The organism is Streptomyces sp. NPDC046931, from assembly GCF_040644655.1.
Taxonomy (GTDB): Bacteria; Actinomycetota; Actinomycetes; order Streptomycetales; family Streptomycetaceae; genus Streptomyces.
This window is the reverse complement of record NZ_JBEYWX010000018.1, coordinates 112,898-165,407: the sequence shown is the minus strand read 5'-3', so window position 1 is coordinate 165,407 and position 52,510 is coordinate 112,898. Positions and strand designations below refer to the sequence as shown.

The following is a 52,510-nucleotide window of genomic DNA, read 5'->3' as shown; positions in this document are numbered from 1 at the left end:
CGGTGATCGCGGGGCATCCGTTGGTGTCGCAGGTGGCGGTCGTCGCGCGGGAGGACCGGCCCGGCGACAAACGCCTCGTCGCCTACGTCGTACCGCGTGAGACCGAGGCCTTCGACGCCGGTGAGCTGCGCCGGTACGCGCGCGGCCGCCTACCCGGCTTCATGGTCCCGGCCGCCATCGTGACGCTGACCGAGCTGCCCCTGACCGCCAACCGCAAACTGGACCGACGCGCCCTGCCCGCACCGGAGTACACCGCCTCCCGGCGCGGCCCGAGCAACGGGCGGGAAGAAGTCCTGTGCGCGGTCTTCACCGAGGTCCTGGGCCTGGAACGGGTCGGCATCGACGACAGCTTCTTCGACCTCGGCGGCCACTCCCTGCTCGCCACCCGGGTGATCAGCCGGGTGCGCGCACTGCTCGGCGTGGAGCTGCCCCTGCGCGTCCTGTTCGAAGGCCCCACCGTGGCACAGCTCGCCGAGCGGGTCGCGGACGCCGGAGCCGCGAGGACGGCACTGGCCCCGATGGACCGCCCCGCTGAGGTGCCGCTGTCCTTCGCCCAGCGTCGCCTGTGGTTCCTCAACCGCTTCGAAGGCGCCACGGTCTCGGCGTACAACCTGCCCATCGCCCTGCGGGTCACCGGAGCCGTGGACCAGGCGGCGCTGCGCGCGGCGATCCGCGACGTCGTCGCCCGGCACGAGTCGCTGCGCACCGTGTTCCCCGAGGGTGCCGACGGCACGCCCTTCCAGCACGTCCTCGACGTGGACGACGCCTGCCCGACCCTTCTCGCCGTGCCGCTGACCGAGGCGGAGCTGCCCCAGGCCCTGGCCGACGAGACACAGCGCGGCTTCGACCTGGCCTCCGAACCACCGCTGCGTGCCTGCCTGTTCGCGGTGGACGGCACCGCTCACGTGCTGGTCGTGGTGCTGCACCACATCGCGGGTGACGGCTGGTCGATGGCACCCCTGGCGCGCGATGTGGCGCGGGCTTACGAGGCTCGGATCGACGGGAAGGCTCCCGCGTGGGAGCCGCTGCCGGTGCAGTACGCGGACTACGCGCTGTGGCAGCGCGAACTGCTCGGCGACGAGACCGACCCGGACAGCCTGCTCGGCCGCCAGGTCGCGTACTGGCAGAACCACCTCGCCGAGCTGCCCGAACAGCTTCAGCTGCCCGTCGACCGGCCCCGCTCCGCGACGGCGTCGTACCGGGGCGGCCATGTGGCCTTCACCCTGGACGCGGACACCCACGCGGGCCTGACCGAGCTGGCCCGGGAGTCCGGCGCGAGCATGTTCATGGTGGTGCAAGCGGCGTTCGCCGCGCTGCTGTCCCGGCTGGGTGCGGGGACGGACATCCCGATCGGTTCGCCGGTGGCGGGCCGTACGGACGAGGCGCTGGACGACCTGGTCGGGTTCTTCGTGAACACGCTGGTGCTGCGCACCGACCTGTCCGGCGACCCGACCTTCCGCGAACTCGTGGACCGGGTGAGGGAAGTGGATCTCGCCGCGTACGCGCACCAGGACGTGCCGTTCGAGCACCTGGTGGAGGTCCTCAACCCGACCCGCTCCACCTCCCGGCACCCGCTGTTCCAGGTCATGCTGACCTTCCAGAACACGGAAGAGGCCGAGGTACGGCTCGAAGGCCTGGCGGTCGCGGCGGAGGCGACACCCGCCACCACGGCCAAGTTCGACCTGTCGCTGAGCGTCCGCGAGACGTCCGACCCGGACGGCACCCCCGCGGGGCTCGCCGGCACCTTCGAGTTCGCGGCCGATCTCTTCGACCGGGTGACGGTCGAACAGATGTCGGCGCGCTTCGGGCGACTGCTCGCCGCCGCCGTGGCCGACGCCGACCGCCCCGTCAGCGGCCTGGAGATCCTGTCCGCACCGGAGCGCGCGGAACTGGTCGGCGGAGTGCGGAGCCCGGACGCCGCCGACCCGCGCACACTGCCGGACCTCTTCGAGGAACAGGCGGCGCGTCACCCGGAGGCGACGGCAGTCGTCTTCGACGGAACGGAACTCACCTACGCCGAGCTGAACAAGAGAGCCAACCGCCTCGCCCGGTATCTGATCGGACACGGCGCGGGCCCCGAGACCACGGTGGCCCTGGTGCTGCCGCGCTCCGCGGACGCGGTGGTCGCGATGCTCGCGGTCCTGAAGACCGGCGCCGCCTACCTGCCGGTGGACCCGCGCTACCCGGCCGAGCGGATCACCCACATGCTGGAGGACGCTCGGCCCACCGTGGCGCTCACGAGCGAGGCACAGCGGGGGTTCTTCCCGCAGAGCACGGTCGTCGTGCTGAGGGACGTGGCGGAGGCCGTCGCCCGGGAGGCCGACGCGGACGTGCCGGACACGGCGCGACACCGCCCGCTGCTGCCCGGCCACCCCGCGTACCTGATCTACACCTCGGGCTCCACGGGCCGGCCTAAGGGCGTCGTCGTCACCCACGAGGCGGTCACCGCCCACCTGCGGTGGATGGCCCGGACCTACCCCCTCGGCGCCACGGACAAGGTGCTCGCCCGTACCTCGTTCAGCTTCGACGCCGCCGTCTGGGAGGTCTGGCTGCCGCTGCTGACCGGTGCCGCCATGCACCTGGTGAGCGCCGAGGTGGCCGCCGACCCGCACCGGCTGGCCGACCAGATCGCCGCGCACGGCGTCACGGTCGCCCAGGTCGTCCCGTCACTGCTGTCCGAGCTGTGCGCGGCCGCGGTGGCGGCGGGCACCAAGCAGGCGTCCTTGCGGCGGCTGTTCGTCGGTGGCGAACCCCTGCCCGCCGCCCTGGCCGAACTCGCCCAGGACACCTGGGGCGTGCCCTGCGTCAACCTGTATGGGCCCACCGAGTCCACCGTCCAGGTCACCCACCACGCGGCCCGGCAGGACCGCACCGGAACCGACGCCTGTCTGCCGGTCGGCCGTCCCGTGCCCGGGGTGCGTGCGTACGTCCTCGACGACGGTCTGCGGCCCGTGCCCGCGGGCGTTCCCGGCGAGCTGTACCTGGCCGGCGGCCAGCTGGCCCGCGGCTACGCGGGGCGCCCGGACCTGACCGCCGACCGCTTCGTCGCCGACCCCTACGGACCGCCCGGCGCGCGCATGTACCGCACCGGTGACCTCATGCGGCGGCGCCGCGGCGGCGAGCTGGAGTTCCTGGGCCGGGTCGACGAGCAGGTGAAACTGCGCGGCTTCCGCGTCGAGCTGGGCGAGATCGAAGCGGCGTTGACGGCGCAGTGGCAGATCTTCCAGGCCGCCGTCGTCCTCCGCGAGGACCGGCCAGGCGACCAGCGGCTCGTCGCCTATGTGCTGCCCGCCGACGGCGCCCCGCTCGACCTCGACGAACTGCGGGGCCGCCTCGCCGAGCTGCTGCCCGACTTCATGGTGCCCACGGTCTTCGTGGCCTTGGAGGCCTTCCCTCTGACGCCGAACGGCAAGCTCGACCGCCGGGCCCTGCCACGGCCCGACATGACTGCCCGCAGCGCCGGGCGAGCGCCGCGCAACCCGCAAGAGGAGGCCCTGTGCGGCCTGTTCGCGGAAGTGCTCGGCGTCACTGGGGTCGGCATCGACGACAACTTCTTCGCTCTCGGCGGCCACTCGCTGCTCGCGACGGCCCTGATCAGCAGGATCAAGACGGTCTTCGGTGTGCGGGTCTCCCTGCGGTCGCTGTTCGAGGCCCCCACCGTGGCCCGTCTGCTCCAGCGGTTCGACGGCGAGGACCCGGGCGACGGCCTGGCCCAGCTCATGCCGCTCCGCCCGGACGGCGACCGGCCCCCGCTCTTCTGCGTCCACCCCGGCAGCGGCCTGAGCTGGGCCTACGTCGGCATGCTGCAGTACCTCCACCTCGATCAGCCGGTGTACGGGCTGCAGGCGCGCGGTATCGCCGAGGAACGGGCACTGCCCGGCTCCCTGGAGGAGCTGGCCGCCGACTATGCGGCACAGATCCGCGCGGTCCAGCCGACCGGCCCGTACCACCTGCTCGGCTGGTCGTTCGGAGCCCTCGCCGCGCACGCCGTCGCGACCACGCTCCAGGAGCAGGGGGAGAGCGTCGCGTTCCTGGCGCTCCTCGACGGCTACCCGCCCAGCGGCACCGACACGGCCGACACGGTCGAAGCGGATGTTCCGGACGAGATCGACATCCTGCACGGGCTGCTGCACGACATGGGCATCCACGACGACCTGCGCGACGCGGCCGTCCCTCCGCTCCTCAAGGCGGCGGAACTGCTGCGGCACCAGGGCGGAGCCCTGACGGGACTCGACGAGAAGACGCTCGCCCGGGTCGTGGCCGTCTGTGCCAACGGCATGCGGATCTCGGCCGGCCACCGGCCCGGGGTGTTCCGCGGAGACGTGGAGTTCTTCACCGCCACCAGGGGCCGGTCGGACCGGCAGGGCGCCCACTCCCTGTGGGGCCCTTACGTGGAGGGACGCATCACCGACCACCCGGTCGACTGCGCCCACGCCGACATGACCACCGGGGCTCCCCTCAGGGAGATCTCCGCGGTGGTCGACGCGAAGCTCGCCGAGAACGAAGGCGCTCGGTGACGCCGTCCTTCGAGCCGCGCGGACCGCGCCGTACCGCCCGGCCCGGCCCGTCCGGCTCACCGATGCGGCGCCTCCTGCACTGCTGCCGTCGCTACCCCCGCACCATCGCGCTCACCGTGGCGGCAGCCGTGGCGGCCATCGCGGCCGCTGCCGCGATGCCGCTGATCAGCCGCGCCATCGTGGACCGGGTCATCGTCGCGGGCGAACTGCCGCTGCTGCCCTGCCTGCTGGCGCTCGCCGGCGCCGGACTCGTCCGCTTCGGCGCCGGCGCCGCGCAACGCTGTCTCGCGGCGCGCCTGTCCTGCGACGTCCAGCACGATCTGCGGATCCGCACGTTCGGCGCGCTGTCCCGGCTCGACGGGGCGGCCCAGGACACGCTGCCGACCGGGCAGGTGGTCAGCCGGTCGATCTACGACCTGTCCATGGCACAGGGGCTGCTCGCGCTGCTGCCCAACGTCCTCGCCAGCGTCCTGCTGCTGGTGCTGTCCCTCGCGGTCATGGTGGCCCTCTCGCCACTGCTCACCCTGGTGATGCTGCTCGTGCTGCCCCCGCTGCTGCTGACCGCCTGGCACAGCAGCAGGCGCCTGTACCCCGCCACCTTGGAGGCGCGGGAGCGCGAGGCCGCCGTCGCCTCCGTCGTCGACGGCGCGGTCACAGGGGTCCGCGTGGTGAAGGGCTTCGCCCAGGAGGAACGGGAGCTGCGGGGGCTGGGCGCCGCCGCGCACGCCCTGTTCACCGCGCGGCGGCGTGTCGTCCGCCTCAACTCCCTGTACAGCTCGACCCTGCAGGCACTGCCGCTCCTCGGCCAGGTGGGCATTCTCGCCACCGGCGGCTGGCTGGCCTCGCGGGGCTCCATCACCCTCGGCACGTTCGTGGCGTTCTCCACGTATGTCGCGCAGATCGTGTCCCCGCTGCGGGGCCTCGCCACGGTTGTCACCGGTGTCCACCAGGCGCGTGCCAGCGTCGCACGGGTCTTCGAGATGATCGACACCGGCCCGCTGGTGACGGACCGGCCCGGCGCGGCGCACCTGCCGTCCGGACCGGCCGGTGTCGAACTGGACGCCGTGATGTTCGGCTACGGCACGGAGGGCGAGGTGCCCGCGGTCCTCAACGGGGTCTCGCTGACCGTGCGGCCCGGCGAGACACTCGCCCTCGTAGGTGCGCCCGGATCCGGCAAGTCGACCCTGGCGCAGCTGCTCCCGCGGTTCTACGACGTGTGGGGCGGCGCAGTGCGCGTGGGCGGCCACGACGTCCGGGACCTGACCGCCGACTCGCTGCGCTCCGCGATCGGCGTGGTGCCGGAACACAGCATCCTCTTCACCGGCACCGTACGCGACAACATCGCCTACGGCCGTCCGGACGCCACCGAGGCAGAGGTGACCGCGGCAGCCACGGCGGCCGGAGCCGATGCGTTCGTCCGCGAGCTGCCCGACGGCTACGGCACGCGGGTCGGCGAGCGGGGCTTCACCCTCTCCGGCGGTCAGCGCCAGCGCATCGCACTGGCCCGCGCGCTGCTCACCGACCCCCGTGTCCTGCTGCTCGACGACGCCACCTCGGCCGTCGACCCCCGCACCGAGCAGGAGATCCACGCCACGCTCCGGCAGGTCATGAGGGGCCGGGCCACCCTGCTCATCGCCCGCCGCCGGGCCACCCTCCGACTCGCCGACCGGGTCGCTTTACTGGACGGCGGCCGGGTCGTCGACAGCGGTACCCACGACGAACTCCTCGCCCGCTGCCCGGCCTACCAGGCCCTACTGGCCGGCCCGGAAACGGAACCGGGCGGCGAGGCCGGGGAAAGGGTGGCCGGAAGGCCCGGGCACCGGGAGGTGGCCCTGCCGGCGGCGGCCGTGGTCGCTCCCGCGGAACCCACCGCCCCGGCCGCCCCCGAGGAGCTCGCCGACCTGACCCCGGCCGCCACTTCGCCGGCTCCCGCCGCAGAGCCCGGCTTCGGCCTGCGCAGCCTGCTGCGTCCCTTCCGCGGTGCCCTCACCCTGGGCGCCGTACTGGTTCTCCTCGACGCGCTGGGCAGCGTGTTCGTACCGCTGCTCATCCGCACCGCCATAGACGACGGCATCCGGCGGTCCGCGTCCTCCGTGCTGCTCGGAACGTCGGTCGCATCCGTCGCTGTCGTACTGGTGGGCTGGGCGGTCAGCCTGGCCCAGATCCGGACGAACGGCGTGCTCGGCGAGCGGATCCGCTATCTGCTGCGACTGCGGGGCTTCGCCCACCTCCAGCGGCTCGACCTGTCCTACTACGAGGGGGAGCTGTCCGGGCGCATCATGACCAGACTGACCGCCGACGTCGACGCGGTCGCCGCGTTCAGCCAGACCGGTTTCGCCACGGCGCTCGTCAGCCTCGTCTCCACCGTCACGGTCCTCACCGTGCTGCTCGTCCTGGACTGGCGGATGGGCCTGGTGGTGTGCGCGGCACTGCCCGTCCTGGCGGTGGCCACCGTCGTGTTCCGGCTGACGTCCGCCAAGGCGTACGACGCCGCCCGCGACAGCTCGGGCGCCATCAACGCCGAACTGCAGGAACACGTCGCGGGCCTGCGCATCGCCCAGGCGTTCCGGCAGACGGAGCGTGCCGCCGACCGGTTCGCCGGCAAGAGCGCCGCCTACCGCACCGCCCGACTGCGCGCCCAGCGTTACGCCGCTGGCTACTTCGGGCTCGTGGAGCTGCTGCCGGCGGCGAGCGGCGGATGCGTGCTGGCCCTCGGGGCGGGACGGGTCCGCTCCGGCGCCCTGACCCTCGGACTGCTCGTGGTGTTCCTGCTCTACGTCGATGTCCTCTTCGCCTCGGTGCTCCAGCTCTCGCAGGTCTTCGACGGCTACCAGCAGGCGTCCGTGGGGCTGCGCCGAATCCAGGACCTCTTCCGCACCCCGAGCGGCACACCCGGAGCGGAACACCCCGTGCCGGTGCGGCAGGTGGCCGGCGCCATCGAACTGGCGGACGTCCGCTACCGCTACCCGGGCGCCGCGCGGGACGCGGTCCACGACGTACGGCTGAGCATCCCGGCCGGGCAGACGGTCGCGCTGGTCGGCAAGACCGGAGCGGGCAAGTCCACGCTCGTGAAACTGGTCGGGCGGTTCTACGACGTGACCTCCGGTGCCGTCCGGGTCGACGGGCACGACCTGCGCACCCTGGAACTCGGGGACTACCGGCGCCGACTCGGCATCGTCCCCCAGGAGACACACCTCTCGGGCGGCACGGTGCACGACGCCATCGCCTACGGCCGCCCCGCCGCGACGGAGACCGAGGTGATCGCCGCGGCCCGCGCCGTCGGCGCCCACGACCTGCTGTCCCGGCTCCCCGGCGGCTACCGGCACCCGGTCGGGGAGGGCGGCCGGAACCTCTCCGCAGGCCAGCGACAGCTCATCGCTCTCGCCCGCGCCCGACTCGTCGACCCGGACGTCCTCCTGCTCGACGAGGCCACCTCCGCGCTCGACCCGGCGACCGAGGCGGCCGTGTCCGGTGCCGTGGCCCGGCTGACCGCCAGCCGCACCTCACTGCTGGTGGCACACCGACTGACCACCGCGGCCCGCGCGGACCGCATCCTCGTGATGGACGGCGGCACCGTCGTGGAGGACGGAAGCCACGATCAGCTCATCGCCCGCGACGGGTATTACGCGGGCCTGTGGAACGCCGCCCTATCAGGGCGCGATCGGGAGGGATCCCCGGTCACCCGGTGACGCGGCCGGTGAGGGACGATGCGAAGAACGCGGTCAGTGCGTCGTTCACCGACCGCGGGTCCTCCAGATATCCGAAGTGCCCGCAATGCGGAATCTCGACGTAGTGGCAGTCTTCGACCGCCTGGGCCACCTCCCGGCCCAGGTGAGGCGGTGTGACGATGTCGTCGCCGAACGAGATCACCGCGCAGGGCACTCGAATGCCTCCGTAGTCCCTCAGGCGGTTCGGGATGAGCGTGCTCTCCAGCTGGTACCGGTAGCCGTCGCTCGTGTCGAGCGGTCCTTCCATGAGGGCCATCCAGTTCTCGGCCCTGGAGTCGTCCCGCAGGGTGGACTGGGACAGGTTCTGCATCGCCCGCAGCACCCCGCGGTGGGCGGCCGAGACGGTGGGCCCGCCGCGGCTCTGCTCGATCTCGGCCGTCACCATGGCATGGCGCATGGCATCGGTGCGGCCACGGGTGGCCATGAAGACGGCCTGGCACAGCAGACCGGGACGGCGTAGGGCGAGTTCCTGCGCGACGATGGCGCCCAACGACACCCCCACCACCCGGCAGGGGGCCAGACCGAGGCCCTCGATGAGGCGGGCGGCGTCCTCGACCATGTCCTTCAGGCCGAAGGGCTTGCTGGGCCCAGGTCCGCCGCCCCGGTGGTCGAAGGTCACCGTCTGGTAGCCGGCCCGCAGCAGAGTCGGCACCTGGTGGGCGTCCCAGGCCCTGGCCCGTCCACCGCTCCCCGTGATCAGCAGGACGGGTTCGCCCGCACCCTTGCGGGTATAGACGAGGTCGACGTCTCCACTGCGCAGCTCAGGCATGATCGCTCCCGTTGTCCCGGCCGGTGAGTTGGGTCGGCACGGCCGACGCGATGCCTTCGAAGATCTCCTCGTCGGCGTCGAACATGGAGTCCGGGACGGGCCAGTGGACGACGATCTCGGTGAAGCCCAGCTCGGCGTGGCGTCCGGCGAAGTCGACGAAGGCATCGACGGACCGGAGCGGACTGCCGCCGCTGAAGCCTGTCAGCAGGATCCGCTCGATGTCCTGCGCCGCTCGTCCTTGCTCGGCAAGCGCCTTGTCCAGGTTCTCGACCTGCTCGGTGATCGTGGCGCGGAACTGCTGCTCGTCGCCGTCGGGCAGCCGCGGGTCGCCCAGGGTCACCCATGCCTGCCCGTAGCGGGCTGTCAGCTCCATGCCCCGCGGCCCCGTGGCGGCCACCGCGAACGGCAGCCGTGGGCTCTGGACACACCCGGGCAGGTTGTACGCCTCGTGGGCGCGGTAGAACCGGCCGTCGTGCGAGACGGGGGAGTCCCTCAGGAGCCGGTCGAGAAGTCCGACGAACTCCTCGAACCGGGCCGCCCGTTCACGCAGCGACCACGTCGGACGCCCCAGGGCTGTGGTGTCGAAGCCGTTCGCCCCGGCGCCGACTCCCAACGTGACGCGCCCTCCCGAGAGGTCGTCGAGGGACATGAGTTCCTTGGCGAACGGCACCGGGTGACGGAAGTTGGGGGAGGCGACGAGCGTGCCCAGCCGCATGGACCGGGTGACCGCCGCGGCCGCGGCCAGCGTGGGCACGGCACCGAACCAGGTGCCGTCGCGCAGACTGCGCCACGACAGGTGGTCGTAGGTGTAGGCGGCGTGGAACCTGAGTTCCTCGGCATGCCGCCATCTGCGGCCGCCGCCCTCGCTCCAGCGCCGGGTGGGCAAGATGACGGTACTCAGCCGCACAGGGGTCCCCCTCGGACGCGGTTCTCGGCTACGGACGCAGCACGGCCTTGAGCACGGAGCCCTCGCCTACGTGCCGCAGGGCCCCTTCGCACTCCGTCATCGGGTACTCGGTAACCAGGTTCTCGAGGTCGAACCGTGCGCTGAGAGCCGGCAGCAGATTCACGTAGGCGACCAGATGGGCACCGGTGAAGCCCCAGGAGCCGAAGAGGGAGAGCTGGCGGTGGACGAGCTGGTGCGGGTTGATGTCGATCTCGCCACGGTCGGTGTACTGTCCCACGACGAGGTAGGAGCCGCCACGCCGTGCCATGGCGATGCCCTGGGGGATGGCGTTCGGAGCCCCCGCGCACTCGATGACGAGGTCGGCGCCGTAGCCTCCGGTCACTGCGCGGACCTCGTCGAGTACGGCCGTGGCGTCCGGGGCGTCGACGATGTCGAGGTGGAGGTCACCGATGCCGAGTCCCTCGGCGACCGCGAGGCGGGCCTCGGGGCCGCCCACCACGATCACCCGGGCTGCCCCGGCCAGCTGGGCCATGGCGGCGGCGGCGAGCCCCACCGGTCCGCTGCCCTGGACCACGACCGTCTCGCCGAGCCTGACGGGACGCCGGCCGTACAGGGCGTGCACCATGGTGGGCCCGGCACAGGCCAGTGACATCGCCGCCGACGGGCTCACGCCCGCCGGGATCCTGACCAGGCTCGTGCCGGCGCGCAGGACCATGCGTTGCGACCACGACCCGGACGGGCCGGGGGCGTCCGACACCGGGATGTTGACGCCGTAGGTGGTACGCCGTTCGCACAGGGTCGGTTCCTCGTGCATACGGCAGGGGACACAGGCACCGCAGGAGATCGAGGACGCCCACATCACGGTGTCGCCGACGCCCAGGGCGTCGCCGTTGGCGTCCCGCAGGCCACCGGAGCCGATCCGCTCCACCGTTCCGAGTCCCTCGTGTCCGAGGACCACGGGCGTGGGGATGTCCAGCCGTCCGTTCCACAGGTGCGCGTCGGTGCCGCAGATTCCGCCGTACTCCACCTTGACCTGGACTTCCCCGGGGCCGACCTCGGTGACGTCCAGCTCTTCCAGGCAGAGGGGCTCGCCGAAGGCACGCAGGACTACGGACCGGGAGGTCTTGGGAAGAACGTCAGTCATTTCCATCCACTACTCGGGACCGGATCGGGGAAGGGCCGCGGTAGGAACCCTAGGGGCGCGCTTTATCGACGCTGTATCAGTCGCCGGACCGGGCCCTCGTCCTCGGGCACCGGGATGCCGGAGTGCGAAGCGTGCGCGATAACGAGACGAAAGCTGTGCGACCTACCTTCTGAGCTGGCGTGATGACGGTCGGACTGCACTAGGAGTCAGCGGCATGGTGGGAACGGCGAGGCACGGTTCGTCCGGGACGACCGGCAGGTGAGGAACGAGACGAAGGCGTCCGGACCGGCAGGCCTCACGGACCGGGGCGGCACCCTGTGCGAGTCCTTCGCCGTGTTGGCACGGGAACAGGGAGACCGCACCGCGCTGATCGACGGGGCGAGGCGCTACTCCTACCGCACCCTGGACGAGGTCTCGAACGCCTGGGCCCGGGAGCTGACGCGACGCGGAGTCGCGGCAGCGGGTGACACGGTTCCCGTCGTGATGCCGCGTTCGGCGGAGCTGGTCGCGGCGATACTCGCCATCCTCAAGACAGGCGCCGCGTACTCGCTGATCGCCCCGGAGTGGCCTCGCGCCCGGCAGGAGGATCTGGTGCAGCTGCTGGCCGCCCCTGTCGTCGTGACGACCGGGGCGACCCGGTGGGACCTCCCCACCTTCGTCCCCCCGCCCGTCGAGCGGGCGGAGCGGCTGCCCACGTCCCCTGCCGTACCCGCCGTCCTCCCCGACGCCCCAGCCACCGTCTTCTTCACCTCCGGCAGCACGGGCGTGCCGAAGGCGGTGGTGTCACCGCACCGGGCCACCGTCAGCCTCTTCGCCGATCCGGTGTTCCGCGGTTTCGCGCCGGGAGCCGTCATGCCGCTGGCCGCGGCCCTTCCCTGGGACGCCTTCAGTCTCGAACTGTGGGGCATGCTGCTGTCCGGCGGAACGTCGGTTCTGGTCGACGGCCCCTACCTGCTTCCCCCCTCGCTCCGGACGCTGATCGCCGATCACCGGGTGAACATCCTGTGGCTCACCGCCTCGCTGTTCAACATGTTCGTCGAGGAGGACCTGGACTGCTTCACCGGTCTCGAACGCCTCTTCATCGGCGGCGAACGTCTCTCACCGGGGCATGTGCGCAGGTTCCTGGCGGCCCACCCCGCCATCACGCTGGTCAACGGGTACGGGCCCGTGGAGAGCACGGTCTTCGCGACGGTGCACGAGATCACGCCCGAGGACTGCTCACGCGAGAACGGAATCCCCATCGGCAGGGCCGTGGCCGGCCGGCGCCTCCAGGTGCTCCGGGACGGCAAGCCCTGCGCAACAGGCCAGCCCGGCGAGCTGTTCATCGCCGGCGACGGCCTGGCGCTCTCCTATCACGGGCAACCCGGGCTCACCGAGGAACGCTTCGTCCCAGCCGGCGGTCCCGGGCCTGCGGAACGCATGTACAGAACGGGCGACCTGGTCTCCGCCGACGCGGCCGGAGTGCTCCATTTCCACGGGCGCATCGGCCGGCAGGTGAAGCTCCGCGGACACCGCGTTGAACTGGCGGAGATCGAGACGCTGGTCCGGAAGTCGCCGGGCGTGACTGACTGTGCCGCCGTCCCCCGCACGGACGCCGATGGCACCTGCGTCGGCATCGCTGTCTTCTACACCACGGACCACCCGGCCGGCCCGCGGCCCGACGAACTCCGGCGCGCCATGACCGCTCGCGTGCCGGGACATCTCGTCCCGGACCACCTCGCACACGTCGACACCTTCCCGCTCTCCGCGAACGGCAAGGCCGACCACCGGCAACTGGCCGCGCAACTGGGCGCCTCGTCGCCACCCTTGCCCCAGGCCGCCGCGGCGCACGACGCGACAGCCGACGATCAGCTGGAAGCCGTCGTCCGTTCCGCGTTCGCGGAGGTGCTGCATCGCGAGAGCGTGGAATCCGATGCGTCGTTCTTCGCGCTCGGAGGCACCTCCCTGGACGCCGGCCGACTGTGCACCAAACTGGGGGCGCGGCTGGGGGAGCCGGTCCCGATCTCGCTGATCATGGCCCACCCGACGCTCGGCGGCCTCCTGGACGAACTGCGCCGCTCGCGACCGGACGCGCCCCGGCCCGCGACGGCCGGTCCAGGGACCACCTCGCCGCACCGGGCGGTGGAACTCGTGGGCATGCAGGCGGGTTTCGCGATGGGGCACGAATTCCACCCCGAGGACCCGGCACCGCTCTGCCCCTCCTTCTGGAGGATCGACGGCCCCCTGGACCTCGATGCCCTGGCCGCGGCCGTGCACGACGTGGGACAGCGCCATGAGGCCTTGGGAGCCGCCTACCAGGCCGTGCCCAGACCTCGTGCGGTCGTGGGCGCGGCGGAGGCACGCGTCTCCCTGCACGTCCTGCCCGCGGCGGCCGGTGAGGCCGAAGCCGTCCGCCGACTGAGGGAGTGCGTGCTCGCACCGCTGAGCATCGAGAGCGGAGAGGTGTGGAGGTGCGCGTCCATCGCCTGCGCCGCCACGCACTTCTTCGCGCTCTGTGTCCATCACGTCGCCTTCGACGCCTGGTCGCAGCGGATCCTCCGCGAGGAGCTGGCCCTTGCCTATACGGCTCGTCGCGCGGGCCAGGAGCCGAACTTCGGCCGCGCCCCGGCCCGACTTGCGGACGTCGCCCGGGAACGCGCGCTGCAACTCCCCCCGGACCGGCTGACCAGGCAGCTCGCGTTCTGGTCGCAGGCGCTCACCGGGCTGCCGCCGCTCGACTTCGGCCGGCCACCGCGATCACTGGGCCTCGCCCTCGAACGCGCCGAAGCATCCTTCTCGCTGGCGGCGGCGGACGCCGCCGCGCTCGAAAAAGCAGCGGCCGAATCCGGCACGACGTTGTTCACCCTGCTCCTGGCCGCCTACGCCGCGGCACTCCACCGCACCCTGGGACAGGACACGTTCGGCATCGGCGTACCGGTCGCCAAGCGCGACATCCCCTCGGCCGACAGCTTCGTGGGCTGCCTGATCAACACGCTGTGCATCCCGTTCCGTCGCCTGGACCAAGACTTCCCGTCGGTGCTGCTAGGCACCCGCGACACCGTGATGAAGGCGTTCGCCGCCCAGGACGTGCCCTTCACCAACGTGGTCGGAGCCGTCCGGCCTGCACGCTCGGACCGCAACCCGCTGTTCCAGACCATGTTCGCCCTTCAGGACGTCGACCAGGAGCAGCTGGACTTTCCGGACTGCCGGGTCACCGGCATCGACGCCGGACACCCACGCTCCATGCACGAACTCGTCGTGGAAGCCTGGCCGCGGCCCGACGGCACTTTGCGGGTCACGTTCGGCCATCAGCCGGAACGCGTTTCCGCGCAGACCGCCCGCGCCGTGCGGAAGACCTACCACAAGCTCCTTGCAGAGCTGGTCACGGACTACGAGACCACCGCACGACGTCACACAGCTTATTAGGGAGCAGCGGCCGTGGGGCTTTCGTTCTGGGAAGATCCTTACCCCGTCTACAAGAATTTCCAGAAGCGTTCCAGTGTGTACTGGGACGACATGCTGGAAGTCTGGGTGGTCACCGGACGGAACGCGGTGAACTCCGTGCTGCGTTCACCGGAAGTGTCCTCGGACTGGCTTCGGCTGAACGCCGGGCAGTCGGCCGCCCGCGACTTCCCCGAACTGGAACGGATGCTGCTCGGCTGGTTCATGCTCATGGATCCACCGGGTCACACCCGGCTCCGCCGGACCATGCAGTCCTTCTTCGCCCGCACGCGTGTGGAGAGCCTCGCCGACGCATTCCGGGACGTCGTCGCCGCGCAGCTGGAACTGCTCCGCCCGCTCGACAGCGTGGACGTCGCGAACGACTTCGCCACCCCGGTCGCCAGCGGCGTTCTCGCCCGCGTTCTCGATGTGCCGGTCGACGTCATATCCACGGCGGCCGTACACATGGGAGCGATCGCGAGCTTCTTGGCCTTTCCGCACAAAAGAGATTTCGCGGCACAGGCGGCTGACGCCGTCGGCCGGCTCGACGACCTCTACCGTGTGCTCGCCCCGGATCTCTCGCCGGACAGCGCCCTGTTCCCCCTGGCCGGCGACGACCCGACGGCGGCCGAGGACACCTACCTGCACACCGCCCACCTCCTCTCCTTCGCCGGTCAGGAGACCACGGCCGGGCTCATCGCGACCGGGCTGCTGCACCTGCTGAGCGCACCCGATCTCTACAAGGAAGTGGCCGCGGGACAGGCCGAACCCGAGGCGGTCGTCGAGGAACTGCTGCGCTTCGACACGCCCGTTCCTCAGGTCCCCCGGGTCGCGGTGTCCGACCTGACCGTAGACGGGCACACCATCCGGGCGGGTGACCGCATGCTGGTGCTGCTGGCCGCGGCCAACCGGGACTGGCAGAACTCCGCAGACGCCGACGGCCTCGACTTCACGGGGAACCGGAGGCACATGGCCTTCGGAGTCGGAGTCCACTACTGTCTCGGCGCTCCGATCGCCCGCAGAGCCGCGCAGACGGCGATCTCCCAGTGGACGGCTGCCTTCCCCGCGGCCCGGCTCTCGCCGGAGACAGTTCGGTGGGCGGTCGGCACCGGCTACCGGAGACTCGAATCCGCCCTCGTCCGGCCTTCCTGAACCCTCGTGCCCGACAGCGCGCCTCCCACAGACGCACTCGCTTCGCTCCCCGAGAGACACGTAAGGAAAGAGAGAACGACATGGACAACTCGCTCGATGCGGTGATCGAGATCTACGCGAAGGTCGTCGGAACGTCCGAGGTCGGTGCGGAATCCGACTTCTTCGAGATCGGCGGTCATTCCCTGCTGGTCATGGAGGTCATCTCGCTGCTGCGCACCGAGCACGGAATGACCGTCCCGGCACGGCAGTTCCTGACGGACGCCCGCGCGCAGGCGGTAGCGGCGGCCTGCGCCGCGGTGGAAAGCGCGTGAGCGCCTCGACGGGGCGCAACGGCATCCGCTCCGTGCCCGAGATGGTGCTGGAGCAGGCGCGACGGCAGCCCGATGCGCCGGCCCTGAAGAGCGACGGGAAGCGGACCACGTACCGCGCGCTGGTGGAGCGAGCCGCCGGCCTCGCCCGTGCCCTGACCCGGAGCGGTGTCCGGCCGGGCGCGGTGGTCGCGATCCACCTGGAGCGCGGCGTCGCAGTGCCGGCCGCCCAGCTCGGCATCTGGCTCATGGGAGGAATCTGCCTCACGCTGCCTCCCGGTATGCCGCGCGGCCGGCTGGAGGCGATCCTGGCCGATGCCGCTCCGGAAGCTGTCGTCGGGGATTCCTCCGGCGCTGTGGACGCCGAGCTGCCCGGCGTGCCCCGGGTGATCGACCTGGCGGCCTGCGCCGTGGTGCCACCGGACGCGTCCGGTGTGTCCGCAGGCAGCGCGTACCTCATCCACACCTCGGGATCGACGGGGGTCCCGAAGGGCGTGCTCGTCGGACACGAGTCCTTCGCGCTGCTGGCGCGGTGGCACGGGGACACCTACGGCGTGACGCCCGGGGACAGGGCTTCATCGATCGCGGCCATGTCGTTCGACGCCTTCATGTGGGAGACCTGGCCGTACCTCTGCCACGGGGCGTCCGTCCACTTCGCGCCGGACGAACTGAAGCTGGCGCCCTGGGAACTCGGCGACTGGTACCGGGAACAGGCCATCGACCTGTCGTTTCTGCCGACTCCGCTGGCCGAGGCGTATCTGCGGCACGGCACCCGCTTCGGACAGCTGCGCTGCCTGCTGACCGGCGGGGACAGACTGCGCCTGTGGGACGGGCACCCCCTGCGGCGCTTCGTCAACCACTACGGCCCCACGGAGACGACCGTGGTCGCCACCAGCTACGAGGTGGCGCCGAGGAGCACCGGCCCCGTCCCGATCGGCCGGGCGATCGACTCGGCCCGGACCATGGTGCTCGACGGCCAGCGACAGGCCGGGACCGGTGCCGCCGGAGAACTCCTCGTCGGCGGCGCATGCCTGGCTCTCGGCTACTGGCGGAACCGGGCGGCCACCGAGAGAAGTTTCGTGCGCGTCACCGGCTCCGCGGGAAGGTGGTATCGCACAGGTGATTTGGTTCGCCGCAACGACGAGGGCGAACTGGAGTTCCTCGGTCGGATCGACCGGCAGATCAAGGTTCGTGGCGTGCGGGTGGAGCCGGGGGAGATCGAGGGCGTGCTGGGCCGGTATCCCGGGGTGAACGACGTCGTGGTCGACTGGAATCAGGACCAGTCCCTGCTCACGGCTTACGTGGTCGGTGCTCCCGACGGCGTCGACCGCCGCTCGGCCTCTGCACTCAAGCAGTTCATGCTTCGGCATCTTCCTTCCGAAATGGTGCCCCAAACCTATGTTTTCGTGGAGAGCATTCCCATGACGGTGCATGGGAAGATTGATCGGATATCTCTCCTGCGAACTCCCTGAGCATCTTCCGCGCGGCGAGACCTGCCATTTCTCGTACCGCCCGGCTTTCAGTAGGTCCGCCGGGGAACGGAGGATCTCCCGTGATCGGGGTGGTGAAGGAACTGGAGCGCTCAGTAACTGGTCATGCGGTTGAGAGTCGAGATATGAGTTGACGGTGTACGTCGCTGCGGCCGCTGTACTCGAATGTTCCGGCGCTTGAGTCTGCAGCATGTCCAGGGAGTAGTCGAGCTTCGTGCCCTCGAGGACCTCTGCCAATCCGCGGGCATCTTCAGTTCCTCTTGGACTGTCCCGGCAAAGCCTCCAGCGCAGCTCGTCAGAGGTGGGACGCAGATGGGAGAAGGCAGAAGCACCCCCTTCCTTGCGTCTCCGGTGGCGGCCTGACGGATCGTCACTCCTCCCAGGAACGCCAGCCGTCCTCGTCGTCGCTCCGCCACAGGCCGATCCCGCGGTCGCGCAGCGCCGCACGCAACTCGTGCGGTGCCAGCCAGGAATGGAGCGGGACGAGGCCGGTGGTGTGGAGCCGGCCCGCCAGCAGGTGGTCGACGGCTATGCCGGCGAGCAGTGAGGGAATGCGACCGCCGGCCTGCCGGGCCGTCATGCTCAGCCGGCGGAGGGGCAGCCCGCCGCGCTCCCCGCTCACGGTGACCGTGAAGCCGCCTGCCTCGTCGCCGACCCGGCCGACGAGCCATGAAACCGCGCGCACCAGCGGGTTCCAGCGCCGGGTGGCGCGGGGCCGCCCGGTGCGGGCCCGGAGTGCGGCGAAGAAACCCAAAGCGCGGTTGACGGCGGTGAATTCGGTACCCGCCTTGAAAGCGATCGTGCGGGCACCACACAGGTCGGCCAGGGCGTCCAGATCGGCCGTCTCGTACACCTGGTGGACCAGCCGTCTGCTGACCGGCGGCGGGAACACTGTCCACTCGGGCTCGGACCAGCCGCGCAACCACGGTGGGAACGCCCCCGCGAGGAGCGGTGAACTGGAGCCCGGTGCCGTGCATCATCGCCGAACATCGCCGGGCCGCGGTGCCGCCGGGTGTCCGGAGCGGCACAGCACAGGATGCCGTCGACATGGCCCATGCCGTGTGCGAGGTCGTGGACGATCAGTGCCTGGAGGCCCGGTACGAGGGACGCCCGTCTGGACGTGGCCCTCCGCCCCGCCGAAGGCTTCGCCGTCGCGGTGGTCGGCCTGGCCGGCTAGATCCTCGGACCGTTCGGCTGGCTGTGGCTGGCCCTCACCGGCGAGTGGCCCCTGGCCTCCGGCGTCATTCTCGTCACCAACGACCTGGTCTGGTGGGTCCCCTTCGCGCTGTACCTCCACGACTGCCTGCCGCAGTGGCGGTACCGGTACCGGTACCTGGTCGCAGGGCGGCGGTAGTCCTGACCGTGGCCGCGACGCTTTTCTTCGCGTACCGCACGCTGCCGCGAGCAGGGCGCCCAGATCCTGGTGTCCCTCCGGAGACAGGGGTACGGGCGCATTCCCACGACGACACGTCCTGTCGTCGGCACCGACCCGGTGACTGACCGCATCGTCATCGCCGCGCAGGCGCCACAGGTCGGGTTCGGATCGGTTCTCGCCGCTGCGTTTCGGCCCGGCGGCGTGCGGAGTCGAAGCGTCGGAGCCGGCCGACCCGGCCGTCGTTCTGGAAGCTGCCCCAGTACAGGTGGCTGTACGGGCCTGGCGGGAGAGGTGTTCGCTGACGCGGTCCGCCCTCGCTCGGGCGACCCTCCCGCGGCCACACGTCTATCGCGTGACGAATTCTTGACCGCTGCTGCGCTCTCCGCGATGCTGTGTTGCGAAACACGAGATGCGTACCGTAATAGGCAACATCTCGACCCTCTGGCAGCCGAGGAGTGGCCATGTCTCAGCAGGTCCGTGCCGTCGTCGCGCGGAGCAAGGGCGCCCCCGTCAGTGTGGAAACGATCGTCGTGCCCGACCCCGGCCCGGGTGAGGCACTGGTCAAGATCGAGGCATGCGGCGTCTGCCACACCGATCTGCACTATCGCGAGGGCGGCATCAGTGACGACTTCCCCTTCCTGCTGGGGCACGAGGCGGCGGGGGTGGTGGAGTCGGTGGGCGAGGGCGTCACGGACGTGGCGCCCGGTGACTTCGTGATCCTGAACTGGCGCGCGGTGTGCGGTCAGTGCCGTGCATGTCTGCGCGGGCGGCCCTGGTACTGCTTCAGCACGCACAACGCGAAGCAGAAGATGACCCTGACCGACGGTACGGAACTCTCGCCGGCTCTGGGCATCGGAGCCTTCGCCGAGAAGACGCTGGTGGCGGCCGGGCAGTGCACCAAGGTGGACCGGGCCGCGTCGGCGGCCGCCGCCGGACTGCTGGGCTGCGGTGTGATGGCGGGCATCGGCGCGGCCATCAACACCGGCAACGTCGGACGCGGTGACAGCGTGGCGGTCATAGGCTGCGGCGGTGTGGGCGACGCGGCGATCGTCGGATCGAATCTGGCGGGTGCGGCGAAGATCATCGCCGTGGACATCGACGACCGCAAGCTGGCCACGGCGAAGAAGCTGGGCGCGACCCACACGGTCAACTCGAAGGAGACCGACGCAGTCGACGCGGTGCGCGAGCTGACCGGGGGATTCGGCGCCGATGTCGTCATCGAGGCGGTGGGCCGTCCGGAGACGTACCGGCAGGCCTTCTACGCCCGCGATCTCGCCGGGACGGTGGTGCTGGTCGGCGTACCGACCCCGGAGATGAAGCTGGAACTGCCCCTGCTGGACGTGTTCGGCCGGGGCGGGTCGCTGAAGTCGTCCTGGTACGGCGACTGCCTGCCCTCCCGCGACTTTCCGATGCTCATCGACCTCTACCTGCAGGGCCGCCTCGACCTGGACGCCTTCGTCACCGAGACCATCGCGCTCGACGAGGTCGAGAAGGCCTTCGAGCGCATGCACCACGGTGACGTCCTGCGTTCCGTGGTGATCCTCTGATGGCAGGCGCCCGTATCGAACGCCTCGTCACCTCGGGGACGTTCTCCCTGGACGGCGGTACCTGGGACGTCGACAACAACGTGTGGATCGTCGGTGACGACAGCGAGGCGGTCGTCATCGACGCCGCTCATGACGCCGACGCCATCGTCCGGGTCCTCGGCGGACGCATCCTGCGCGCGATCGTGTCCACCCACGCGCACAACGACCACATCGGCGCCGCACCGGATCTGGCCGCCCGCACCGGCGCCCCGATCCTGCTGCACGCCGACGACCTGCCGCTGTGGAAGCACACCCATCCCGACCGGACACCGGACGGTGAGCTGACCGACGGGCAGACCGTCACGGTCGCGGGCGTCCGGCTGGCCGTGCTGCACACCCCGGGCCACGCCCCGGGAGCCGTCTGTGTGTATGCACCGGAACTCGCCGCGCTGTTCAGCGGCGACACGCTCTTCGCGGGCGGTCCCGGGGCGACGGGAAGGTCGTACAGCGACTTCCCCACCATCATCGAATCGATCAGGGAACGTCTCCTCGCGCTGCCGCACGACACGGTGGTGCACACCGGCCACGGCGAGACCACGACCATCGGCGCCGAGGCGCCGCATCTCCAGGAGTGGATCGACCGCGGCTTCTGACCGCCCGGCGAGGGCCTCGCCCCGGTGACGGTGTCCTGTGCACCGCTGTCGGCGGCGAGGCCGTCGTGCCCCCTGTTCGGCGCCTGTTCTCCCTGCTCACCCCAGTGGTTGGGGGCGCTTCGGCGTGCTCGGAGAACCGCCGTCGAAGCCGTCTGGAACCGACCCTTGGACGCCTTGACAAGGGTTTGGCGCCGCCCCCAGACTGACGTTGCGCTAATCGCAATCCGTTTCGCTATACGCACCGAGGTGTCATGATGATTCCCGCGTGCCGTCTCGCGGATCTGCCGCGAGGCGAGGCCCACAGGCTCGACATCGACCCGCCGGTCTCGGTGTTCCACACCGATGACGGCGAGCTCTTCGCCATCGACGACACCTGCACCCACCAGGACGCCTCGCTCGCGGACGGCTGGCTGGAGGGTTGCGAGGTGGAATGCCCGCTGCACGCATCGAAGTTCGACCTGAGGACCGGAGCCGTGGACGCCCCGCCGGCCAAGCTCCCGGTCCGCACGCACGAGGTCGTCGTCGAGGACGGAACGGTCTATGTGCGGCTGTCCACGGAGGCGCCCAACCTGCCGCCGTGCATCGCCTCCCGCCTGGCCGGAGACCCCGCGTGAGGACCGTGGCCGTGGTGGGCGCCTCGCTGGCCGGTCTGTCGGCCGCGCGCTCGCTGCGGAAACGGGGGTACGACGGCCGGCTGGTCGTCATCGGCGACGAGCCCCACCGGCCGTACGACAGGCCGCCGTTGTCCAAGGAGTTCCTGGCCGGTGCCATCGGCGAAGCGGATCTGGCACTGGAGAGGGACGACGAGGACCTCCGGGCGGAGTGGGTGCTCGGCGTCCGCGCCACCGGACTCGACCGCACCGGGCGGGCGATCCGGCTCGCCGACGGCCGGGAGATACGCGCCGACGGCGTGGTCATAGCGACCGGCGCGGCCGCCCGCACCCTGCCCGGCACGGAGGGTCTCGCCGGAGTCCACGCGCTGCGCACCCTCGACGACGCCCGCGCCCTGCGGGACGAACTGGCCCGGGGCGGACGGCTGGTAGTGATCGGCGGCGGCTTCATCGGCGCCGAGGTCGCCTCCACGGCCTACGGTCTCGGCCTCGAGGTCACCGTGATCGAGGCGGCGCCGACACCGCTGGCCGGGCCGCTCGGCGAGGAAATGGGCGGCATCGTCTCCGCCCTCCACGCCGACCACGGCGTACAGCTGCTGTGCGGAGTGGGGGTCAAGGGGCTGAGTGGGGAGCGCCGGGTGGATGCCGTACTGCTGGAGGACGGACGCAGCGTTCCGGCCGACACCGTGGTCGTCGGCGTGGGCGCGCGTCCCTGCGTCGAGTGGCTGCAGGGGTCCGGTGTGGCACTCGACAACGGCGTGAAGTGCGGTGCCGACGGCCGCACCAGTCTGGCCGGGGTGGTCGCCGTGGGCGACTGCGCCAACTGGTACGACCCGCACACCGGAATCCATCGCAGGGTCGAGCACTGGACCGGTGCGCTGGAACGGCCCGACGCCGCCGTGGCCGCGCTGCTCGCGCACGGCGCAACGGAACCGGGCGTGCCCCGGCCTGCGTACTTCTGGTCCGATCAGTACGGCGTGAAGATCCAGTTCGTCGGCCACGCCGCCGGGGCCGACAGCGTGACGGTCGAGGAGGGTACGACCGACGACCGAAGTTTCCTGGCCGTCTACCGGCGGGCCGGCAGACCGGTCGCCGTGCTCGGGATGAACCAACCGCGGCTCTTCACCCGCCGGCGCAAGCAGTTCACCGCCGCCGCGTCTTGACACCGCGCTTGCGATATCTCATGCTGCGTTGCATTTAAGACGCAGCGTTGCTTCATACACAACGCCGTCCGAAGTCGCTCTTCCCGGCGCGTGACTGACCTTTCCACGACGTTTCCCGAGGAGTGCAGCGTTGACCTCGACAAACCTGCCGGACAGCCTGATCGCCACCCTCCCCGGCTCCGCGTACACGGACCCCGGCATCTTCGCCCAGGAGCAGGAGCGCATCTTCGAGGCGATGTGGTTCTGCGTTGCGCGGGCATCGGACCTGCCGAAGCCCGGAGCCTTCCGCACCGTCGACGTGGGCCGCGAGAGCATCCTCGTCACCCGGGCCCGGGACAACTCGATCCGCGCCTACTTCAACGTCTGCCGGCACCGCGGAGCCAAGCTCTGCACCGATGGGACGGGCGAGGTCAAGCGTGCCTTCCAGTGCCCGTACCACGCCTGGACCTACGGCCTCGACGGCAGGCTGCTCGCGGCACCCAACCTCACCAAGATGCCCGACGTCGGCCGCACCGAGTACGGCCTGGTGAGCGTGGCCGTCCGTGAATGGCTCGGCTACGTCTGGGTCTGCCTGGCGGAGGACCCGCCCTCCTTCGAGGAGGACGTAGTCGGCGAGGTCGTCGGCCGCCTCGGCGACGTGGAGTCGATCGAGCGCTACGACATCGCGAACCTCTCGGTGGGCAAGCGGATCGTCTACGACGTCAAGGCGAACTGGAAGCTCATCATCGAGAACTTCATGGAGTGCTACCACTGCGCCACGATCCACCCCGAACTCACCGAGGTCCTGCCCGAGTTCGCCGACGGCTACGCCGCCCAGTACTACGTCGGCCACGGCGCCGAGTTCGGTGCGGAGATCCAGGGCTTCACCGTCGACGGCTCCGAGGGCCTGGACCGCATCCCCGGGGTGTCCGAGGAGCAGGACCGCCGGTACTACGCGATCACGGTCAAGCCGCAGGTCTTCATCAACCTCGTGCCCGACCATGTGATCTTCCACCGCATGTACCCGGTGGCCGTCGACCGCACTGTCGTCGAGTGCGACTGGCTCTACCTGCCCGGCGTGGTGGAGAGCGGCCAGGATGTCAGCCGGTCCGTGGAGCTCTTCGACCGGGTCAACCGCCAGGACTTCGACGCCTGCGAGCGCACCCAGCCCGGCATGAGCTCGCGGCTGTACGCCAAGGGCGGTGTGCTGGTGCCCAGTGAGCACCACATCGGCGCCTTCCACGACTGGGTGTACGAGCGTCTCGGTACGGGGCAGCCGGAGTAGCGCAGGGGTGGGATGCCCGTGGCCCGCGCCGGCGCACGCGGGCCGCTCGGCGGGCGCCGATGCGCTCAGCCCAGGTACCCCATGCGGTGGCTGATCTCCTCCGCACCCTTGACCAGTACCGGAGCCAGCTCGTGCATGCGCTCCTCGGTGAACCGGTACGAGGGCCCGGAGGCGCTGATCGACGCGATGACCTGGCCTTCCCGGTCACGGATCGGCGCGGCCATGGCGTGCAGCCCGATCTCCAGCTCCTCCAGCGTCCAGGAGTAGCCGCGCTCCCGGGCCTCGGCGAGGTTCTTCTCGAGCTTCGCCTTCGAGGAGATCGTGTGAGGGGTCACCTTCTTGAGGCCGGCATCCGCCAGCAGCGCGGCGCGCTCCTTGGCGGGCAGATGGGCCAGCATGATCTTGCCGCTGGAGGTGGCGTGCAGCGGGGTCAGCTCGCCGACCCAGTTGTGCGCGGCGACGGCGGCCGGGCCGCGCACCTGATAGAGGTTGATCGCGTAGTGCTCCTGCATGACGGCGATGTTGACCGTCTCGCCGATCTCCTCTGCGAGGCGCTCACAGACCGGACGGCCCTGCTGAGTGATGTCGAGACGTCCCGTGACCGCCCCGGCCAGGCGTACGATGCCGAAGCCGAGCCGGTACTTGCCGCGCTCGCCCGACTGCTCCACGAGACCGCGCGCCTCCAGGGCGCCGAGCAGACGGAACGCGGTCGACTTGTGAACATCGATCTCGGCGGCCACCTCGCTCACGCCCGCTTCGCCGCGCTGGGCCAGGATCTCGAGCACGCTGATGGCCCGGTCGACGGACTGCACCCCGCCGGACTGCGAGCTGTTCGTTTCGGTGTCCGGACTGTAGTTGCTCATAGCGGAACTATACGCGCAGTAAACAACGCACTTGCAAGTAATCCGGCGGAAGCGAAGACCTTATAAGTTGCGCGCTTCGCAACCTAGTGCGTATAGCGATACCCGTATTAGCATGCCTCGCGTATCGACGGCGCGAGCGAGCGAGACGAGGCACCATGGCTCCCCTGCACTACGACTTCGTCATCGTCGGCGGTGGATCAGCCGGCAGCGCACTGGCGAACCGGCTCTCGGCCGACCCCGGAAACCGGGTGCTCGTGCTGGAGGCGGGCCGGTCCGACTACCCCTGGGACGTGTTCATCCACATGCCCGCGGCGCTGACCTACCCCATCGGCAGCCGCTTCTACGACTGGAAGTACGAGTCCGAGCCCGAGCCCCACATGGGCGGCCGGCGCATCTACCACGCCCGCGGCAAGGTGCTGGGCGGCTCCAGCAGCATCAACGGCATGATCTTCCAGCGCGGCAACCCCATGGACTACGAGCGCTGGGCCGCCGACCCCGGGATGGAGACCTGGGACTACGCGCACTGCCTGCCGTACTTCCGGCGGATGGAGAACTGCCTCGCGGCCGACCCCGACGACGAGTTCCGCGGCCACGACGGTCCCCTCGTCCTCGAGCGCGGCCCCGCCACGAACCCGCTGTTCGCCGCCTTCCTCAAGGCCACCGAGGAGGCCGGCTACGCCCCCACCGACGACGTCAATGGCTACCGGCAGGAAGGCTTCGCGAAGTTCGATCGGAATGTCCACCGCGGGCGCCGGCTGTCGGCCTCCAAGGCGTACCTCAAGCCCGCCATGAAGCGGCCCAACCTCACCGTCACCACCCGCGCCCTGGTCACCAAGGTCCTCTTCGAGGGCAAGCGGGCCGTGGGCGTCGAGTACCAGCGCGGCCGGGGCCCGGTCCAGCAGGTCCGCGCCGAGGAAGTCATTCTGTGCGGCGGCGCCGTCAACTCCCCGCAGCTGCTCCAGCTCTCCGGCGTCGGCAACGCCGCCGAGCTGTCCGCCCTGGGCATCGACGTCGTCCACGACCTGCCGGGCGTCGGCGAGAACATGCAGGACCACCTGGAGGTCTACGTCCAGTACGGCTGCAAGCAGCCCGTCTCCATGCAGCCGTACATGGCGAAGTGGCGTGCCCCCTTCATCGGGCTCCAGTGGCTCTTCCGCAAGGGTCCGGCCGCGACCAACCATTTCGAGGCCGGCGGCTTCGCCCGCAGCAACGAGGACGTGGACTACCCCAACCTGATGTTCCACTTCCTGCCGGTCGCGGTCCGCTACGACGGCTCCTCGCCGTCGGGCGGCCACGGCTACCAGGTGCACGTCGGGCCCATGTACTCCGACGCCATCGGCTCCGTGAAGATCAAGAGCAAGGACCCGCGGGAACACCCGGCACTGCGCTTCAACTACCTCTCCACCGAGCAGGACCGCCGGGAGTGGGTCGAGGCGATCCGCGTGGCCCGCAAGCTGCTCAACCAGCCGGCACTCGCCCCTTACAACGACGGTGAGATCTCGCCCGGACCCTCCGTCGAGACCGACGAGGAGATCCTCGCGTGGGTCGCCAAGGAGGGCGAGACGGCCCTGCACCCGTCGTGCACCTGCAAGATGGGCACCGACGAGATGGCGGTCGTCGACCCGCTGAGCATGCGGGTGCACGGCCTGGAGGGGCTGCGGGTCGTCGACGCCTCGGTGATGCCCTACGTCACCAACGGCAACATCTACGCGCCGGTGATGATGATCGCCGAGAAGGCGGCCGACCTGATCCTCGGCAAGGAGCCGGCGGCGCCCTCCAAGGTCGCGTACTACCGCCACCGCGACGCCCGGAAGCAGGCCGGGTAGGCCTTGGGCGGCGAGGCCCTGCGGGCGCTGCTGAGTCGCGTCCGCTACGAGGTGCTGCCGGCGAAGGCGACCGAGGAGAAGGTCCTTGCCCATGTCCCGCGCGACATCGTGGTCACGGTCACGGCGTCGCCGGTCAAGGGCCTGGAACCGACCCTCGGCCTCACCGAGCGGCTTACGGCACACGGCTACCGTGTCGTCCCGCACCTGCCCGCGCGGCTGTTGCGGGACGACACGCACCTGAAGGACGTCGTCGAGCGGCTGCGCACGGTGGGCGTCGACGACGTCTTCGTCCCGGCGGGCGACGCCGACCCGCCGGCCGGGCCGTACGGCGAGGCGCTGCCCGTGCTGCGCCGACTGGACGAGCTGGGCGGGCCCTTCGCGCACCTGGGGATCACCGGATACCCGGAGAGTCATCCGCTCATCCACGACGACATCACCATCCAGGCGATGTGGGACAAGCGCGCGCACGCCACGTACATCGTCAGCAACCTGTGCTTCGATCCGCGCGTGCTCGGCGACTGGATCGCCCGTATACGGCGCCGTGACGTCACGCTGCCCGTGCGCGTGGGCGTCGCCGGACCGGTGCAGCGCGCGAAGCTGCTGTCGATGGCGACGAAGATCGGGGTGGGGGAGTCCACGCGCTTCCTGACCAAGCACGCGTCCTGGTTCCTGCGGTTCGCGACGCCCGGGGGTTACATGCCCGAGAGACTGCTCGACCGCTGCGCGGAGGCGCTCGCCGCGCCGTCGGCCCGAGTGGCAGGCCTGCACGTCTTCACGTTCAACCAGATCGCCGAGACGGAGAGGTGGCGCCGCGCCTTGCTGGACCGGCTGGGCGGCTGAGGGTGGCCACGAAACGGGGGCGGGACCGGATTCCGGCCCCGCCCCCGTCGATGCGTCGTTCAGCGGAAGACCACCGTGCGGTTCCCCTCCACCATGACGCGGCTCTCGGTGTGCCACTGCACCGCGTGGGCCAGTACCTGTGCCTCCACGTCGCGGCCCACCGTGACCAGATCGTCGGGGTCCAGGGAGTGGTCCACCCGGATCACGTCCTGCTCGATGATCTGGCCCTCGTCCAGGTCGGGCGTCACATAGTGCGCCGTCGCGCCGACCAGCTTCACCCCGCGCTCGTAGGCCTGCTGGTAGGGCTTCGCGCCCTTGAAGCTCGGCAGGAACGAGTGGTGGATGTTGATCGCGCGCCCCTCCAGCTCCTTGCACAGGTCGTCGGAGAGGACCTGCATGTAGCGGGCCAGGACCACCAGGTCGACGTTCAGCTCACGTACCAGCTCCAGCAGGCGCGCCTCCGCCTCGGGCTTGGTGTCCCTGGTCACCGGGATGTGGTGGAAGGGGATGCCGTAGGTCTCCGCCAGCCCCTCGAAGTCGCGGTGGTTGGAGACGATGGCCGGGATCTCGATGTTGAGGGCGCCGCTGCGGCAGCGGAAGAGCAGGTCGTTGAGGCAGTGGCCGAACCTGGACACCATGATCAGCGTCCGGGTCGGGGTCGCGGCGTCCCGGAGGGCCCAGGTGATCCCGTGGGCCTCGGCGACCGGGCCGAATCGGTAACGCAGCATTTCCAGATCGACGTTCGGATCGGAAACGTCGAAGTGGACTCTCATGAAGAAACGGTCCTGGAGTCGATCATCGAACTGCTGGCTCTGCAGGATGTTGCCGGAGTTCCTGACGAGAAAGCCGCTCACTGCGTGGACCAGTCCGGCCGTGTCCGGACACGAGAGTGTGAGGACGTACTCACGGCCGGGATGCGGTCGAGGGGACATATAGAGCCTCCCTTGGTGCGTATGGCACAACATGGTGAGCGATGCGCAACAAGATTGGAGTGCATGCCGCCCGCGGTCAAGAGTGCAGGGGCATCTGCCGTGATGGCCGAATCGGGATCCGCCAACCCCTTGACGTATGTCAGCTCATTCGGCCAGGGTGTTCCACCACAAGCAATTCAATGCACAATGCGCAACGAATTCCATTCGAAGGGCTCGGCGCGTGGCAGATCTGTATGTGGACGGAGAATGGCGCGCTGCGGTGGCCGGCGGCCACCGGGAGATCCGCTGTCCGGCGGACGGCACGCTCGTCGCGAGGGTGCCCGAGGGTACCCGGGCCGACACCGAGGCCGCGATCGCCGCGGCTCGGCGGGCCTTCGACACCGGCCCTTGGCCGCACACTCCCGAACGTGAGCGCGGCGCGCTCCTGCTGCGCACCGCCGACGTCATCGAGCGCGACGCCAAGGAGTTCGCCCGCGCCGAGTCGCTCGACACCGGCAAGCGCCTGGTTGAGAGCGAGTACGACATCGCCGACGTCGTCTCCTGCTTCCGCTACTACGGCGGCATCGCCGGCACCAGCGCCGGCCGGGTGGTGGACACCGGCCGCGACGACGCCCTCAGCCGGGTCACCTACGAGCCCGTCGGCGTCTGCGGACTGATCACCCCCTGGAACTACCCCCTGCTCCAGGCCTCTTGGAAGGTCGCGCCCGCCCTCCTGGCGGGCAACACCGTTGTCCTCAAGCCCAGCGAGCTGACGCCCTCCACCTCGATCCTGCTGATGCGGGCCCTGGACGAGGCCGGGCTCCCGGCAGGCGCCGCCAATCTCGTCCTGGGCAGCGGCCCCGAAGCGGGCGCCCCGCTCGCCGAGGACCCGGCCGTCGACATGGTGTCCTTCACCGGCGGCCTGGCGACCGGGCGGCACATCATGGCCACCGCCGCCGCCACGGTGAAGAAGGTCGCGCTGGAACTCGGCGGCAAGAACCCGAACGTGGTCTTCGCGGACGCGGACTTCGAGACCGCCGTGGACTTCGCGCTCACCGCCGTCTTCCTGCACTCCGGGCAGGTCTGCTCGGCCGGCGCCCGGCTGATCGTCGAGGACTCCCTCCACGACGCCTTCGTCGACGAGGTCGTACGCCGCGCCCGACTGATCCGACTCGGCGGCCCCTTCGACCCCGAGGCGGAGACCGGGGCGCTGATCTCCGCGCAGCACCGGGAGAAGGTCGAGGCGTACGTCGCCGCCGGCCTCGCCGAGGGCGCCGTACTGCGCTGCGGCGGCGAGCGCCCCGACGACCCCGCGCTGGCGAACGGCTTCTACTATCCGCCCACCGTCCTCGACGAGTGCCGGCAGGACATGCGCGTGGTGCACGAGGAGTCCTTCGGCCCCGTGCTCACCGTCGAGCGCTTCAACGACGAGGACGACGCCGTCCGCATCGCCAACGACACGGAGTACGGACTCGCCGGAGCCGTCTGGACGCAGGACGCGGGCAAGGCCCAACGGGTCGCCCGGCGGCTGCGTCACGGCACGGTGTGGATCAACGACTACCACCCCTATGTGCCGCAAGCGGAATGGGGTGGCTTCGGGCACTCGGGCGTGGGCCGGGAACTGGGACCGACCGGACTCGACGAATACCGAGAGCCAAAGCACGTCTGGCAGAACATCCAACCCCGGCCGCAGCACTGGTTCCGCGGCTGAACGCCGAAAAGAGGTCGATCGTGACCCCAGCACAGACCGAGGTGTCGCAGCGGCGCGACACGTCCCAGGACCCCCAGGACCGCACCCCGGTCATCTCCGTGCGCCGGCTGTGGAAGGTGTTCGGGCCGAAGGCCGACCAGGTGCCGGACTCCGCGGAACTGTGCGGACTCACCCGCCGGGAGCTCATGGACCGCACCGGGTGCACCGCCGCCGTGCGCGATGTGAACTTCGAGGTGTCACCCGGTGAGGTCTTCGTCGTCATGGGTCTGTCCGGCTCCGGCAAGTCCACCCTGGTGCGATGTCTGACCCGGCTGATCGAACCCACCGCGGGCGAGGTCGTCTTCGAGGGCGAGGACATCCGGGACGCCGACCCCAAGCGGCTGCGCGAACTGCGGCGCAGCAAGTTCTCCATGGTCTTCCAGCACTTCGGGCTGCTGCCGCACCGCAGGGTCGTCGACAACGTGGCGTTCGGCCTGGAGATCCGTGGCATGGGCAGGACCGAGCGCACCAGGAAGGCCCTGGAGGTCGTCGAACTGGTGGGTCTCGCCGGATACGAGAACTCCTACCCGGACCAGCTCTCCGGCGGCATGCAGCAGCGCGTCGGTCTCGCCCGCGCCCTCGCCGGCGACCCCGACGTCCTCTTCTTCGACGAGCCGTTCTCCGCGCTCGACCCGCTGATCCGCCGCGACATGCAGAGCGAGGTCATCCGCCTGCACCACGAGGTGGGCAAGACCATGGTCTTCATCACCCACGACCTCTCCGAGGCCCTGAAGCTGGGCGACCGCATCCTGATCATGCGCGACGGCAAGATGGTCCAGTGCGGCACCGGCGACGAACTCGTGGGCGCCCCCGCCGACGACTACGTACGTGACTTCGTCAAGGACGTGCCGCGCGGCGACGTACTGACCCTGCGTTGGATCATGCGCCCCGCGCAGCCGGACGATGCCCTCGACGGCCCCGAGCTCGGCCCGGACGTCGTGGTGCGCGAGGCCACCCGTGCGGTGCTCGCCGCCGAGAAGCCGGTCAAGGTCGTCGAGAACGGGAAGCTGCTCGGCATCGTGGGCGATGAGGAGATTCTCGCGGTGGTGGCCGGGCAAGAAGGCGGCGTCTGATGGCCATAGCCGTGGAGAAGCCCGAGAAGACCGACAAGGTTCGACCGGCGGCGGCCGCGCCGGCTGCCCGCAAGGTCATCAGCCGCCGCATGGCGCCGGCGGCGATCCTGGTCGCCTGGCTGGTGCTCTTCGCCGTGCTGCGCGGACGGCAGACGCTGACCCTCGCCGCCGCCGACCTCACCGGTCTGCACCGCTGGTTGAACGACGTCAACGACACCATCGGAGCCAACCGCAACTCCAACCCGCTCTTCCTCTACTTCTTCAACGAGATCCGCCTGGCCATCGACAACCTGGTGACGTTCGTCCAGTCCCTGATCTCGCAGCCCAGCGGCAGCCGCCCGGTCCCGCAGATCGGCTGGCTCGGCGTCGTCGGACTCACCGGCTACGTCTCCTGGGCCGTGGGCAACTGGCGGGTCGCCCTCCTGGCGGTGGCGGGCTTCACCTTCTTCGGGTTGCAGGGTCTGTGGCAGGAGAGCATGGACACGCTGGCGCTGACCCTGTCGGCGGTCTTCGTGGCGTTGCTCATCGGCATTCCGCTCGGTGTGTGGGCGGGGCTCTCCGACAGGGTCAACCGGATCATGACGCCCTTCCTGGACTTCATGCAGACGATGCCGGCCTTCGTCTACCTCGCTCCGCTGACGCTGGTCTTCCTCATCGGCGGGGCCTCCGCCGTGATCACCACGGTGATCTACGCGGCGCCGCCCGCCATCCGCATCACCGCGCACGCCATCCGCTCCGTACCGGAGACCACCGTCGAGGCGGCGGACTCGCTCGGCACGACCAGGTCGCAGCAACTGCTGAAAGTGCTGCTGCCGATGTCCAAGCGCACGGTGGTCATGGGCGTCAACCAGACCATCATGGCCGCCCTGGCCATGGTGACCATCGCCGCCCTGATCGACGCGCCGGGCCTCGGCAAGACCGTCGTGCAGGCCCTGCAGTCACTCGACGTCGGCACCGCCTTCAACGCCGGCCTCGCCATCGTCGTCATGGCCATCGTGCTCGACCGGGTCACCACGGCGGCGGCCGGACGCGCCGAGGCGGCCCGCCGCAGGGGCGGCCACCTCCTCAAGTGGCGCAGGCCGCTGCTGGTGGCGGGCGGGGTCGCGGCGGCCGTTCTGGTCTACCTGTCCCACACCTTCGTCTGGGCGGCCGAGTTCCCCGGCAACGGCACCACCGGCAGTCACATCGCGAGCGCGGCCGACACCACGACCACCTGGCTGCAGGACCATCTCTCGGGCCTGACCAACGCCCTTCGGGACGCCATCACCAACGGCCTGCTCAACCCGTTCCAGACGCTGCTCACCGACTCCCCGTGGTGGCTCGTCGGCGCCGTTCTGGTCGCGCTCGGCGTGGTGCTCGGCGGATGGCGCGCCGGCGTGACCGCCGCGGTGTGCGTCGGGCTGCTCGTCGGCACGGGCCTGTGGTCGGACAGCATGACGACACTCGCCTCGACCGCCGTGGCCACGGTGCTGGTGATGCTGCTCGGCGCCGTCTTCGGCGTGTGGATGGGACGCAGCCTGTTCGTGGACCGGCTGGTGCGGCCCACCCTGGACGCCGCGCAGGTCATGCCGCCGTTCGTCTATCTCGTGCCGTTCCTGGCCCTCTTCGGCGCCACCCGGTTCACCGCGATCGTCGCGGCCGTCGTCTACGCGGCGCCCGTCGCCATCAAGATCATCGCGGACGGTGTGCGGAATGTTCCCGAGGCCACCGTGGAGGCGGCCACCTCGGCCGGGTGCAACACCTGGCAGATCATCACCAAGGTCCAACTGCCGATGGCACGCGGCGCCCTGACTCTCGCGACGAACCAGGGGCTGATCTACGTGCTGTCGATGGTTGTGGTGGGCGGCCTGGTAGGGGCCGGCGCCCTCGGCTACGACGTCGTGGCCGGATTCTCGCAGGGAGAGCTGTACGGAAAGGGGCTGGCGGCGGGACTCGCCATCGTACTGCTCGGAGTCATGTTCGACCGGATCACTCAGGCTGCGGCGCGACGCACCAGGGCTTAAGGAGCAGGACACCATGGCAAGACACTGGCGAGCCGGCGCGGCCGGCCTGGCCGTCCTCGGCCTCACCCTCACGGCATGCGGAGGGGCGAAGGTCGGTGACACCTCCTCCGCGGGCTCGAAGGGCTCGGGCGGCAAGTGCGGCACGTTCAACCTCGCCGTCAACCCGTGGGTGGGCTACGAGGCGGACGCGGCGGTCGTCGCGTACGTCGCGCAGCACGACCTCGGCTGCACGGTGAAGAAGAAGGACCTCAAGGAGGAGATCGCCTGGCAGGGCTTCGGGACCGGCGAGGTCGACGCCGTCCTGGAGAACTGGGGCCACGACGATCTGAAGAAGAAGTACATCACCGGGCAGAAGACCGCTGTCGCGGCGGGGCAGACCGGCAACAAGGGCATCATCGGCTGGTACGTGCCGCCGTGGCTGGCCAAGGCCCACCCGGACATCACCGACTGGAAGAACCTCGACAAGTATGCGTCCGAGTTCAAGACTTCCGAGTCGGGCGGCAAGGGCCAGCTGCTCGACGGCGACCCGTCGTACGTCACCAACGACGCGGCGCTGGTGAAGAACCTGAAGCTGGACTACAAGGTGGTGTACGCGGGCAGCGAGACCGCGCTCATCCAGGCCTTCCGGACGGCCGAGAAGAACAAGCAGTGGGTGATCGGCTACTTCTACGAGCCGCAGTGGTTCCTGTCCGAGGTGCCGCTGGTGAAGGTCAACCTTCCCAAGTACACGACGGGCTGCGACGCCGACGCCGCGAGGGTCGCCTGCGACTATCCCGTCTACGACCTGGACAAGATCGTCAGCGCGAAGTTCGCCAAGTCCGGCAGCCGGGCGTACGACCTGGTGAAGAAGTTCAACTGGACCAACGACGACCAGAACACCGTGGCCAAGTACATCGCGGTGGACAAGATGTCCGACGAAGCGGCCGCCAAGAAGTGGGTCGAGGCGAACCGCGACAAGGTCGACGCCTGGCTGCAGTAGCGGGCGGCGACACGTCCCGGTCGCTGCCGCCGTCACCGTCTCCGGCCGTGGAGCGGTGACGCGTCGGCGACCCCGAAATCCCCTGAACGGGCCCGGCAGGCTGCCAGCGCAGCCGGCCGGGCCCGTTGGTCTTTCGCGCTGTTCACCGACGCCATGCGCCCCCTTGACACCCCTCCTCGGGGGCAGGCACATTGAGTTGCGCAACCTGAATCATGTTGCGCACACAGCAACTGGACCGGTTTCGAGTTCGGAGGTTGGGCGATGGCGGGACCCCGAGTGGTCATCATCGGAGCGGGCGTCGTGGGAGCGGCCCTCGCGGACGAGATCTCCGCACGCGGCTGGACCGAAGTGACCGTGGTCGACCAGGGCCCCCTCCCGGCCACGGGGGGATCCTCCTCGCACGCCCCGGGCCTGGTCTTCCAGACGAATCCCTCCAAGACCATGACCGAACTGGCCCGCTACACCGTCGAGAAGTTCTGCTCTCTCGACGTCGACGGCAAGCCCTGCTTCCTCCAGGTCGGCGGCCTCGAAGTGGCGACCACCCCCGAGCGCCTCGCCGAGCTCCACCGCCGCCACGGCTGGATCACCGCCTGGGGCATCGAGTCGCGCCTGCTGACCCCCGACGAGTGCGTCGAGCGGCATCCGCTGGTCGACCGCGAGAAGGTCCTCGGCGGCCTCCTGGTCCCCACCGACGGCCTCGCCAAGGCCGTCCTCGCCGTCGAGGCGCAGATCCGCCGGGCCACCGAACGCGGCGTGCGCTTCCTGGCCCGCCACGAAGTGCTCGACGTACGGCAGAACGGGGGCCGTGTCACCGGCGTCCTGACCGGCCAGGGCGAGATCCCCGCCGACATCGTCGTGTGCTGCGCCGGCATCTGGGGCCCGAAGATCGCCCGCATGGTCGGTATGAACCTCCCGCTCACCCCGCTCGCCCACCAGCTCGCCTGGACCGGGCCGGTACCGGCCCTCGCGGGCCAGACGGAAGAGGCGGTTCGCCCCATCCTGCGCCACCAGGACGCCGACCTCTACTACCGCGACCGCTTCGACGGCATCGGCATCGGCTACTACGGCCACCGCCCGATGCCCGTCTCCGCCGACGACATCCTCTCCGTCGACGAGGCCGAGGAGATGCCGTCCGTCCTCGAGTTCACCGAGGAGGACTTCGAGGACGCCTGGACCGAGACGCGGTCACTGCTCCCCGCGACGAAGGAGGCCAAGGTCGAGGAGGGCATCAACGGCCTGTTCTCCTTCACCACCGACGGCTACCCGCTGCTCGGCGAGTCACCGGACGTCAAGGGCTTCTGGGTCGCGGAGGCCGTGTGGGTCACCCACTCCGCGGGCGTCGGCCGGGCCGTCGCCGAATGGCTGGTCGACGGCCACTGCTCCTCCTTCGACCTGCACGAATGCGACGTCAACCGCTTCGAGCCGCACCAGCTCTCCCCGGAGTACGTCCTGGCCCGCGACTGCCAGAACTTCATCGAGGTCTACGACATCCTCCACCCGCTCCAGCCCTCCGGGAAGCCGCGCCCCATCCGCACCAGCCCCTTCCATACCCGCCAGCAGGAACACGGCGCCTTCTTCCTGGAGGCGGGCGGCTGGGAGCGCCCGCAGTGGTACGAGGCCAACGCCCCGCTGACCGAGGGCCGCACCATCCCGACGCCCAACGACTGGGCCGCCCGCTACTGGTCGCCCATCGTCGGCGCGGAGGCCCAGGTCACCCGCGAGACGGTCGCGATGTACGACATGACGGCCCTCAAGCGTCTGGAGGTGAGCGGCCCGGGTGCCGCGGACTTCCTGGAGGGCCTGTGCACCGGCAAGGTCGCCAAGTCGGTCGGCTCGGTGACCTACACCCTCCTCCTCGACCACGACGGCGGCATCCGCAGCGACGTCACCGTCGCCCGACTGGCCCGCGACCTCTTCCAGGTCGGGGCCAACGGCAACCTGGACCTCGACTGGTTCACCCGCCACCTCCCCGCCGGCGGCACGGTCCAGGTCCGCGACATCACCCCCGGGACCTGCTGCATCGGCCTGTGGGGCCCGCTCGCCCGCAAGGTGCTGGGGCCTCTCACCGACGAGGACTTCTCGAACGACGGCCTCAAGTACTTCCGCGCCAAGCGCGCCCACATCGGCAGCGTCCCCGTCACCGCGATGCGCCTGTCGTACGTCGGTGAACTCGGCTGGGAGCTGTACACCACCGCCGACCTCGGCCGGAAGCTCTGGGACACCCTCTGGGCCGCGGCCCGGCCGCTCGGCGGCATCATCGCGGGCCGTGGCGCCTTCAACAGCCTCCGCCTGGAGAAGGGCTACCGGTCCTTCGGCACCGACATGACCTACGAGCACGACCCCTACGAGGCCGGCGTCGCCTTCGCCGTCAAGCTCGACAAGGACGACTTCATCGGCAAGGCAGCACTCCTACGCCGCAAGGCCGACGTCCGCCGCAGGCTGACCTGCCTCACCATCGACGATCCCCGCTCCGTCGTCATGGGCAAGGAGCCGGTGTACGAGGGCGACCGCGCGGTCGGCTATGTCACCAGCGCCGCCTACGGCTACACGATCGGCAAGGGCATCGCCTACGCCTGGCTCCCGGCGGAGCTCGGCACCCCCGGGACCACCGTGCACATCGGTTACTTCGACCAGCGCGTCGAGGCGGTCGTCGCCGAGGAGCCCCTGTTCGACCCGACCATGTCCCGTCTCCGTGGTTAGCCCTGGGGAAGGAGCACCGCCGGTGACCGCACAACTGCTGGACGGCAAGGCGACCGCAGCCGCCATCCGCCGCGAACTCGCCGACCGCGTCACCAAGTTGACCTCCACCACCGGACGGCAGCCGGGCCTCGGCACCGTCCTGGTGGGCGACGACCCGGGCAGCCACGCCTACGTCGCCGGAAAGCACCGGGACTGCGCGCAGATCGGCGTCGCCTCCCTCCGCCGCCAGCTGCCCGGCGACGCGACGCAGCAGCAGGTCGAGGACATCATCGACGAACTCAACGCCGACCCGGCCTGCACCGGCTACATCGTGCAACTCCCGCTCCCGCGCCACCTGGACGCGGGCGCCGTACTCGAGCGCATGGACCCCGCCAAGGACGCCGACGGACTGCACCCCGTCAACCTCGGCCGGTTCGTCCTCGGCGTCGAGGCACCCCTGCCGTGCACCCCGCGCGGCATCGTCGAACTGCTCCGCCGGTACGAGGTGCCGCTCGCCGGAGCGCGCGTGTGCGTGATCGGCCGGGGCATCACGGTCGGACGTCCGCTCGGACTCCTGCTGACCCGCCGCTCCGAAAACGCCACCGTCACCCTGTGCCACACCGGAACCAAGGGCCTGGCCCGGCACACACGCGAGGCGGACATCGTCGTCGCGGCGGCCGGCTCGCCCGGACTGATCACCAAGGACATGCTGCGCCCCGGCGCGGCGGTCCTGGACGTCGGCATCACCCGCACCGACCACGGGCCGGCCGGCGATGTGCACCCGGAGGCCGCCATGGTCGCCGGATGGCTCGCGCCGATGCCCGGGGGCGTGGGCCCCATGACCCGGGCGATGCTGCTCGCCAACGTCGTCGAGGCCGCCGAGAGGAACGCGAACACCGAATGAACGCGCTGAACACCCCCCTGGCGGAGCTGGACCCCGAGGTCCACGCCGCCCTCCGCGCAGAGCTGCACCGCCAGCAGTCCACCCTGGAGATGATCGCCTCCGAGAACTTCGCGCCGTCCGCCGTGATGGAGGCCCAGGGGTCGGTCGCGACCAACAAGTACGCCGAGGGCTACCCCGGCCGTCGCTACTACGGCGGCTGCGAACATGTCGACGTCACCGAGCGCCTGGCCATCGAACGCGTCAAGTCCCTGTTCGGCGCCGGCTACGCCAACGTCCAGCCGCACTCGGGCGCCCAGGCGAACACCGCCGTCTTCTTCGCCCTCCTCCAGCCCGGCGACACCATCCTCGGCCTGGACCTCGCGCACGGTGGACACCTCACCCACGGCATGCGCATCAACTACAGCGGCAAGATGCTCGACGTCGTGCCCTACCACGTCGCCGAGACGGACAACCTCGTGGACATGGACGAGGTGGAGCGGCTCGCCAAGGAGCACCGCCCCAAGATGATCATCGCGGGCTGGTCGGCGTACCCGAGACAGCTGGACTTCGCGGCCTTCCGCCGCATCGCCGACGAGGTCGGCGCCCTCCTCATGGTCGACATGGCGCACTTCGCGGGCCTGGTCGCCGCAGGACTCCACCCCAGCCCCGTCCCGCACGCGCACGTGGTCACCACCACGACGCACAAGACACTCGGCGGCCCTCGCGGCGGCGTCATCCTCACCAACGAAGCCGGCCTGGCCAAGAAGATCAACTCGGCGGTGTTCCCCGGAATGCAGGGCGGCCCACTGGAGCACGTCATCGCGGCGAAGGCGGTCTCCTTCAAAGTGGCGGCGTCGCCCGAGTTCGCCGAACGCCAGGCCCGCACACTGGCCGGCGCCCGCATCCTGGCCGAGCGCCTGACCCGGCCGGATGCCGCAGCGGCGGGCGTCAAGGTGCTCACCGACGGCACGGACGTCCACCTGGTCCTGGTCGACCTCCGGGACTCCTCCCTGGACGGCCGGCAGGCGGAGGACCTGCTCCACGAGATCGGCATCACCGTCAACCGCAACGCCGTCCCCTTCGACCCACGCCCGCCCATGGTGACCTCCGGCCTGCGCATCGGCACCCCCGCCCTGGCCACCCGCGGCTTCGCCGAGGAGGACTTCGCCGAGGTCGCCGACGTGATCGCCCTGGCCCTCCAGCCCGAGCCCGACGTTCCCGCGCTGCGCGCCCGCACCGCGGCCCTGGCCGCCAGGCACCCGCTCTACCCGCACCTTTCGGAAGCCGGAGACGCCCGATGACTCCCAGCACCCCAGGCGCCGACCTCCCCGACCACCCCGACTGGCTCTGGCGCACGCCCGAGCCGAAGAGGTCGTACGACGTGGTGATCGTCGGTGGCGGCGGACACGGCCTCGCCACCGCCCACTACCTGGCGAAGAACCACGGCATCACCAAGGTCGCCGTGCTGGAGAAGGGCTGGCTCGCGGGCGGCAACATGGCCCGCAACACCACGATCATCCGCTCCAACTACCTGTGGGACGAGAGCGCGGGCATCTACGAACACGCTCTCAAGCTGTGGGAAGGGCTGGAGGAGGAGCTGGACTACCCGATCCTCTTCTCCCAGCGCGGCGTGCTGAACCTCGCCCACAGCCTCCAGGACGTCCGCGACAGCGTGCGCCGCGTCGAGGCGAACCGACTGAACGGCGTCGACGCCGAATGGCTCGACGCCGAGCAGGTCAAAGAGGTCTGCCCGATCGTCAACACCTCACCCGACGTGCGCTACCCGGTCCTCGGCGGCACCTACCAGCCGCGCGCCGGCATCGCCAAACACGACTACGTGGCCTGGGGCTTCGCCCGCTCGGCGGATGCGGCAGGGATCGACATCATCCAGAACTGCGAGGTCACGGGTCTCGACGTGGTCGGCGGCCGCGTGGTCGGCGTCCGGACCACCCTGGGCCCGATCGGCGCCGGCAAGGTGGCCCTCTGCTCGGCCGGCCACACCTCGGTGCTGGCGGCGATGGCGGGCATCGAACTGCCGCTGCAGAGCCACCCGTTGCAGGCACTGGTCTCCGAGCTCCTGGAGCCCGTCCACCCGACGGTCGTCATGTCCAACGCCGTCCACGTGTACGTCAGCCAGGCGCACAAGGGCGAGCTGGTGATGGGCGCGGGCATCGACGCGTACAACTCCTACACGCAGCGCGGTGCGTTCCACATCATCGAGGAACAGATGTCCGCGGCCCTGGAGCTCTTTCCGGTCTTCGCCCGCGCCCATGTGCTGCGTACCTGGGGCGGCATCGTCGACGTCAGCCCCGACGCCTCACCGATCGTCGGCCTCACCCCCGTCGGCAACCTCTACCTCAACTGCGGCTGGGGAACAGGCGGCTTCAAGGCCACCCCGGGCGTCGGCTGGGTCTACGCCCACACCATCGCCCATGACACCCCCCACGCCCTCAACGCCCCCTTCTCGCTCGACCGTTTCACCACCGGCGCGCTCGTCGACGAGCACGGCGCGGCCGCGGTGGCCCACTAGGGATTCCCAAGGGAGCCGAACGACATGCTGCTCATCCCCTGCCCGTGGTGCGGGCCCCGCGACGAGGCCGAGTTCCACTACGGCGGCCAGGCGCACGTGGCCTACCCCGAGGACCCGGCCGCCCTCACCGACGAGGAGTGGGCGCGGTACCTGTTCTTCCGCGACAACCCGAAGGGGCCGTTCGCCGAGCGCTGGAGCCACGCGGCCGGGTGCCGCCGGTGGTTCAACGCGGTGCGGGACACGGCGACGAACGAGATTCTCGCGGTGTACAGGACGGGCGAGTCGCGTCCGGCGACGTTCGAGGCGAGGCCGACAAGTCCGGCCGCCCGTCCGGGGGTACCCCCTCCGGGGGAGTTCGAGGACGAGCCCGTCCAGGGCGATGGGAGTCCGGCGGCGCCGCCCCCAGCGGCGGTCAAGGGGGCGGGCCCCTCGGACACCGGGGGCGGGACATGGAAGACGCAGCCCTTCCGTCTGGCCGACGGTGGCCGAATCGACCGCAACCACCCCCTGACCTTCACCTTCGACGGCATCCGGTACGAGGGATTCCGCGGCGACACCCTCGCCTCCGCGCTCCTTGCCAACGGCGTCATCGCGGCAGCGACCAGCACCAAGCTCGGCCGTCCCCGCGGCATCTTCTCGGCCGGCGTCGAGGAGCCGAACGCGGTGGTCCAGATCGAGGCCCCCTTCCCCGAGCCGATGCTCCCCGCGACGACCGTCGAGCTGTACGACGGCCTGGTCGCGAGCAGCCTCCCCGGCCAGGGCCGCCTCGCCACCGAACCGGACCCCGCCCGCTACGACGCCGTACACGCCCACTGCGACCTGCTGATCGTCGGCGCCGGCCCGGCCGGCCTCGCGGCGGCAGCCGCGGCAGCACGCAGCGGCGCCCGCGTCATCCTCGCCGACGACCAGCCGGAGCCCGGCGGGGGCCTGCTCGGCACGGCCGAACACCTCGACTGGGTCTCGGCCACCGCCGCCCTGCTGGACGCGGCCCCCGAGGTGCGCGTCCTGCGCCGTACCACCGTCTTCGGCTACTACGACGACAACCACCTCCTGGCCGTCGAACGCCGTACCAGCCATCTCGGCGCCGGGGCCCCCGAGAACGTCTCCCGCGAACGCGTCTGGCGCATCCGTGCCCGCCGAGTCGTCCTCGCCACCGGCGCCCATGAGCGCTCACTGGCCTTCGGGGACAACGACCGCCCCGGCGTGATGCTGGCCGCCTCGGCCCGCACGTATGTCAACCGCCACGGAGTCGCCCCCGGCCGCCACGCCGTCGTCTTCACGACGAACGACAGCGCCTACCCCGCCGCCCTCGACCTCGCGGCGGCGGGCGTCGAGATCGCGGCGATCGTCGACACGCGTCCCGCACCGGGGGAGTGGGCCGACCGCGCCCGGTCCGCCGGGATCGAGGTGCTGACAGGCCACGCCGTCATCGGCACTGAGGGCGAGGCCCGCCTCACCGCCGTAACGGTCGCCCCGTACGGAGAGTTTGCCGGACAGCGTGAGTTCGCCGTCGACCTCCTGCTGGTCTCCGGCGGCTGGAACCCCGTGGCGCACCTGTTCAGCCAGGCCGGCGGCAGGCTCCGCCACGACGAGGCGCTCGGCACGTTCGTCCCGGACACCTGCCGTCAGGCGCTGGAGGTCGCGGGCAGCGCGGCCGGCACCTTCGACCTCGCCGCAGCGCTCGCCCAGGGCGCGGCGGCAGGCGTCCGTGCCGTCGAAGCCGAGGGCTACACCGCCGAGGCTCCCGCACTGCCCGCGGTCGCCGTCCGGCCGCAGTCGCCGCCCATGCAGGTCTTCGCCGTCCCCGCACCGGCCGCCGCACCCCGCTTCGTCGACCTCCAACGCGACGTCACCGTCGACGACCTTGCCCGCGCGACGGGAGCGGGCCTGCGCTCGGTCGAGCACACCAAGCGCTACACCACGGCCGGCACCGCCAACGACCAGGGCAGGACAGCCGGCGTTCTCGCGAGCGGCATCGTCGCGGAACTCCTCGGCGTGGACATCTCCGCGCTCGGCCTGCCGACGTTCCGCCCGCCCTACACGCCCGTCTCCTTCGCCACCCTCGCGGGCCGAGACCGCGGCGCGCTGCACGACCCGGTCCGCACGACCGCCCTGCACGGCTGGCATGCCGAGCACGGCGCCCTCTTCGAGAACGTCGGCCAGTGGAAGCGCCCCTGGTACTACCCGCGGGACGGCGAGGACATGGAGACCGCCGTGCTGCGCGAGTGCCGTGCCGCCCGCGAGGGCGTCGCGTTCATGGACGCCTCCACCCTCGGCAAGATCGACGTGCAGGGCCCGGACGCCGGGGCCTTCCTCGACCTGCTCTACACCAACATGATGAGCACCCTGAAGGTCGGCATGATCCGCTACGGCGTGATGTGCCGCCCGGACGGCATGATCTTCGACGACGGCACCGTCATTCGGCTGACCCAGGAGCGCTTCCTGGTCACCACCACCACCGGCAACGCGGCGGCCGTTCTGGACTGGATGGAGGAGTGGCTGCAGACCGAGTGGCCCGAACTGCGCGTCCACTGCACCTCCGTGACCGAGCAGTGGGCCACCGTCGCCCTGGTCGGTCCCCGCTCCCGCCGGCTCCTCGGCTCGCTCGCGCCGCAACTTGCCGTGTCCAACGACGACTTCCCGTTCATGGCGTGGCGGGAGACGACCGTGGCGGGCATCGACGCGCGCGTGTGCCGGATCAGCTTCTCCGGCGAACTCGCCTACGAGATCAACGTGTCACCGTGGGACGCCCTCGCTTTGTGGCAGGCGCTGTACGAGGCTGGTGCCCCGTACGGCATCACCCCGTACGGGACAGAGACCATGCACGTCCTGCGCGCCGAGAAGGGCTACCCGATCATCGGTCAGGACACCGACGGCACGGTCACCCCGCAGGACCTGGGCATGAGCTGGGCGGTGTCGAAGAAGAAGCCCGACTTCATCGGCAAGCGCTCCTACGCCCGCGCCGACACCGTCCGCCCCGACCGCAAGCACCTCGTCGGCCTGCTCCCCGTGGACCCGGCCGTCTTCCTCCCCGAGGGCACCCACCTGGTCGCTGACAGCGCACTGCCCGCCCCGCCGGTCCCGATGCTGGGCCATGTCACCTCCAGCTACCGCAGCGCGGCGCTCGGCCGGACCTTCGCGCTCGCCCTGATCAAGGGCGGCCGGGACCGTATCGGTGAACGCCTGTACGCACCCGTCGGCGACCGGATGCTCCCGGTGACCGTCGCAAGCCCCGTCCTCTACGACCCCGAGGGAGCCCGCCGCGATGGCTGACACCGCCCTGACCGCACGGCAGCGCAGCCCCCTGGTGCATGCCGCCGACCGCCTGGCCGCCGCGACGCGCTCCTCCGGGGGCGCGGTCCGCCTGGCCGAAGTCCCCTTCCTGGCCCAGGTGAACGTCCGCCTCGACGCGAAGAGCCCGGCGGCGGACGCCGTCGGACTCGCCCTGGGGCTCCAGCTGCCCCTGGAACCCAACACCGTCGTGCGCGCCGGGAACCTGACCGTGGTGTGGCTCGGCCCCGACGAATGGCTGGTGGTCGGCCGGCCCGGCGCCCAGCGGGATCTGGAGAGCCGGATCCGCACGGCAGCCGGGGACGGCCCCGTCTCCGTCACCGACGTTTCCGCCCAGCGGACCACCATCCTGGTCACCGGACCCCGCGCCCGCGACCTGCTGTCCCACGGCTGCCCACTGGACCTCCATCCGCGCGCCTTCGGCCCCGGCCGCTGCGCCCAGACGATGCTGGCCCGCGCACAGGTCGTCCTGGTCGCCCGCGACGAAGCCAGGGCCGGCTTCTGGGTACTGGTGCGCTCCTCCTTCGCCGGCTATCTGACGGACTGGCTGCTGGACGCGGCCGTGGAATACGGGTGAACGGCTCCGGAGGAGGACGTACCGCTCGAGCGGAATAACGTCCGTCATCCACCGTGCCGACCGCGCGGGCGGCTCCGAGGGGTGGCTGCGGCCCGTTGCACGGCACAGGCGCATTCCTTCCGCGCTGTTCTTGGTCAGCCACCTCTTCACCGCCGCTCCCCCCGGACGCGCAGTCGGACGTTTCGACATCACGTCACCACACCGCAGCGCGGGCTACAGCGCGGAGCCCTGGGGGGGGCGATGCGTTCGGGCGCCCTCGACCGCATCCATGGGGCGCCCGTGCCCGCACCCCCGGGCGGGACAGGCAGCGCCTTGGGTCCGCCCATGTCGTCCTGTGCGTCACCGAGCTCACCAGCTGGAGGCGAGGATGTCCCGGTCGGCCGATGAGCGGCCGACCGGGACATCGGGCTCAGGCGAGCTCGAACCGGTCGAGGTTCATCACCTTGTCCCACGCGGCCACGAAGTCACGCACGAACTTCTCTCCGGCGTCCCGGGACGCATAGACCTCCGAGACGGCTCGGAGCTGGGAGTGCGAACCGAAGACGAGGTCGGCGGCGGTGGCGGTCCACTTGACCTCGCCCGTGGCGCGTTCCCGACCCTCGAACACGTCCTCAGCCGAGGCCGACGCCTTCCACTCCGTGCCCAAGTCGAGCAGGTTGATGAAGAAGTCATTGGTCAATGTCTCCGGCCGGTGGGTCAGGACGCCGTGGGGGGACCGCTCGAAGCCGGTGTTCAGGGCACGCATGCCGCCGATGAGAACCGTCATCTCGGGAGCGGTCAGTGTCAGCAGGTTGGCGCGGTCCAGTAGGAGCGTCTCCGGTGACAGCTTCTCTCCCGCCCGGAGGTAGTTGCGGAACCCGTCTGCCGTGGGTTCGAGCACGGCGAACGACTCCACGTCCGTCTGCTCCTGGGAGGCGTCCGTGCGCCCCGGTGTGAACGGGACTGTGATGTCGTGCCCGGCGTTCTTCGCGGCTTGCTCGACGGCCGCGCACCCGCCCAGGACGATCAGGTCGGCGAGCGAAACCTTCTTTCCGCCGGACTGTGAGAGGTCGAAGTCCTGCCGGATCTGCTCGAGGGTCTGCAAGGTCTGGGCCACCTCGGGCAGGTCATTGACCTCCCAGTCCCTTTGCGGCGCGAGCCGGATCCGTGCCCCGTTGGCCCCGCCACGCTTGTCGGTGCCGCGGAAGCTTGCCGCCGACGCCCAAGCGGTGGTGACCAGCTGGGAGATGGACAGTCCCGAGGTGAGGATCCTGCCCTTGAGCGCAGCGATGTCCTCGGCCGCGACCAGTTCGTGATCGACGTCGGGTACGGGGTCCTGCCACAGCTGAGGCTCGGGAACCCACGGGCCGAGATAACGCGAGAGGGGTCCCATGTCGCGGTGCAACAGCTTGTACCACGCCTTGGCGAACGCGACCGCGAGCTTGTCCGGGTTCTCGTGGAAGCTCTTCGCGATCGGCCCGTAGATCGGATCCACCTTCAGCGCGAGGTCCGTCGTCAGCATCATGGGAGCGTGCCTCTTCGACGGATCATGAGCATCAGGCACAGTGCCCTTGGCCGACGGATCCGTGGGAGTCCACTGTTTCGCGCCGGCAGGACTCGTCGTCAGCTCCCAGTCGTACCCGAAGAGGTTGTCCAGGTACCTGTTGTCCCACTTCGTCGGCTCGGAGGTCCACGCGCCCTCGAGCCCACTGGTGAGGGCGTCGCCGCCCTTTCCGCTGCCGTACGTGTTCCTCCAGCCGAGGCCTTGCTGCTCGATGGGACTCGCCTCGGGTTCTGGGCCGATGTACGAGGGATCGACCGCGCCATGACACTTGCCGAACGTGTGGCCGCCGACGATGAGCGCAACCGTCTCCTCGTCGTTCATTGCCATCCGCCCGAATGTCTCGCGAACGTCCCGGGCGGCGGCCATCGGATCCGGGTTACCGTTGGGGCCCTCCGGATTGACGTAGATCAGTCCCATCTGCACGGCACCGAAAGGACCGACGAGTTCCCTGTCGCCGCTGTAGCGCTCGTCTCCGAGCCACGTGTCCTCGGGCCCCCAGAAGATTTCCTCGGGTTCCCAGATGTCCTCTCGCCCGAAGCCGAACCCGAACGTCTTGAAACCCATCGATTCCATTGCACAGTTGCCGGCGAAGACCAGAAGGTCGGCCCAGGAGATTTTCCGGCCGTACTTCTGCTTGACCGGCCAGAGCAAACGGCGTGCCTTGTCGAGGCTCGCGTTGTCCGGCCAACTGTTGAGGGGGGCGAAACGCTGAGCACCGGCGCCGGCACCGCCCCGGCCGTCGGCGATGCGGTACGTTCCCGCGGCATGCCAGCTCATCCGGATGAAGAGCGGACCGTAGTGGCCGTAGTCGGCAGGCCACCAGTCCTGCGACGCCGTCATCACCTCGAAGAGGTCCTGCTTCAGCGCGTCGAGGTCGAGGGTCGCGAACTCTTCTGCATAGTTGAAGTCCTCGCCCAGCGGATTGGACTGGGGCGAGTGCCGGTGGAGAACCTGGAGGTCCAGCTGATTCGGCCACCAGTCCCGATTCGTCTTGGGGCGAGTCGGTGTGGGGGTCGGAGAGGGGATTACCGGGTTCTCGCTTTCGCTGCGGGACACGTCCGTCCTTCTTCCTGTCTCGGTGTTTCCTTCTGCTGGCTGCTGCTGTCTGTCTTGCTGGTGTCGAGCACGTGTCGGCATCCGTATGGTCGCGCACGGCTGACCGCACCACCACGAGAACACGCAGAACACGCATAACACCCCGCGTAACAAGAACTCGATGTACAAAGTGGTTTGCGGTCAGGCTCAATGGTTGACGGTTCTCTCGGTCCCTGAGGCATGCGAGGAAAGGCGGCTATTTCCGATCATCATGATCGCCCGGCTGACATGAGAAGCGGAGGCGGACAGTTGTATGGCCTGGCACTTGATGGAGCGGTGAACCTGCGACCCCGATGCGTGTTTGCAGCCTTCGCGGAGCGCGCGGGTGCACCACCGCGTTCCTGACCCGCGTGCGGGAAACCCTCGAGGCCTTCGGCCCCGGTGGCTTCTGCAAGGCGCACGCCGTCCCCGTCGTCGTCTCCGCGTCACAGTCGGCCCAGGGCCGTGTCGAGCTCGCGGTCCCCGTGTCCCCGGCTGTCGCCACGTCTCACTGTTCGAGGAAAGCGGCATGCCGCCTGCTGCGACGGCCGGACCGACCAGGATGACGGGCCTCCTGCCGGCCAGGTCCTTCCAGGGGAGAGGAGGGACGCCCAAGGCCACGCCGGCCGGTCCGCTGCTGAGTGGCGAGCCCCAGTGTGCCGGACTCCAGGATTGGATCGCCTTGAAGCGGCTGACCCCGGACGGTAGAGCCGTCCGGCTTCCCCACGACGGTCCCGCGACCAGTGCCCGGATCGGCTCCCGGGCTCCCGGTGAGCACCGTCCGGACCTGGTGCCGGTTCGGTGCTGACTCCAGGCCGCCCGGGAGAAGGACCGCAGGTCCAGCCCCGACCGAATGAGTTGTCGTACCACTCGATGGCGGTGCGGACGAGGCCGGCGGTGACGACGCGGGGGAGATCCCCGGGCTGCGCCGGGGGCATCGGGGGCGTCGGGGGAGCGCTGTGCCTGGCCTCATGGCATCCCGTCACCATCCAGGCGTCGGCACCATGAAGCGACGGAAGGGTTGCCGGCGGGCAGCGGCCACCTGATACGGCCGAGAGACCGCCGACCGCTACAGGTGCAGGGTCACCCACGGCTGGGATTTCATCAACTGCTGGTGTAGATAAGTCAGTTGTTGCGCCTTCAAGGCCGCAACCGGCGGTGATCGTGGTGACTGGTCAGTCGCGCTTCCTGCGATCGCCGACCCCCCTCATGCACAGCGAAAGGCACATGTATGGCGAACAACCGCAGGATGCGCTACGGCGGACGGATGCTGGGGCTCTCAGCGGCTGCCCTGGGCATGGTCGCGGCGATGGCCGTTCCGGCCTCGGCCGATGATCAGCCCACCCGGGCACAGCTCATAGCCGACTGCGACTCGGGTGAAGGGAAGTGCACCTTCAACGACCCCAAGTTGGGTCAGGCGTATCTCGGAGACTTCCACCGGGTCTCCGACTCGCTCTACAACTGCAGCACATCGCCTGCCACCCAGTCGATGACCTGGTCCGACACAGTCGGTTCCACGGACTCGGCAGGCGTATCCGTGACCGCCGGCGGCAAGATAGCGGGAATCATCGACCTCAGCGTGACGGCGACTTACAGCCACACCTGGTCGAGCACGCACTCGGAGACCAGCTCCGTCAACATGACGGTGAAACCCGGTGAAGTCGGCTGGATCTCCCGTGCGCAGGTGATGCAGACCGTCTCCGGCACATGGCAGACCCATTACGACGACCGGAAGTGGGGCCACTACTTCTGGTTCGTCCCCGACGTCATCTCGGGGCCTGCCCCGAACGGGACGGACGGCCAGAGCAACGCGGTGGTCGTCAAGTCCAGGAAGATGACAGCTGAGGAGAAGCGTTCCTGCTCCGGCCGCTCCGGTAAGGCCAAGACGTTCGTCGTCCAGGGCTGATCCACCGATTGCGCACCTGGCTGCCTCGCGGTCCGTACGCCCGCGAGGCAGCCGGGGCGGCTCGGCAGGGATCGCAAGGCTGCGGCCGCCGCTTGGACCTGTCTCCTTGAAGGTTTCCGGCTGTCGGAGGCGGCCAGTAGCCTCGGGCACCATGGGCATTCAGATCGATGTCGTGGTGGGTTACCCGATCAACGATGAGATGGAGAGGGTGCTCGGGTTGGCCGAGGCAGTCGGCGAGCCCGTCACTGTCACGTTCATGTGGGAGGGGCGTGAAGAGGCGGAACGCGCGGTGTTGGTGCCCGCGGCCACGCTGGCGCTCTGGGAGCATTGGGCCCCCACCGCCTCCCCGACGAGTGGCGCTGGGGAAGAGAACCGGGCTGTGGCGGAGGAGCCGGAACTGGCCCACCCAGCAGAATTCGGCGCGTTCACGCTTTTCCGTCGTCGCGTAGGAGGGCGCACGGCGGTTGCTCGCGAAGGCGTGGTGGTCGCTGAGCTACTGGACCCCGAGGAGGCGCACTGGCTCCAGGAGAAGGCCCGCAGTGTCCGCCAAGGCTTCATGGATCCGAAGCAGCGGGCGGCGTTCGAGGAGTTCCTTGCCCGGCAGGCATCCCTCGATGACCAGTGACGCGCCGACTCATGCTTCGTGGCTCTGTGAACGAGGAGCACTACATCGCCTGGCTGCCGGTGGCGACAAGGAACGCGGCGGACGTCACCCTCGTCCGCGACGGCCGCACCGAGCGGCTGACCGGTGTGGGTTACCACGACCACAACTGGGGCAACGGCGCCCCGCGGAAAGTGCTCGACCACTGGTACCGGGGCCGGGCCTGCGTGGGCGACTACACCGCCGTCACGCTGATGTTCGTCACCAACGAGGCCTACGAGAAAGCGGAGATACCGGCATTCCTGGTCGTCAGGTCCGGCGAGATCCTTGCCCCCGCCGCCGGTCCGGACAGCCTGACCTTGCTCGAGGACGACGTCAATGGTCAACGAGCAGAGCGGGGTGCCGGTCGGGAAGCGGTTGACGTACCGGACCGGAGACGCGTCCGCCTCCTACGCCGTGACCTTCCAGCACCGCAGGGACGCCTTCCTGCTGGACTTGGGAAGCGCCGGTGCTTACCACAGGTTCATCGGCGACGTAACCGTCGAGCACACACACGCCGGCCGGACCGATATCGCTCGGGGCCGGACGCTCTGGCAGCTGCTCCACTTCGGCCCTCGCGCCGCGAAGGGCGCGGGGCGGTCCTGCGAGGCGCCGAAGCCCGTACCTCTGCTCGGCCGCCAGGCCTGACCACCCACCGAGCAGCGGATTGGCCGGCAAGTCGCTGAAGGTGAGCGAGTGGGTCCACAGGGCACTGCTGCCCGGTGGTGCCGCCAGCGTGTACGCAGCGGCGGCACCACCGGGCAGCTTCGTGGTCCGGCCCGGTTGCGGGCGGGCTCCCGCTTCCGGGTCGGCGGAACCGGCGTCAGGCGCCGTGCACGCCGACCTCGTACAGCGAGTATCCCCACCTGGTGCCACGCTCCGTGCCCGTGATGCGGACGTAGCGCGCCGGTGTGCCGGTGAAACGGGCGGTGTCAAGGCCGCCATCGCCCGTGGTGGTCGACCAGACCGTCTGCCAGTTCGCCCCGTCCGTCGAGAGCTGGATGCGGTACGACTTCCCGTACGCGCGCTCCCAGTCGAGCGTGACCCGTCCGACCCGGTGAGTGGAGCCCAGGTCGATTTGCAGCCACTGGTCGTCGCTCCAGCCACTGGCCCAGCGCGTGTCCCGTGTGCCGTCGACGGCGCGGCCCGGCGCGTAGCTGGTGAACGGGTTCCACTCCGTCCCACTCGCCGTGGCCGACGCCCCCTTGGCGAGGTTGACCTCCGCCTGGTGCTGTTCGGTCGCTCCCCAGGTGTCCAGGTAGGACTCGGCACCCCGGAAGAGGTCGTTCACCACGCCCTGGCCTCCGACCAGCCTGATGTCCTCGATCCAGTCAGGGACGAGGCCGTAGTGCGCGGCTCCGTCGGTGTTCAGGTCCCAGGTGCGCTCGCCGGTGGTCTGCCGGTCGATGAGGGAGCCTCCGTCGACGCTGCGGAAGGGGTAGGTGACTTTGTCGGGCGCGTCAGCTCCCCGGGGGCCCGGCCAGCCGCCGACACCGTTCATGTCCGTGCCGTAGCCGTAGCCGACGCCGTACTTGTCCCGCAGCGCCTTGGTGCGGTTCGCCTCGGCCACGAATCCCTCGGAGCCGTGCATGTACTGGGCGATGAAGCCGCCGAGGCCGTAGACCCGTTCGGTCCAGTTCAGGTCCATCCAGCTGTGCGAGGAGATCACACCGGGGTAGGAGTCGGCCTCGAAGATGTCGAGCGCGCGGCCGACGGCCTTGACGCTCATGTGGTCGATCTCCAGCATCATCTTGCGTTTCATCATGCCGCGTACGGCATACTCACCGAGGTCGGTGAGCCCGCGGACGTTGCACTGCGCGTCCGAGCCGTACGAGGGGGCACTCACGCCCGCCGGGAGTTTGGCCTCGGCCCCGGGTGCCGCGGCCGAGCCGATGGGGTTGTCGTGCTGCGGCCCCGTGCACTTCTCCGTCTTCCAGAAGGTGCCGGTCGACAGGAACTGTCCGACGTTGATGGCCGTTCCGAGGCTGCCCGAGTCGAAGCGGACGCCGCACAGCGCGTTGTCGAACTTGTGGCACAGGAACATGCTGCGCACGCCCAGCGCGTACAGCTCGTCCAGGCCGGCGTCGATGTCCTTCCTGTCGCACTGCGGAATGTCCAGGATCTGCTTGCAGCCGAACGGCTCGGAGGTCTCCACTCCCAGGATGACCGCCAGCTTGCCCTGCTTGATGACCTCTCGGGCCTGGGCGCTGTCGGTGACGATCCGGAACCAGCCCTTTCCGGCGCCGCCGTACATCTTGTCGATGTAGGCCTGAAGGTCGTATGTCAGCTTCGCCTGCAGCCGGATGGACGTCATCTCGTCGCAGCTGCGGTCTTTGAAGAAGTACACCGAGCAGATCACGCCGTTGGTGACGAGGTCGTTGACGAGCACCCGCTGGCCGCCGCGCCAGGCCCGTTCCACCCACGCGTAGTAGTTCTGCTGATGGGTCAGCGAGTCGTGAGCGGGCCAGTCCCTGAAGGTGGGCCAGCCGACCGGGTCGTGTCTGCCGTCACCGCCCTTGGTGATGAAGTCGAAGACGGCCAACGAGCCGTCCGGGTAGTGCTCGGGACAGTCCTTGAGCGCGTCGGCGATCCCGGCCTCGGAGAACGTCTTGCCGCAGATGAGACGCCCGCCGAAGGCCTCGTTCGAGAACAGGTGGTCGTGGGCGTCGACGAACCCGCGCACCTCGCCCTTGGCGTTGGTGCCCGTGAACGGCTCGCCGGTCACGTTGATCTGGGAGTCCGGCGTCGGTCGTGCGCTTGGGACCCACCAGTCGTTTCCGGCCGCCGAACTCGGGGTGGGGCCGAGCACGACGGCCAGTACGAGGAGGAGCAGCGGCACTACGGTGACGACCGTGCGTCGGCGGTGCGGGAGTCTGCTCATGGCCACGGCCCACGTCCCTCGGTCGGCGGAATGCGCGGTCCTCCGACAAGGAGGTCAGGGCTCGGAGGCACCCGCGCATAAATTTGTCATGTCCTACGCAAACTGTGCGCCATGAGGATCGCCAGTGCCGCCTTACGAGTCAATACTCGGGCGCTGGATGATGGCTTCGGGTGCTTCGTCGCGGAAGACAACCGGCACCGACACCCGGCCGCCCTCACGGCCCGAACGCGCCTC

At 70.1% G+C, this 52,510-nt stretch carries 34 protein-coding genes; 26 read left to right on the top strand and 8 right to left on the bottom strand.

Annotated features, from left to right (window positions below; genetic code table 11):
- Nucleotides 1–2 precede the first annotated feature (2 nt).
- Together ABZ876_RS27615 and ABZ876_RS27610 are read left to right on the top strand one after the other, a co-directional pair.
- Nucleotides 3–4,517 (top strand): amino acid adenylation domain-containing protein, encoded by a 4,515-nt coding sequence (locus tag ABZ876_RS27615; protein WP_361786705.1) that lies wholly within the window; start codon nucleotides 3–5, stop codon nucleotides 4,515–4,517.
- The gene (locus ABZ876_RS27610) at nucleotides 4,514–8,206 is read left to right on the top strand and encodes an ABC transporter ATP-binding protein (protein WP_361786702.1); all 3,693 of its coding nucleotides are present in this window, start codon (nucleotides 4,514–4,516) and stop codon (nucleotides 8,204–8,206) included. The genes ABZ876_RS27615 and ABZ876_RS27610 overlap by 4 nt, the downstream gene beginning before the upstream one ends.
- Here the strand turns inward: ABZ876_RS27610 and ABZ876_RS27605 are convergent.
- Genes ABZ876_RS27605 through ABZ876_RS27595 form a run of 3 tightly spaced genes read right to left on the bottom strand, consistent with a single transcriptional unit; the run spans nucleotide 8,196 to nucleotide 11,065 of the window.
- A complete protein-coding gene (locus ABZ876_RS27605; RefSeq protein WP_361786699.1) occupies nucleotides 8,196–9,014 on the bottom strand; it encodes an alpha/beta hydrolase in 819 nt (272 codons plus the stop codon). The genes ABZ876_RS27610 and ABZ876_RS27605 overlap by 11 nt on opposite strands.
- Nucleotides 9,007–9,921 (bottom strand): LLM class flavin-dependent oxidoreductase, encoded by a 915-nt coding sequence (locus tag ABZ876_RS27600; protein WP_361786696.1) that lies wholly within the window; start codon nucleotides 9,919–9,921, stop codon nucleotides 9,007–9,009. Before ABZ876_RS27600 ends, ABZ876_RS27605 begins: the two co-directional genes overlap by 8 nt.
- A 28-nt stretch (nucleotides 9,922–9,949) precedes the next feature.
- Nucleotides 9,950–11,065, bottom strand: a complete 1,116-nt coding sequence (locus tag ABZ876_RS27595; RefSeq protein ID WP_361786693.1) for a zinc-binding dehydrogenase — start codon at nucleotides 11,063–11,065, stop codon at nucleotides 9,950–9,952.
- A 258-nt stretch (nucleotides 11,066–11,323) separates the two neighbouring features.
- On the opposite strand from ABZ876_RS27595, the gene ABZ876_RS27590 reads away from it, so the two are divergent.
- The 4 genes from ABZ876_RS27590 to ABZ876_RS27575 all read left to right on the top strand — a co-directional run bounded on the left by ABZ876_RS27590 (nucleotide 11,324) and on the right by ABZ876_RS27575 (nucleotide 17,417).
- Nucleotides 11,324–14,470 carry an amino acid adenylation domain-containing protein gene (locus ABZ876_RS27590; RefSeq protein ID WP_361786690.1) on the top strand — a complete coding sequence of 1,049 codons (3,147 nt, stop codon included), beginning with the start codon at nucleotides 11,324–11,326 and terminating at the stop codon, nucleotides 14,468–14,470.
- Between the two features lie 12 nt (nucleotides 14,471–14,482).
- Nucleotides 14,483–15,637, top strand: a complete 1,155-nt coding sequence (locus ABZ876_RS27585; protein ID WP_361786687.1) for a cytochrome P450 — start codon at nucleotides 14,483–14,485, stop codon at nucleotides 15,635–15,637.
- 80 nt (nucleotides 15,638–15,717) lie between these two features.
- The gene (locus tag ABZ876_RS27580) at nucleotides 15,718–15,948 is read left to right on the top strand and encodes a phosphopantetheine-binding protein (RefSeq protein ID WP_361786684.1); all 231 of its coding nucleotides are present in this window, start codon (nucleotides 15,718–15,720) and stop codon (nucleotides 15,946–15,948) included.
- A complete protein-coding gene (locus tag ABZ876_RS27575; protein ID WP_361786681.1) occupies nucleotides 15,945–17,417 on the top strand; it encodes an amino acid adenylation domain-containing protein in 1,473 nt (490 codons plus the stop codon). Before ABZ876_RS27580 ends, ABZ876_RS27575 begins: the two co-directional genes overlap by 4 nt.
- 388 nt (nucleotides 17,418–17,805) lie before the next feature.
- Here the strand turns inward: ABZ876_RS27575 and ABZ876_RS27570 are convergent, their stop codons facing one another.
- Nucleotides 17,806–18,357, bottom strand: coding sequence for a hypothetical protein (locus tag ABZ876_RS27570; protein WP_361786678.1), 552 nt, complete (start codon nucleotides 18,355–18,357; stop codon nucleotides 17,806–17,808).
- A gap of 914 nt (nucleotides 18,358–19,271) precedes the next feature.
- Between ABZ876_RS27570 and ABZ876_RS27565 the strand changes: the two genes are divergently transcribed.
- The 5 genes from ABZ876_RS27565 (at nucleotide 19,272) to ABZ876_RS27545 (ending at nucleotide 24,027) form a co-directional block, all read left to right on the top strand.
- On the top strand, nucleotides 19,272–20,357 hold the full coding sequence (locus ABZ876_RS27565; protein ID WP_361786675.1) for an S-(hydroxymethyl)mycothiol dehydrogenase: 1,086 nt from the start codon (nucleotides 19,272–19,274) through the stop codon (nucleotides 20,355–20,357).
- The gene (locus tag ABZ876_RS27560) at nucleotides 20,357–20,989 is read left to right on the top strand and encodes an MBL fold metallo-hydrolase (protein ID WP_361786672.1); all 633 of its coding nucleotides are present in this window, start codon (nucleotides 20,357–20,359) and stop codon (nucleotides 20,987–20,989) included. Before ABZ876_RS27565 ends, ABZ876_RS27560 begins: the two co-directional genes overlap by 1 nt.
- 251 nt (nucleotides 20,990–21,240) lie before the next feature.
- A complete protein-coding gene (locus tag ABZ876_RS27555) occupies nucleotides 21,241–21,603 on the top strand; it encodes a bifunctional 3-phenylpropionate/cinnamic acid dioxygenase ferredoxin subunit (protein ID WP_361786669.1) in 363 nt (120 codons plus the stop codon).
- Complete coding sequence (locus ABZ876_RS27550) at nucleotides 21,600–22,763, top strand: FAD-dependent oxidoreductase (RefSeq protein ID WP_361786666.1); 1,164 nt, start codon at nucleotides 21,600–21,602, stop codon at nucleotides 22,761–22,763. Before ABZ876_RS27555 ends, ABZ876_RS27550 begins: the two co-directional genes overlap by 4 nt.
- 130 nt (nucleotides 22,764–22,893) lie before the next feature.
- Nucleotides 22,894–24,027: an aromatic ring-hydroxylating dioxygenase subunit alpha gene (locus ABZ876_RS27545; protein ID WP_361786663.1), complete on the top strand. Its 1,134-nt coding sequence runs from the start codon at nucleotides 22,894–22,896 to the stop codon at nucleotides 24,025–24,027.
- A gap of 65 nt (nucleotides 24,028–24,092) precedes the next feature.
- On the opposite strand, the gene ABZ876_RS27540 is transcribed toward ABZ876_RS27545, so the two are convergent.
- Nucleotides 24,093–24,890: an IclR family transcriptional regulator gene (locus ABZ876_RS27540; protein WP_234515336.1), complete on the bottom strand. Its 798-nt coding sequence runs from the start codon at nucleotides 24,888–24,890 to the stop codon at nucleotides 24,093–24,095.
- A gap of 155 nt (nucleotides 24,891–25,045) precedes the next feature.
- Here ABZ876_RS27540 and betA point away from each other — a divergent pair, with 155 nt between their 5' ends.
- Complete coding sequence (gene betA, locus ABZ876_RS27535; protein ID WP_361786659.1) at nucleotides 25,046–26,716, top strand: choline dehydrogenase; 1,671 nt, start codon at nucleotides 25,046–25,048, stop codon at nucleotides 26,714–26,716.
- Between the two features lie 3 nt (nucleotides 26,717–26,719).
- Nucleotides 26,720–27,556: a 5,10-methylenetetrahydrofolate reductase gene (locus ABZ876_RS27530; protein ID WP_361786656.1), complete on the top strand. Its 837-nt coding sequence runs from the start codon at nucleotides 26,720–26,722 to the stop codon at nucleotides 27,554–27,556.
- A gap of 59 nt (nucleotides 27,557–27,615) precedes the next feature.
- Here ABZ876_RS27530 and purU read toward each other — a convergent pair whose 3' ends face one another.
- Nucleotides 27,616–28,488 (bottom strand): formyltetrahydrofolate deformylase, encoded by an 873-nt coding sequence (purU, locus tag ABZ876_RS27525; RefSeq protein ID WP_361786653.1) that lies wholly within the window; start codon nucleotides 28,486–28,488, stop codon nucleotides 27,616–27,618.
- 220 nt (nucleotides 28,489–28,708) lie between these two features.
- Here purU and ABZ876_RS27520 point away from each other — a divergent pair, with 220 nt between their 5' ends.
- The 10 genes from ABZ876_RS27520 to ABZ876_RS27475 all read left to right on the top strand — a co-directional run bounded on the left by ABZ876_RS27520 (nucleotide 28,709) and on the right by ABZ876_RS27475 (nucleotide 44,232).
- On the top strand, nucleotides 28,709–30,178 hold the full coding sequence (locus tag ABZ876_RS27520) for an aldehyde dehydrogenase family protein (protein WP_361786650.1): 1,470 nt from the start codon (nucleotides 28,709–28,711) through the stop codon (nucleotides 30,176–30,178).
- Nucleotides 30,179–30,198: 20 nt separating this feature from the next.
- Nucleotides 30,199–31,290: a glycine betaine/L-proline ABC transporter ATP-binding protein gene (locus ABZ876_RS27515; RefSeq protein ID WP_361786647.1), complete on the top strand. Its 1,092-nt coding sequence runs from the start codon at nucleotides 30,199–30,201 to the stop codon at nucleotides 31,288–31,290.
- A complete protein-coding gene (locus ABZ876_RS27510) occupies nucleotides 31,290–33,293 on the top strand; it encodes an ABC transporter permease subunit (protein WP_361786644.1) in 2,004 nt (667 codons plus the stop codon). Before ABZ876_RS27515 ends, ABZ876_RS27510 begins: the two co-directional genes overlap by 1 nt.
- Before the next feature lie 13 nt (nucleotides 33,294–33,306).
- On the top strand, nucleotides 33,307–34,272 hold the full coding sequence (locus ABZ876_RS27505; protein WP_361786641.1) for an ABC transporter substrate-binding protein: 966 nt from the start codon (nucleotides 33,307–33,309) through the stop codon (nucleotides 34,270–34,272).
- Nucleotides 34,273–34,533: 261 nt separating this feature from the next.
- Nucleotides 34,534–36,972, top strand: a complete 2,439-nt coding sequence (locus tag ABZ876_RS27500; RefSeq protein ID WP_361786638.1) for an FAD-dependent oxidoreductase — start codon at nucleotides 34,534–34,536, stop codon at nucleotides 36,970–36,972.
- Between the two features lie 22 nt (nucleotides 36,973–36,994).
- Nucleotides 36,995–37,855, top strand: coding sequence for a bifunctional methylenetetrahydrofolate dehydrogenase/methenyltetrahydrofolate cyclohydrolase (locus ABZ876_RS27495; protein WP_361786635.1), 861 nt, complete (start codon nucleotides 36,995–36,997; stop codon nucleotides 37,853–37,855).
- Nucleotides 37,852–39,135: a serine hydroxymethyltransferase gene (glyA, locus tag ABZ876_RS27490; protein ID WP_361786632.1), complete on the top strand. Its 1,284-nt coding sequence runs from the start codon at nucleotides 37,852–37,854 to the stop codon at nucleotides 39,133–39,135. Before ABZ876_RS27495 ends, glyA begins: the two co-directional genes overlap by 4 nt.
- Nucleotides 39,132–40,364: a sarcosine oxidase subunit beta family protein gene (locus ABZ876_RS27485; protein ID WP_361786629.1), complete on the top strand. Its 1,233-nt coding sequence runs from the start codon at nucleotides 39,132–39,134 to the stop codon at nucleotides 40,362–40,364. Before glyA ends, ABZ876_RS27485 begins: the two co-directional genes overlap by 4 nt.
- A gap of 24 nt (nucleotides 40,365–40,388) precedes the next feature.
- A complete protein-coding gene (locus ABZ876_RS27480) occupies nucleotides 40,389–43,637 on the top strand; it encodes a sarcosine oxidase subunit alpha family protein (protein WP_361786626.1) in 3,249 nt (1,082 codons plus the stop codon).
- The gene (locus tag ABZ876_RS27475; protein ID WP_361786623.1) at nucleotides 43,630–44,232 is read left to right on the top strand and encodes a sarcosine oxidase subunit gamma family protein; all 603 of its coding nucleotides are present in this window, start codon (nucleotides 43,630–43,632) and stop codon (nucleotides 44,230–44,232) included. Before ABZ876_RS27480 ends, ABZ876_RS27475 begins: the two co-directional genes overlap by 8 nt.
- 409 nt (nucleotides 44,233–44,641) lie before the next feature.
- Here ABZ876_RS27475 and katG read toward each other — a convergent pair whose 3' ends face one another.
- A complete protein-coding gene (gene katG, locus ABZ876_RS27470; RefSeq protein ID WP_361786620.1) occupies nucleotides 44,642–46,831 on the bottom strand; it encodes a catalase/peroxidase HPI in 2,190 nt (729 codons plus the stop codon).
- 1,249 nt (nucleotides 46,832–48,080) lie between these two features.
- Here katG and ABZ876_RS27465 point away from each other — a divergent pair.
- The 3 genes from ABZ876_RS27465 to ABZ876_RS27455 all read left to right on the top strand — a co-directional run bounded on the left by ABZ876_RS27465 (nucleotide 48,081) and on the right by ABZ876_RS27455 (nucleotide 50,043).
- Nucleotides 48,081–48,755 (top strand): hypothetical protein, encoded by a 675-nt coding sequence (locus ABZ876_RS27465; protein ID WP_361786617.1) that lies wholly within the window; start codon nucleotides 48,081–48,083, stop codon nucleotides 48,753–48,755.
- Between the two features lie 151 nt (nucleotides 48,756–48,906).
- The gene (locus tag ABZ876_RS27460) at nucleotides 48,907–49,380 is read left to right on the top strand and encodes a hypothetical protein (protein ID WP_361786614.1); all 474 of its coding nucleotides are present in this window, start codon (nucleotides 48,907–48,909) and stop codon (nucleotides 49,378–49,380) included.
- A gap of 354 nt (nucleotides 49,381–49,734) precedes the next feature.
- Entirely contained in the window at nucleotides 49,735–50,043 is a 309-nt protein-coding gene (locus ABZ876_RS27455; protein ID WP_361786611.1) for a hypothetical protein, read from the top strand.
- Nucleotides 50,044–50,218: 175 nt separating this feature from the next.
- On the opposite strand, the gene ABZ876_RS27450 is transcribed toward ABZ876_RS27455, so the two are convergent.
- Nucleotides 50,219–52,276: a discoidin domain-containing protein gene (locus ABZ876_RS27450; protein WP_361786608.1), complete on the bottom strand. Its 2,058-nt coding sequence runs from the start codon at nucleotides 52,274–52,276 to the stop codon at nucleotides 50,219–50,221.
- Nucleotides 52,277–52,510: the final 234 nt, after the last annotated feature.

What these genes read in the sequence shown, in the direction of transcription:
- ABZ876_RS27455 (WP_361786611.1), top strand. Translation starts at nt 49,735, where the DNA reads ATGGTCAACGAGCAGAGCGGGGTGCCGGTCGGGAAGCGGTTGACGTAC.
- ABZ876_RS27485 (WP_361786629.1), top strand. Translation starts at nt 39,132, where the DNA reads ATGACTCCCAGCACCCCAGGCGCCGACCTCCCCGACCACCCCGACTGG.
- ABZ876_RS27565 (WP_361786675.1), top strand. Translation starts at nt 19,272, where the DNA reads ATGTCTCAGCAGGTCCGTGCCGTCGTCGCGCGGAGCAAGGGCGCCCCC.
- ABZ876_RS27510 (WP_361786644.1), top strand. Translation starts at nt 31,290, where the DNA reads ATGGCCATAGCCGTGGAGAAGCCCGAGAAGACCGACAAGGTTCGACCG.
- ABZ876_RS27580 (WP_361786684.1), top strand. Translation starts at nt 15,718, where the DNA reads ATGGACAACTCGCTCGATGCGGTGATCGAGATCTACGCGAAGGTCGTC.
- ABZ876_RS27505 (WP_361786641.1), top strand. Translation starts at nt 33,307, where the DNA reads ATGGCAAGACACTGGCGAGCCGGCGCGGCCGGCCTGGCCGTCCTCGGC.
- purU (WP_361786653.1), bottom strand. Translation starts at nt 28,488, where the DNA reads ATGTCCCCTCGACCGCATCCCGGCCGTGAGTACGTCCTCACACTCTCG.
- ABZ876_RS27480 (WP_361786626.1), top strand. Translation starts at nt 40,389, where the DNA reads ATGCTGCTCATCCCCTGCCCGTGGTGCGGGCCCCGCGACGAGGCCGAG.
- ABZ876_RS27595 (WP_361786693.1), bottom strand. Translation starts at nt 11,065, where the DNA reads ATGACTGACGTTCTTCCCAAGACCTCCCGGTCCGTAGTCCTGCGTGCC.
- ABZ876_RS27560 (WP_361786672.1), top strand. Translation starts at nt 20,357, where the DNA reads ATGGCAGGCGCCCGTATCGAACGCCTCGTCACCTCGGGGACGTTCTCC.
- glyA (WP_361786632.1), top strand. Translation starts at nt 37,852, where the DNA reads ATGAACGCGCTGAACACCCCCCTGGCGGAGCTGGACCCCGAGGTCCAC.
- ABZ876_RS27465 (WP_361786617.1), top strand. Translation starts at nt 48,081, where the DNA reads ATGGCGAACAACCGCAGGATGCGCTACGGCGGACGGATGCTGGGGCTC.
- ABZ876_RS27540 (WP_234515336.1), bottom strand. Translation starts at nt 24,890, where the DNA reads ATGAGCAACTACAGTCCGGACACCGAAACGAACAGCTCGCAGTCCGGC.
- betA (WP_361786659.1), top strand. Translation starts at nt 25,046, where the DNA reads ATGGCTCCCCTGCACTACGACTTCGTCATCGTCGGCGGTGGATCAGCC.
- ABZ876_RS27450 (WP_361786608.1), bottom strand. Translation starts at nt 52,276, where the DNA reads ATGAGCAGACTCCCGCACCGCCGACGCACGGTCGTCACCGTAGTGCCG.
- ABZ876_RS27555 (WP_361786669.1), top strand. Translation starts at nt 21,241, where the DNA reads ATGATGATTCCCGCGTGCCGTCTCGCGGATCTGCCGCGAGGCGAGGCC.
- ABZ876_RS27605 (WP_361786699.1), bottom strand. Translation starts at nt 9,014, where the DNA reads ATGCCTGAGCTGCGCAGTGGAGACGTCGACCTCGTCTATACCCGCAAG.
- ABZ876_RS27500 (WP_361786638.1), top strand. Translation starts at nt 34,534, where the DNA reads ATGGCGGGACCCCGAGTGGTCATCATCGGAGCGGGCGTCGTGGGAGCG.
- ABZ876_RS27475 (WP_361786623.1), top strand. Translation starts at nt 43,630, where the DNA reads ATGGCTGACACCGCCCTGACCGCACGGCAGCGCAGCCCCCTGGTGCAT.
- ABZ876_RS27460 (WP_361786614.1), top strand. Translation starts at nt 48,907, where the DNA reads ATGGGCATTCAGATCGATGTCGTGGTGGGTTACCCGATCAACGATGAG.